The organism is Pseudomonas sp. ASL4 (assembly GCF_056680395.1).
This window is the reverse complement of record NZ_CM155280.1, coordinates 5,366,095-5,422,017: the sequence shown is the minus strand read 5'-3', so window position 1 is coordinate 5,422,017 and position 55,923 is coordinate 5,366,095. Positions and strand designations below refer to the sequence as shown.

General features: G+C 59.6%; 54 protein-coding genes (2 of these 54 cut by a window edge). 27 read left to right on the top strand and 27 right to left on the bottom strand.

Annotation, left to right across the window (positions count from 1 at the left end):
* From AC1MEW_RS24560 to AC1MEW_RS24545, 4 genes are all read right to left on the bottom strand, one after another.
* On the bottom strand, positions 1-973 hold the beginning of the coding sequence (locus tag AC1MEW_RS24560; RefSeq protein ID WP_480423868.1) for a bifunctional diguanylate cyclase/phosphodiesterase. The gene continues 1,613 nt to the left of window position 1, outside the view; 973 of the gene's 2,586 nt are visible here — the first part of the coding sequence; the start codon lies at positions 971-973; its stop codon lies off the left edge, out of view.
* A 306-nt stretch (positions 974-1,279) separates the two neighbouring features.
* A complete protein-coding gene (scpB, locus tag AC1MEW_RS24555) occupies positions 1,280-2,062 on the bottom strand; it encodes a methylmalonyl-CoA decarboxylase (protein ID WP_201257369.1) in 783 nt (260 codons plus the stop codon).
* Positions 2,059-3,285 (bottom strand): CaiB/BaiF CoA transferase family protein, encoded by a 1,227-nt coding sequence (locus tag AC1MEW_RS24550; protein ID WP_480423866.1) that lies wholly within the window; start codon positions 3,283-3,285, stop codon positions 2,059-2,061. The genes scpB and AC1MEW_RS24550 overlap by 4 nt, the downstream gene beginning before the upstream one ends.
* A gap of 28 nt (positions 3,286-3,313) precedes the next feature.
* A complete protein-coding gene (locus tag AC1MEW_RS24545; protein ID WP_201257367.1) occupies positions 3,314-4,618 on the bottom strand; it encodes an MFS transporter in 1,305 nt (434 codons plus the stop codon).
* Between the two features lie 148 nt (positions 4,619-4,766).
* Between AC1MEW_RS24545 and AC1MEW_RS24540 the strand changes: the two genes are divergently transcribed.
* The 4 genes from AC1MEW_RS24540 to AC1MEW_RS24525 all read left to right on the top strand — a co-directional run bounded on the left by AC1MEW_RS24540 (position 4,767) and on the right by AC1MEW_RS24525 (position 8,356).
* Positions 4,767-5,702, top strand: coding sequence for a LysR substrate-binding domain-containing protein (locus AC1MEW_RS24540; protein WP_480423864.1), 936 nt, complete (start codon positions 4,767-4,769; stop codon positions 5,700-5,702).
* Between the two features lie 171 nt (positions 5,703-5,873).
* A complete protein-coding gene (locus AC1MEW_RS24535; protein WP_480423862.1) occupies positions 5,874-7,094 on the top strand; it encodes a helix-turn-helix domain-containing protein in 1,221 nt (406 codons plus the stop codon).
* A gap of 34 nt (positions 7,095-7,128) precedes the next feature.
* Positions 7,129-7,758, top strand: a complete 630-nt coding sequence (locus tag AC1MEW_RS24530; RefSeq protein ID WP_480423860.1) for a Vgb family protein — start codon at positions 7,129-7,131, stop codon at positions 7,756-7,758.
* Between the two features lie 238 nt (positions 7,759-7,996).
* Entirely contained in the window at positions 7,997-8,356 is a 360-nt protein-coding gene (locus AC1MEW_RS24525; protein WP_201257364.1) for a hypothetical protein, read from the top strand.
* 154 nt (positions 8,357-8,510) lie between these two features.
* Here AC1MEW_RS24525 and AC1MEW_RS24520 read toward each other — a convergent pair whose 3' ends face one another.
* From AC1MEW_RS24520 to AC1MEW_RS24500, 5 genes are all read right to left on the bottom strand, one after another.
* The gene (locus AC1MEW_RS24520; protein WP_480423859.1) at positions 8,511-9,275 is read right to left on the bottom strand and encodes an alpha/beta hydrolase; all 765 of its coding nucleotides are present in this window, start codon (positions 9,273-9,275) and stop codon (positions 8,511-8,513) included.
* A 175-nt stretch (positions 9,276-9,450) separates the two neighbouring features.
* On the bottom strand, positions 9,451-10,914 hold the full coding sequence (locus AC1MEW_RS24515; protein ID WP_201257362.1) for a GDL motif peptide-associated radical SAM/SPASM maturase: 1,464 nt from the start codon (positions 10,912-10,914) through the stop codon (positions 9,451-9,453).
* Positions 10,915-11,055: 141 nt separating this feature from the next.
* A complete protein-coding gene (locus tag AC1MEW_RS24510) occupies positions 11,056-11,637 on the bottom strand; it encodes a DUF1842 domain-containing protein (RefSeq protein ID WP_201257361.1) in 582 nt (193 codons plus the stop codon).
* Positions 11,638-11,691: 54 nt separating this feature from the next.
* Positions 11,692-12,333, bottom strand: coding sequence for a DUF1842 domain-containing protein (locus tag AC1MEW_RS24505; protein ID WP_201257360.1), 642 nt, complete (start codon positions 12,331-12,333; stop codon positions 11,692-11,694).
* A gap of 38 nt (positions 12,334-12,371) precedes the next feature.
* The gene (locus AC1MEW_RS24500; protein ID WP_201257359.1) at positions 12,372-12,560 is read right to left on the bottom strand and encodes a DUF1843 domain-containing protein; all 189 of its coding nucleotides are present in this window, start codon (positions 12,558-12,560) and stop codon (positions 12,372-12,374) included.
* 316 nt (positions 12,561-12,876) lie between these two features.
* On the opposite strand from AC1MEW_RS24500, the gene AC1MEW_RS24495 reads away from it, so the two are divergent.
* Positions 12,877-13,110, top strand: a complete 234-nt coding sequence (locus tag AC1MEW_RS24495; RefSeq protein WP_480423857.1) for a hypothetical protein — start codon at positions 12,877-12,879, stop codon at positions 13,108-13,110.
* A 7-nt stretch (positions 13,111-13,117) separates the two neighbouring features.
* Here AC1MEW_RS24495 and yghX read toward each other — a convergent pair whose 3' ends face one another.
* Positions 13,118-14,008, bottom strand: coding sequence for a YghX family hydrolase (gene yghX / locus AC1MEW_RS24490; protein WP_201257357.1), 891 nt, complete (start codon positions 14,006-14,008; stop codon positions 13,118-13,120).
* A gap of 15 nt (positions 14,009-14,023) precedes the next feature.
* Positions 14,024-14,524 (bottom strand): transporter suffix domain-containing protein, encoded by a 501-nt coding sequence (locus AC1MEW_RS24485; protein WP_480423856.1) that lies wholly within the window; start codon positions 14,522-14,524, stop codon positions 14,024-14,026.
* Positions 14,525-14,681: 157 nt separating this feature from the next.
* Between AC1MEW_RS24485 and AC1MEW_RS24480 the strand changes: the two genes are divergently transcribed.
* The 4 genes from AC1MEW_RS24480 to AC1MEW_RS24465 all read left to right on the top strand — a co-directional run bounded on the left by AC1MEW_RS24480 (position 14,682) and on the right by AC1MEW_RS24465 (position 19,027).
* A complete protein-coding gene (locus tag AC1MEW_RS24480; RefSeq protein WP_201257355.1) occupies positions 14,682-16,220 on the top strand; it encodes an efflux transporter outer membrane subunit in 1,539 nt (512 codons plus the stop codon).
* Positions 16,213-17,352 (top strand): HlyD family secretion protein, encoded by a 1,140-nt coding sequence (locus AC1MEW_RS24475; RefSeq protein WP_201257354.1) that lies wholly within the window; start codon positions 16,213-16,215, stop codon positions 17,350-17,352. The genes AC1MEW_RS24480 and AC1MEW_RS24475 overlap by 8 nt, the downstream gene beginning before the upstream one ends.
* On the top strand, positions 17,342-18,358 hold the full coding sequence (locus AC1MEW_RS24470; protein ID WP_201257353.1) for a DUF2955 domain-containing protein: 1,017 nt from the start codon (positions 17,342-17,344) through the stop codon (positions 18,356-18,358). The genes AC1MEW_RS24475 and AC1MEW_RS24470 overlap by 11 nt, the downstream gene beginning before the upstream one ends.
* 90 nt (positions 18,359-18,448) lie before the next feature.
* Positions 18,449-19,027: a DUF4337 domain-containing protein gene (locus AC1MEW_RS24465; RefSeq protein WP_201257352.1), complete on the top strand. Its 579-nt coding sequence runs from the start codon at positions 18,449-18,451 to the stop codon at positions 19,025-19,027.
* A gap of 37 nt (positions 19,028-19,064) precedes the next feature.
* Here the strand turns inward: AC1MEW_RS24465 and AC1MEW_RS24460 are convergent, their stop codons facing one another.
* Positions 19,065-20,828: an L-lactate permease gene (locus AC1MEW_RS24460; RefSeq protein WP_201257351.1), complete on the bottom strand. Its 1,764-nt coding sequence runs from the start codon at positions 20,826-20,828 to the stop codon at positions 19,065-19,067.
* Between the two features lie 241 nt (positions 20,829-21,069).
* Between AC1MEW_RS24460 and AC1MEW_RS24455 the strand changes: the two genes are divergently transcribed.
* Positions 21,070-21,981 (top strand): cation diffusion facilitator family transporter, encoded by a 912-nt coding sequence (locus AC1MEW_RS24455; protein ID WP_201257350.1) that lies wholly within the window; start codon positions 21,070-21,072, stop codon positions 21,979-21,981.
* Here AC1MEW_RS24455 and AC1MEW_RS24450 read toward each other — a convergent pair.
* Both AC1MEW_RS24450 and AC1MEW_RS24445 read right to left on the bottom strand, forming a co-directional pair.
* On the bottom strand, positions 21,978-23,420 hold the full coding sequence (locus AC1MEW_RS24450; protein WP_201257349.1) for a heavy metal sensor histidine kinase: 1,443 nt from the start codon (positions 23,418-23,420) through the stop codon (positions 21,978-21,980). The genes AC1MEW_RS24455 and AC1MEW_RS24450 overlap by 4 nt on opposite strands.
* A complete protein-coding gene (locus AC1MEW_RS24445) occupies positions 23,417-24,091 on the bottom strand; it encodes a heavy metal response regulator transcription factor (RefSeq protein WP_201204618.1) in 675 nt (224 codons plus the stop codon). Before AC1MEW_RS24445 ends, AC1MEW_RS24450 begins: the two co-directional genes overlap by 4 nt.
* 504 nt (positions 24,092-24,595) lie before the next feature.
* Here AC1MEW_RS24445 and AC1MEW_RS24440 point away from each other — a divergent pair.
* The 5 genes from AC1MEW_RS24440 to AC1MEW_RS24420 all read left to right on the top strand — a co-directional run bounded on the left by AC1MEW_RS24440 (position 24,596) and on the right by AC1MEW_RS24420 (position 31,053).
* Positions 24,596-25,804, top strand: coding sequence for a TolC family protein (locus tag AC1MEW_RS24440; protein ID WP_480427330.1), 1,209 nt, complete (start codon positions 24,596-24,598; stop codon positions 25,802-25,804).
* Between the two features lie 49 nt (positions 25,805-25,853).
* Complete coding sequence (locus AC1MEW_RS24435) at positions 25,854-27,065, top strand: efflux RND transporter periplasmic adaptor subunit (protein ID WP_480423854.1); 1,212 nt, start codon at positions 25,854-25,856, stop codon at positions 27,063-27,065.
* 39 nt (positions 27,066-27,104) lie between these two features.
* Complete coding sequence (locus AC1MEW_RS24430) at positions 27,105-30,260, top strand: CusA/CzcA family heavy metal efflux RND transporter (RefSeq protein WP_322268153.1); 3,156 nt, start codon at positions 27,105-27,107, stop codon at positions 30,258-30,260.
* A 111-nt stretch (positions 30,261-30,371) separates the two neighbouring features.
* Entirely contained in the window at positions 30,372-30,572 is a 201-nt protein-coding gene (locus tag AC1MEW_RS24425; protein ID WP_480423852.1) for a co-regulatory protein PtrA N-terminal domain-containing protein, read from the top strand.
* 148 nt (positions 30,573-30,720) lie between these two features.
* Positions 30,721-31,053 (top strand): DUF2790 domain-containing protein, encoded by a 333-nt coding sequence (locus tag AC1MEW_RS24420; protein ID WP_322268154.1) that lies wholly within the window; start codon positions 30,721-30,723, stop codon positions 31,051-31,053.
* Positions 31,054-31,212: 159 nt separating this feature from the next.
* On the opposite strand, the gene AC1MEW_RS24415 is transcribed toward AC1MEW_RS24420, so the two are convergent.
* Together AC1MEW_RS24415 and AC1MEW_RS24410 are read right to left on the bottom strand one after the other, a co-directional pair.
* Entirely contained in the window at positions 31,213-32,538 is a 1,326-nt protein-coding gene (locus AC1MEW_RS24415) for an OprD family porin (RefSeq protein ID WP_480423850.1), read from the bottom strand.
* A 171-nt stretch (positions 32,539-32,709) separates the two neighbouring features.
* Entirely contained in the window at positions 32,710-32,970 is a 261-nt protein-coding gene (locus AC1MEW_RS24410) for a hypothetical protein (protein ID WP_201257343.1), read from the bottom strand.
* Positions 32,971-32,994: 24 nt separating this feature from the next.
* Between AC1MEW_RS24410 and AC1MEW_RS24405 the strand changes: the two genes are divergently transcribed.
* The 3 genes from AC1MEW_RS24405 to AC1MEW_RS24395 all read left to right on the top strand — a co-directional run bounded on the left by AC1MEW_RS24405 (position 32,995) and on the right by AC1MEW_RS24395 (position 35,096).
* On the top strand, positions 32,995-33,444 hold the full coding sequence (locus AC1MEW_RS24405) for a hypothetical protein (RefSeq protein WP_480423849.1): 450 nt from the start codon (positions 32,995-32,997) through the stop codon (positions 33,442-33,444).
* Positions 33,445-33,496: 52 nt separating this feature from the next.
* Positions 33,497-34,561: a hypothetical protein gene (locus AC1MEW_RS24400; protein ID WP_201257341.1), complete on the top strand. Its 1,065-nt coding sequence runs from the start codon at positions 33,497-33,499 to the stop codon at positions 34,559-34,561.
* A 181-nt stretch (positions 34,562-34,742) separates the two neighbouring features.
* On the top strand, positions 34,743-35,096 hold the full coding sequence (locus AC1MEW_RS24395) for a DUF1428 domain-containing protein (RefSeq protein ID WP_201257340.1): 354 nt from the start codon (positions 34,743-34,745) through the stop codon (positions 35,094-35,096).
* Positions 35,097-35,111: 15 nt separating this feature from the next.
* Here the strand turns inward: AC1MEW_RS24395 and AC1MEW_RS24390 are convergent, their stop codons facing one another.
* Positions 35,112-35,306, bottom strand: a complete 195-nt coding sequence (locus AC1MEW_RS24390) for a hypothetical protein (RefSeq protein ID WP_201257339.1) — start codon at positions 35,304-35,306, stop codon at positions 35,112-35,114.
* Between the two features lie 60 nt (positions 35,307-35,366).
* Here AC1MEW_RS24390 and thpR point away from each other — a divergent pair, with 60 nt between their 5' ends.
* Positions 35,367-35,903 (top strand): RNA 2',3'-cyclic phosphodiesterase, encoded by a 537-nt coding sequence (gene thpR, locus AC1MEW_RS24385; RefSeq protein ID WP_201257338.1) that lies wholly within the window; start codon positions 35,367-35,369, stop codon positions 35,901-35,903.
* A 189-nt stretch (positions 35,904-36,092) separates the two neighbouring features.
* On the opposite strand, the gene AC1MEW_RS24380 is transcribed toward thpR, so the two are convergent.
* From AC1MEW_RS24380 to AC1MEW_RS24360, 5 genes are all read right to left on the bottom strand, one after another.
* On the bottom strand, positions 36,093-37,190 hold the full coding sequence (locus AC1MEW_RS24380) for a polyamine ABC transporter substrate-binding protein (protein ID WP_201202576.1): 1,098 nt from the start codon (positions 37,188-37,190) through the stop codon (positions 36,093-36,095).
* Between the two features lie 261 nt (positions 37,191-37,451).
* Positions 37,452-38,336: an ABC transporter permease subunit gene (locus AC1MEW_RS24375; protein ID WP_201257337.1), complete on the bottom strand. Its 885-nt coding sequence runs from the start codon at positions 38,334-38,336 to the stop codon at positions 37,452-37,454.
* Positions 38,333-39,247: an ABC transporter permease subunit gene (locus AC1MEW_RS24370; RefSeq protein WP_201202578.1), complete on the bottom strand. Its 915-nt coding sequence runs from the start codon at positions 39,245-39,247 to the stop codon at positions 38,333-38,335. Before AC1MEW_RS24370 ends, AC1MEW_RS24375 begins: the two co-directional genes overlap by 4 nt.
* Positions 39,244-40,386 carry a polyamine ABC transporter ATP-binding protein gene (gene potA / locus AC1MEW_RS24365; RefSeq protein WP_201202579.1) on the bottom strand — a complete coding sequence of 381 codons (1,143 nt, stop codon included), beginning with the start codon at positions 40,384-40,386 and terminating at the stop codon, positions 39,244-39,246. Before potA ends, AC1MEW_RS24370 begins: the two co-directional genes overlap by 4 nt.
* A 374-nt stretch (positions 40,387-40,760) precedes the next feature.
* A complete protein-coding gene (locus tag AC1MEW_RS24360) occupies positions 40,761-41,522 on the bottom strand; it encodes a gamma-glutamyl-gamma-aminobutyrate hydrolase family protein (RefSeq protein WP_323570234.1) in 762 nt (253 codons plus the stop codon).
* Between the two features lie 280 nt (positions 41,523-41,802).
* Here AC1MEW_RS24360 and AC1MEW_RS24355 point away from each other — a divergent pair, with 280 nt between their 5' ends.
* From AC1MEW_RS24355 to AC1MEW_RS24330, 6 genes are all read left to right on the top strand, one after another.
* Entirely contained in the window at positions 41,803-43,179 is a 1,377-nt protein-coding gene (locus AC1MEW_RS24355; protein WP_201189043.1) for a glutamine synthetase family protein, read from the top strand.
* A gap of 314 nt (positions 43,180-43,493) precedes the next feature.
* Positions 43,494-44,984 (top strand): aldehyde dehydrogenase, encoded by a 1,491-nt coding sequence (locus AC1MEW_RS24350; RefSeq protein WP_323570590.1) that lies wholly within the window; start codon positions 43,494-43,496, stop codon positions 44,982-44,984.
* A 52-nt stretch (positions 44,985-45,036) separates the two neighbouring features.
* Positions 45,037-46,320 (top strand): NAD(P)/FAD-dependent oxidoreductase, encoded by a 1,284-nt coding sequence (locus AC1MEW_RS24345; RefSeq protein WP_480423847.1) that lies wholly within the window; start codon positions 45,037-45,039, stop codon positions 46,318-46,320.
* Between the two features lie 356 nt (positions 46,321-46,676).
* On the top strand, positions 46,677-47,225 hold the full coding sequence (locus tag AC1MEW_RS24340) for a cupin domain-containing protein (RefSeq protein WP_201189038.1): 549 nt from the start codon (positions 46,677-46,679) through the stop codon (positions 47,223-47,225).
* A 75-nt stretch (positions 47,226-47,300) separates the two neighbouring features.
* A complete protein-coding gene (locus AC1MEW_RS24335; protein WP_480423845.1) occupies positions 47,301-47,726 on the top strand; it encodes a hypothetical protein in 426 nt (141 codons plus the stop codon).
* Positions 47,727-47,968: 242 nt separating this feature from the next.
* The gene (locus tag AC1MEW_RS24330; protein ID WP_480423844.1) at positions 47,969-48,439 is read left to right on the top strand and encodes a GNAT family N-acetyltransferase; all 471 of its coding nucleotides are present in this window, start codon (positions 47,969-47,971) and stop codon (positions 48,437-48,439) included.
* A 63-nt stretch (positions 48,440-48,502) separates the two neighbouring features.
* Here AC1MEW_RS24330 and AC1MEW_RS24325 read toward each other — a convergent pair whose 3' ends face one another.
* The 4 genes from AC1MEW_RS24325 to AC1MEW_RS24310 all read right to left on the bottom strand — a co-directional run bounded on the left by AC1MEW_RS24325 (position 48,503) and on the right by AC1MEW_RS24310 (position 52,789).
* Positions 48,503-48,796 carry a fructose-bisphosphate aldolase gene (locus AC1MEW_RS24325; protein WP_201257332.1) on the bottom strand — a complete coding sequence of 98 codons (294 nt, stop codon included), beginning with the start codon at positions 48,794-48,796 and terminating at the stop codon, positions 48,503-48,505.
* Between the two features lie 614 nt (positions 48,797-49,410).
* Entirely contained in the window at positions 49,411-49,629 is a 219-nt protein-coding gene (locus tag AC1MEW_RS24320) for a PLDc N-terminal domain-containing protein (RefSeq protein ID WP_201257331.1), read from the bottom strand.
* 124 nt (positions 49,630-49,753) lie between these two features.
* On the bottom strand, positions 49,754-50,239 hold the full coding sequence (locus AC1MEW_RS24315; protein ID WP_480423842.1) for a GNAT family N-acetyltransferase: 486 nt from the start codon (positions 50,237-50,239) through the stop codon (positions 49,754-49,756).
* A gap of 66 nt (positions 50,240-50,305) precedes the next feature.
* Positions 50,306-52,789: a hypothetical protein gene (locus tag AC1MEW_RS24310; RefSeq protein ID WP_480427328.1), complete on the bottom strand. Its 2,484-nt coding sequence runs from the start codon at positions 52,787-52,789 to the stop codon at positions 50,306-50,308.
* Between the two features lie 291 nt (positions 52,790-53,080).
* Between AC1MEW_RS24310 and AC1MEW_RS24305 the strand changes: the two genes are divergently transcribed.
* Together AC1MEW_RS24305 and AC1MEW_RS24300 are read left to right on the top strand one after the other, a co-directional pair.
* The gene (locus AC1MEW_RS24305) at positions 53,081-53,410 is read left to right on the top strand and encodes a hypothetical protein (protein ID WP_201257328.1); all 330 of its coding nucleotides are present in this window, start codon (positions 53,081-53,083) and stop codon (positions 53,408-53,410) included.
* 286 nt (positions 53,411-53,696) lie between these two features.
* Positions 53,697-54,569, top strand: a complete 873-nt coding sequence (locus AC1MEW_RS24300) for a DNA/RNA non-specific endonuclease (protein WP_201257327.1) — start codon at positions 53,697-53,699, stop codon at positions 54,567-54,569.
* Between the two features lie 84 nt (positions 54,570-54,653).
* Here the strand turns inward: AC1MEW_RS24300 and AC1MEW_RS24295 are convergent, their stop codons facing one another.
* Positions 54,654-55,923 carry the 3' portion of a purine-cytosine permease family protein gene (locus AC1MEW_RS24295; protein WP_323570547.1) on the bottom strand. It continues 146 nt past the right edge of the window, so 1,270 of the gene's 1,416 nt are visible here — the last part of the coding sequence; the start codon falls outside the window, past its right edge — the gene reads right to left on this strand; it ends in the stop codon at positions 54,654-54,656.

Genomic DNA, 55,923 nt, shown 5'->3' with positions numbered 1-55,923 from the left:
GATCAATTTCCCAGATCCAGTCCGACGCCGCTTCCGCCACTGCACGAAAGCGCTCTTCGCTGGCTTCCAGCGCCTGGTTGGCGGCTTGCAACTCCTCATAACTGGTGTCGACATACCGTGAGGAGCGCAACGCATAGCGAAAGAAATAGGCGGTCAGCAACATCAGCACCGTCAATGTCCCTGCCAGCGGCGGCAGTAATGACCACAATAAATGCTGCCCGGGCTTTTCGAGTTTGGCGATCAGGCTATAACCGGTGCTATCCAGGGGGACCTGCGGCAGGTTTTTAGCGATGCTGGCATCGGCGGCGAGGCTCAACTCCTCCAAGCCATAACTGACGCCCAGGCTATGCAGTTTGGTCGCGGCCAGTTGATCGACGAACACCAGCAGCGAGGTGCTTTTGGGGTCCGCTATCGTGCGGTCGTCATTGGGTATGACCGCCGAAGCGGTCAGCAGCGCCGGCCGACCCTCGAACATCGTGTACAGGCTCATCGGTTTGGTCAGGTCGGCCTGGCCCTGAACCTGATCGATCAGCGTCGCGGCAGACGCGGTCAGGTAACTGGAAAAATCACCCTGGACCAACTGCCCCCGAATCACCGCGTACTTGGTGCGCTCCCGATCAACGACAAATACGCCTTCGTAGCCATCGTTGGTGAACAGCGTTTTCCCGATATTTTGCTGGGTATAGGCCCAATCGGTGTCCACCTGGCCATTCAAATGCTCATAGGCGGACGTCCAGTAGGCATAACTGGTGATGTAGTTTTTTGATGCGGTGACGCGGTTTTCCAGCGCGCGTTCGGTGTAGAACCGGGTATCGCTGAGGTCTTCGGCGTCGAGGCCGGCGGCGATGCTGAACAGCGTGCCGAGCGCGATACCGACCCCAGCGATAAACACAATGCCCATTGCAAACGCCAGGCGCCGTGTCACCGAGCTTTGGCGGGTATGGGCCGGGGCCGCATAGGCTGAAAGGTCCATTGACTCGTCCTTGATCCATTCTCACAGCGTCTGGGCAACCTGAACTGTTGCATTGCTCAGGCTGGCCAGCGATTCAGTCATCCGCGATCGTCGGTGATGAATCTATTGGCGAGAGTATAGGCAGCGTGGACCAGAACGCCGGACCATCCCTGGATTTGCGGTGTTTGTTCGGGCCTCTTCGCGAGCAAGCCCGCTCCCACCGGGGTTTTTTGTTGTACACAAATGAGTGTTCCAACACAGACCCCCTGTGGGAGCGGGCTTGCTCGCGGAGACGTCAGCCCAAACACCACACTTTCCAGATCCTCATCAACGACCGCTAAACACCGCCACCCTGCGCTGCGCAAACGCCGCCAACCCTTCACCAAAGTCGCTGCTCTCACAGGCCTGTCGCCGCAACTCGGCAATCTGCTCCATCGCCTGCACCGGCATCGGTTGCAAATCTTCAAGAATGCGCAGCTGTTCCTTGACCGCCGCCACCGCCAGCGGCGCTTTGGCGGCGATGCCCTGGGCCATTTCCAGGGCGGTCGCTTCCAGCTCGCTGCTGTCGACCAAGCGGTTGATCACGCCAAACCGTTCCGCGCGTTGCGCGTCGAGTTTCTGCGCGGTGAAGAACATTTCCTTGAGCACATGAATCGGCAAGTTGTTGAAGAACCGCAGCAAGCCGCTGGTGGTGTAGGGCAGGCCAATGTTCACCGGGGTCATCGCAAAACTGGCGCTGTGGTCGGCCACCACCAGGTCGCAGCTCATCGCCAGGTCCACCGCGCCGCCCCACACTGAACCGGAGATCAACGCAATGACCACGCCGGGGTAGGCGCGGATCCGGCGCAATACTTGTTCGAGGGGTTTGCCGTAGGCGATCGGGTCGCGGTCGTGTTGCAGTTCGCGAATATCGTGGCCGGCGCTCCACACCGGTTGCCCCACTTCGCTGCCAAGTATCACCACGGGCACGCGTTGAGCGGCGAGGGCGGCGAGGCTTTCGTCGAGGGCGCTCAGCAGTTGGGCGCTGAGGGCGTTGCGGTGGCTGGGATTGCTGAAGACCAGTCGGGCGATGCGCTCATCGATCTGGTGGACGGTGACGGTCGAGTTCATTGGGCGGTTCCTGTGGCGTGTGCGGATGAGTCGTCGGTGTCCTGGAACACGACGTTGGCGGCGAGCAGGGCGTTGATCGAAGCGGCATCGAACCCCGCCTCGCGCAGCACCTCTATAGTGTGTTCACCCAACAGCGGTGGTGGGCGGCTGGCGGCGCTGTCGGTAGCGCTGAACACCGGCGTCACCACTTGGCGCAGTGCGCCGAGGGTCGGATGGTTGAGGGTTTCAGTCAGTTGGCTGTGCAGCACTTGCGGATCGTCGAAAACTTCGTCGAGGGTGTTGATCGGGCCGGCGGGCAGGCCGGCCTCGATGAACAGCTCGGTCCACGCGTGTTTACTGCGGGTTTTCAGACGGCTTTCGAGGATCGCCTTCAGCTCTTCGCGACGCTCGACCCGAGCTTCATTGGTGGCGAAGCGCGGATCCTCTGGCAGAGAAGGCAAGTCCAGCAACACGCACAAGCGTCCCCACATGGCCGAGGTGATCGGCGCCAGGTTGAGCGGGCCGTCGAGGGTCTGGAACACCCCGTAAGGGGCAATCACCGAATGTGCATTGCCGGTACGGCGGGGCACATCGCCGAGGCTGAGATAACGTTGGCCATGCACGCTCAACAACCCCACCAGACTAGCGAGCAACGACGTACTGACATGCTGGCCGCGCCCGGTGGTCGAGCGTTCCAGCAGGGCGGCCATCACTGCCGTCACCAGCCACATCCCCGAGGTCAAATCACCGATGGCCGTGCCGGTGCGGGTCGGGTCGCCGTCGACGAAGCCGGTCAGGCTCATCAGCCCCGAGTAGCCTTGGGCGATCTGGTCGAAGCCTGGCCAACTGCTCATCGGTCCGTCGGCACCGAAGGCGTTGATGCTGCCGAGGATCAGTCGTGGATTGCGCGCACTCAGCACCTCAAAGCCGAGGCCCATGCTTTCCAGGGTGCCGGGTTTGAAGTTCTCGATCACCACGTCGGCGTCGTCGATCAGTCGCTGGATCGTGGCCAGTCCTTCGGGGCGGCGAAAGTCGATGCACATCCCGCGCTTGTTACGGTTGCACGAGAGGTAATAGGTGCTGACGCCCCGATCGAACGGGCCCCAGGTGCGGCTCATGTCGCCGGTCGGGCCGGGCTCGATCTTGATCACGTCGGCGCCGAGGTCGGCCAGCACCATGGTGCAGAACGGTCCTGACAGTGCCCGGCTCAAGTCAACAATCTTCACGCCTTTTAACGCTTGCATAGGGTTCTCCAGTTCACTGATCAGGGCGCTATTGCGGCAGGGTTTGATCACGGGTTTCGACGGCAAACGGCAGGATCAGAATCCCGGCCACGAACGCGGCAGCGGTCCAGGCGATGGGCGCGCCGAGCGAGCCGTGCCAGTGAATGGCCGCCGCCAGCAGGAAGTTGACCCCGGCGCCGATGAAGCGCCCGACCGAGGCGTTGAAGGCGAATGCCGTGGCGCGGATGCGGGTCGGGTATTGCTCGGGCAACCAGAGCGAGAAGATCGCGAAGTTGCCGCCAAAGAAACCGAGGAACACCAGCGACACCATGAACAGGTGCAGGCCATCGTCCATGTAAAACACCCAGCCAAATGCGACCACGATTGAAGCCGCCATGCCGGCGAAGTAGATACCCAGCGCCTTGCGCCGCCCGACACGTTCCGCCAGCCACGGCGCGATAAGACAGCCGAGGATCGTGCTCAGCGACAGGATCGCCGCGCCAATCGAGGCCAGGTGTACCGCGCCGACATGGTCGATGCCGGCGCGGGTCGCCAGGGTCACCACGGCGGTGGCTTCGTACACCGAACCGGCCCACAAACCGACAATCGCGACCCCAACCAAAGCCGAGCTGGTGAGCGTGCGGCGCCGAAACGCCGGGGCGAAGATTTCCAGCCACGAGCTATGCGCTTTAGCGCCTTTGACGTGGATGACAGGCTTGTGCGGTTCTTTGACTTTCAGCGCGGTATAGATCGCCACGAACGCGGGGAACAGGCCGCAGAGAAACATCACGCGCCAGCCATAAGTGGCGCCGACGGTGTAGTTGAGCAACGCGGCGATAAAGAAGCCCAGGTAGTAGCCGGTTTGCAGGTAACCGGCGCCCATTTTGCGGCGGTCTTCCGGCCAGCACTCGGCCACGTAGGTCCCGGCCAGTGCCCACTCGCCACCGACGCCGATTCCGGCGATCAACCGAAACGCCGCCAGTTGCCAAATGTTCTCGGAAAACGCTGCCGCGCCGGTAAACAGTGAGTACACCAGGATGCTCGCCGCCAGCATCTTCACCCGGCCAAAGCGGTCGGCCAGCGGTCCCCAGATAAACGACAGACCCCAGCCGATCAGGAACAAACCGAATAGCAGGGAGCCGTACATGGCGATGTTGGCAGGGGTGGCGGTGATGCCGGAGTTGGGCAGCAACTCGGTCATGGCCGGGATCAGCACCAGGGCGAAGATGACCGAATCCACGCCATCGAGCACCCATCCCAGGTAGACCGTCCAGAAGCCGCGAATCTGCTCGCGGGTCAGGGGCGTTTTGATCGGTTTCTCGCGTGTTGCAGATGCAGTCATTGCTCTAGACATGGCGATCTCCCAGTGGCCTTTTTCAGGCCTATGGAAGCGCTGCCCGGCGGTTGCGGCCGATAGCGCTTCGTTTGTTGTGAGACGAGTCTAGGCGCGGTATCTCATAAGCCTCAAATATGATATTCCTCTGCTCCCAACGGAAAATACGATGGCTTCGGAGATGCCCATGGACCTGCGCCAATTGCGTTATTTCATCAAGGTCATCGAGTGCGGCAACATCACCCGCGCCAGTGAAGCACTGCACATCGCCCAGCCTGCGATCAGCCAACAGATGCGCAATCTGGAGCAGGACATGGACATGCAACTGCTCGAACGCAGCGTTCACGGCGTGGTGCCGACGGCGGCGGGACGCACGTTGTATCGGCATGCCGTCGAGCTGCTGCGCCAGGCCGATGGCACCCAGGAACTGTTGCGCCAGGACGCCGAGTTCCCGCAAGGCAAGGTCTCGGTCGGCATGCCGTCGAGTACTGCGCGGATGTTGGCGATCCCGCTGGCGCGGACCATCCGCAGCCGTTATCCGGGGATCAAACTGGAACTGATCGATGCGCCGAGCGCCGAGCTTGGCGGCCTGATCACCGTCGGGCGGGTGGCGCTGGCGGTGAACGTCGATGTGGTCGAAACCCGAGGCGTGGTCTCGCAACGACTGCTCACTGAGGCGTTGTACCTGGTGGCGTGGCCGGAATTTGCTTTACCGGATGGCCCGGTGTCGATTGAGGTCCTGGCGAAGATGCCGCTGGTGCTGCCTTGTGCGCCGAACACGATTCGCAGTCGGGTCGAATCGGCTTTTCAAGAGGCCGGCCTGCAGTGTGAGGTGGAGTTTGAGGCCAACTCCACGGACCTGCTGTTCTCGGCGGTCAAGGCCCGGCTCGGCGTGACGATCCTGCCGTGGGCGGCGGCGCATGTTGAGCTGGAGCAGCACAAGCTGAAACTGGCGAGGATCGATCATCGACTGTTCACCCGGGAGCTGTCGTTGTGTTGGCATGACAGCGCGGTGCAGAGCAATGCGGTGCAGAAGGTCAAGGCGACCATTTTTGAGTTGTTCGACGGGTTTGAGCGCCAGCCGGGATGGGCGGATGGGCGGTGATGCGGCATTTTTGTGTTGTGTTTGAGGGCCGTCATCGCGCATACACCACGAATCCCGGATCAGTTGTACTCTTCAAGCCACCACCAAGCCCCACCTTCAGGATCAACCACTGTGAGATAGACTCAACACGGTGTACCGAACGGTGGGAGTAACACCTGTGGCGCAATTCAGATGGACTCGCTAATCACCGCAGCAGCCCGAGCACTCGCGGCGGGTGACCCCCTCGGTGCGCTGAACCGCATAGCCTTGCGCGACGATGCGCCGGCGCTCGCGCTGCGGGGCATTGCAATGGCGCAGCTCGGTGAGCTGGTGCGAGCCCGGGCGCTGGTGCAACGGGCGGCGCGGGCCTTCGGGCCGAAAGAGGCGTTGGCGCGAGCGAGGTGTGTGGTCGCAGAGGCTGAGATCGCACTGGCCTCTCGGGATTTGGGTTGGCCGGTAAAGGCTCTCGGCACGGCACGTTTGACGCTTGAAGCCCACGGCGATTTCGTCAACGCCGCCCATGCGCGCTATCTGGAGATTCGGCGCCTGCTGCTGATCGGGCGCCTGGATGACGCGCAGCACCTACTCACCGAACTTGACCCTGCGCCACTGCCGCCGGCCTTGCGCACTGTCCATGAACTGGTCGTGGCCGGGATCGCGATGCGGCGCCTGCAATCGAACATGGCACGCGCTGCGCTGAGCAGAGCCGAAGAGGCCGCCGGGCAAGCAGCGATTCCCGCCCTTAGCTCCGAGGTTGAACACGCTGTCCTGGCGATGAACACGCCCGTCGCACGACTGATTGCCCAGGGCCAGGAACGTCCGCTGTTGCTGGACGAAGTCGAAGCGCTGCTCGCCTCAACCTCGCTGGTGGTGGACGCCTGCCGCTACAGCGTGCGCGGCGCCGGCATGTCGGTCTCACTGGCCTCGCGCCCGGTGTTGTTCACCATCGCCCGGGCACTGGCCGAAGCCTGGCCCGCTGACGTGCCGAGAGAAACGCTGATCGCCCGAGCCTTTCGCTTGAAACTCAGCGATGAATCCCATCGCGCCCGGTTGCGCGTCGAGGTCGGTCGCCTGCGTGCGGCGCTTGAGCCGCTGGCCAGCGTGACCGCGACCCCGCGCGGGTATGCCCTGGTGTCGCGGGATGAAACCGACGTCGTGCTACTGGGGCGGCCCGTTGAAGAAAAATTCGCTGCGTTGTTTGCCTTCCTCGCTGACGGGGAATCGTGGTCGAGCTCCGCCCTGGCGCTGGCCCTTGGCACCAGTCAGCGCACGGTGCAACGGGCACTCGACACACTGGCGGCCGACGCCAAGGTGCAATCATTCGGACGCGGACGGGCGCGGCGCTGGATGACTCCGCCGGTGCCGGGTTTCGCGACGACTTTGTTACTCACGGCGCCGTGGCCCAGTGATTAGGATCACCTCACCAACCCGTGACGAGGAAACCATCATGAAACACTCAGCAGCCGAAATCCTCCGTGAATATGGCCCTTTTGCCGGTGTCGACGCTGTGCATGGCGTGAGCTGGGACGGCCAGAATGTCTGGTTCGCCAGCGGCGAAAAACTCAACGCCCTCGACCCGGCCAGCGGCCAGCCCCTGCGCTCGATCGACGTCACTGCCGATGCGGGCACCGCGTTCGACGGCGAGCACCTGTTCCAGATCGCCGCCGACCGTATCCAGAAAATCGACCCCAGGACCGGCCGCGTCCTTCACACCATCCCCGCGCCCGGCCCCAGTGATTCCGGGCTGACCTGGGCCGAAGGAACGCTGTGGGTGGGCGAGTATCGTGACCGCAAGATTCATCAGATCGATCCCGAGACCGGGGCGATTCTGCGCACCATCGAGTCCAACCGTTTTGTCACCGGCGTGACCTGGGTCGAAGGCGCGTTGTGGCATGGGACGTGGGAGGGCGATGAGAGTGAGTTGCGGCGTGTTGATCCGGCGACAGGTGAAGTGCTGGAAAGCGTAAAGATGCCCGCAGGCGTCGGCGTCTCGGGGCTTGAGTCCGATGGTGCCGATCAGTTCTTTTGTGGTGGCGGGGGTAGTGGAAAATTGCGGGCGGTTCGTCGGCCGAAATGAGGTCGAATAGATAGTTTTGCGGCGGCTAAATGGGCCTCTTCGCGAGCAAGCCCGCTCCCACAATGGACGGTTGTGAACATACTGTTTGTGAACGACAACAATCCAGTGTGGGAGCGGGCTTGCTCGCGAAGGGGCCCTAAAGACAGCAAAAAACTGTCTGACAACAAACCAGTATTCGCCACAAGCGCGCAGGATCGTATGATTGGCGCTTCCCCTCGCCACTCACAAGGATCAACCCATGGCTTTAAGCAAGCGCGATCAGGCGCACATCGAACGTCGCCTGGTCGCCACCCTGACCGAAGCCTGTGAAACGGCCAAAGCGGAAATCGTCGGCTTCTGCTGGCTGACCCACGAGGTCGATTACGCCGAGTTTCCTTCCAGTCTGCGGGTGATCTGGGTCTTCGATACCGAGGCTGAAAAGCAACAGGCATTGTCCAGCGGCCAGGGCGAACGCATGGTCGAATTGACGGCCGAGGCGTTAGCGCAAGCGGACGTACTCGTCAGCCCGGTCGCGGCTCATGTGCAATTCGATTCCGAAGAACAATGCCAGCGAGTTAACGGCGGCAATTGGGCGCAACGCCTGGCGCGCAAACGCTAGACGCGGATGGCTGTAAACGCGGTCAAGGAGCTGCCGAAGGCTGCGATCTTTTGACGTTGCCTTTTGAAAGACCCAATCAAAAGATCGCAGCCTTCGGCAGCTCCTACCGGGGGCGATTTTCAACGCGGTGAATGTGGTCGACTCACAACCGCACTCACAACCCGGCGCCGATCAATTTGAGGTACTCGGGGCTCTCGGAGATCGAGTTGTGCCCCACACCGTTGATGACCTTCAGCGTCGCCACACCCGGAGTGAACTGTCCATAGAGCAGCTCTGTGCTCACCCGCGGTATCACCTCGTCGTGTTCAGCCATGATCAACAGTGTCGGGACGCTGATGTGCGCCGCGTATTTCCTTGAATCAAACGTGTCCTTCAACAACCACTGCACCGGAAAAATCGGGAACTGGCGGGCGGCGAGTTCCAAAAGGCTGTCGTAGGGCGTGATCAGGATCAAGCGCGACGCCGGGCGTTGGCTGGCGAGGCGGATGGCAACGCCGGTGCCGAGGCTGCGACCGACCACGGCAACCTGCGGGTGTTCGGCGTAGACCCGGTCAAACAAATCAAGCGCATCGCGGGCAATCGCTTCCTCGGAAGGTGACCCCGAGCTTCCTCCGAAGCCTCGGTAGTGCAGTAGATAGATCGCCTCGTCCGGGAACGCTTGGGAAAACGGCGGCAGGTTTCGAGAGACGTCCTCGGCGTTACCACCGAAATAGATCAACGCCTTGGGGCCCACGTGTGGCCTGACGGATACCTGCAGGTCCGCGTCGCTAACCGACAGTTTGAGCAACGTATCCGGGGTCTCGATGGTGCTGGGTTGGGGGAAGTAAATCAGGGCGCGCTGAAACACGAACAGCGCGGCACAGAGCAGCAAGTACACGGCTGCAATCGATACGAGGATGTACACCAGGATTCGTGGCATGCGCCTGCTTTTTCTGGACAACATTGAGTGCTCTGGGCCTGAAGACGGCGTTAGCAGTCTAGTCCATTGATTAGCGGGCCACCCGCCGCAAAATGCTGTCCGCTACCAGGCCGAATCGCCCCGCAACGCCACATCGGCGCCATCCGTCGCAGATGAAGAAAAGACGCCAATCCATTCACATCAACGTATTTTTCGGCAACCCCAACAACCCGTTCAGCGTATTCATGATCGCCTGCTGCCGCGCCCGATCCACCTGATGCCCGGCCTCGGCGGCGGCCACATCCGCAGCGCAATGAGGGCACGTCACTTCATGCGGGTGGATGTACTGCAAACATCCCCGGCACAAGGCCAACTGCGTCGGAATGCGCCCTTCGTCCGGTGATTTCTGGCCCTGATTCGCCCAGGCCAGTTTGATCACCTGACCACTGTCGCTAACGCTGCTCACCGTTTCGCCGGTCTCGATGCGTTCAGTGATGAGATCAAAACGCCCGACCGCGAAGGATTTTTGCGCGGCGTCTTCAATCTTGACGATGCGTTCGCGCAGCCCGCGTTTTTGCAGGTCCAGCGCGCGGTAATGGCAGTACGGGTTGTTGCCGGGTTTGCCGAGCAAGGAGTGCGAAGTCCAGGTGCAGCCGCCACGGCAGACGTCGTTGTAGTAGCAGCTGCGGCAGTAGCCCCACAGGTCGTCGACCGAGCGCAAGCGACCGAAGTGCATGCCTTCGCTGTAATGCCAGATGTCGTGCAGGCTCATGTTGCGCACATTGCCGCCCGAAAAACCGACGGTGGCCAACGAAGGGCAGCCTTTTACGGTGCCATCGGCCTCAAGTGCCAGCACGGTTTGCCCGGCGGCGCAGCCGCTCCAGTGCACGCGTTCGTCGCCGAAGCCGCGCCACATGTGTTCATACGGGCCGTAGTAACCGATGTTGTTGCCGACGTTCATCAGCAAACCGCGATCGACGCCTTCGCGGTAAAGCCGTGCCAGCAACGGCATCACTTCCAGCAGTTGATAGGGTTGCAGTAACAGCTCCGGGTGATCGACGGCGTTGCCCATGGCGACGGTCAACTGGATCTGCCAATGGGTGGCGCCGAGGCCGATGATCACCTCCATCAATTCGGGCAAATCGGGCAATGTGGCGGCGCCGATCTGGGTGTTGACGCTCACTGCCAGCCCGGACTGTTTGGCGCGGCGCAGGGTATCCACGGCTTTGTCGAATGAGCCCGGCACGTTGCGCACGGCGTCATGCAGCGGTGCCAATCCATCCAGGGAAACACCGACACCATTGAGCCCGGCATCCACCGCGGCCTGCATTTTCGCCGGCGTCAGGTTGCGCCCGCCGGTTTGAATCGCGCAGTACATGCCGTGATCGTGGATGGCCTGGATCAGCCGGGTCCAGTCCTTGCGCAGATAGGCTTCGCCGCCGATCAGGGTGATCTCGCGGGTGCCGAGCGCGGCCAGAGAGTCGATGACGTCGAGGCATTCCTGGGTGTTCAGTTCATCGGGTCGCCGATGGCCTGCGCGGGAGCCGCAATGCAGGCATTTGAGGTCGCAGGCCAGGGTGATTTCCCAGACCACATGCACAGGCACGTAACGTTTGAGGTCGGTTTCACTGAGGTAGCGGGCAGGGCGATTGTCTGACATGTGAGCTCCTTGCGCACAGTTGTGGCGAGGGAGCTTGCTCCCGTTGGACTGCGCAGCAGTCCTTTTCCCAAGGGGCCGCTTCGCGGCCCAACGCGAGCAAGCTCCCTCGCCACAGGTTACTCATCGTTAGTTCAGGCAGCGCTAGCGCGCTTCCAACCGTGCGATTTCGGCGGTCAACTGCTCCAGCGCACTGCGCAAGGCGCCGCTGTGAGCCACTTGCTGTTCGCCGCGCTGCACCACCGATTTCAGTTGCGCCAGGTCACCCGTGGTTTGCGCCTGCTGCACTGCGACGGCGTAGAGCGGCTGGACGTGATGAGGCGGCTCCACCGGGCCAATCACGGGCGATGGACTGACGGCGGCGTGCTTGACTTGATGCCAGACGCCCTGCTCGTAGTAGCGATAGTCGACAAAGCCGCTGACCCAGTCCGCGCCGAGGATGCCCTTCAAATGAAAGGTCTGGGCGATCTGGCTGAGTGGGCCGCTAGGGCTGCCATCCAGGGTGAGGATGATGTGGCTCTCGGCCGTCGGAATCAGTTTGGCCTCGGAATATTCACCCCAGACCCGAGCACGGAAGTGCACTGGCGGATGGGTGGCTTGAACGAGGCTGGCAATACCGCTGACTTTCTTTTTAACCGTGTCCACCAACAGGTCCAGGGTTAAAACCGGTGCGCCGATTAGATGATTGCTGACGTTGAGGCGAGTGTGGAAAAGTCCGATTGACATGGTGCAACTCCCTTAAGTGTATTCAGGACAAACCAGGCACATTGAGTGTCCGGGTCAGCGGCGTTCGAGTCGGCTGATTTCGCCCTTGGCGGCTTCCAGTGCGCTTTGCAGTTGTGGCTGCTGATCCAGTTGTTGCTTGGCCAGGCTCGCGAGGTTTTTCATCTGGGCCAGGTCACCGCTGGCAATGGCGCTTTGAATCGGCGCTGCATACAGCGGCAGGATCGGCGAATACGAAAAATGCGGCGGCATAACCGGGCCGGGCTCCAGCGGCGGGAAGGCAGTGGAACGCACCGCTTCGGTGAGATGAGCCGGAACGTTATTCACCTCGACCCAGCGTTGACCATCAAGGTAGGAATAGTTGGCGACACCGTCCTTCCAGTCGGTGCCGACCACCAAGCGTATCTTGAAATTCACGATGGAGTTCGAGCCTGGGCCGCCGTGATTGCCCTGTGCGGTGATCAGGATTTTGCTGACACCGGGTGACATCACAGTCAGGTAGGTGTATTCGCCCCAGACATCGGAATGGATATCCAGCGGAGGGTTGGTGGCCTGAGTGATTGTCGCGGTGCCGCTGACCGTCTCTTCAGGGGTAAAGACCAGCAGATTGAATGCCAGGCTTTGTGCACCCGGTGCCGAAGTACCAATTCGATAGGCGAGTGGGAATAAACCGACAGGTTGTTGGTGAGTACCAGACATGGTTATTGCCTCCATTGCAATAAGGGGAGAAAACAGAGCTAGTGTTTTTCCTGGCGCGAAACTTCCTTGGCCAGTGTGTCGTAAGCGGTCTGTAGCTCTTTGGGTTCAGGCTTCGATGCGTCGCGTTGTTTCAATAACGCTTTCATCTGTTGCAGGTTGCCTTCCTTGATAGCGTTCTGGATGGCGACCCCGTACGGCGGGATTGGATGAGAAGATGAATGGCTCATAGCGACTCCTTCCGTGGTATTAGCAAGTACTGCCGTCATTAGCAGTTTTTGCAGTTAAGCAGGACTCTTTAAATATGCAATGTCCAATGGAGGCATAATGCCTTTTAAATTTTTAATCCGGTTTTACTCATCGCGAAGTGTTTGGTTGACGCTAGTTTGATATTGAGAATGGCGATTAAGAATGGCCGATTCAGCTTTTTTCTCATAAATAACCGACGTCCTTATCGCCATTAATAATGACTTTCCAATATAACGTTTGGCATTAAACTGCAGTGTCTTTTGATATTGGTTTCAGGCCAAAAACCGGGAGTACAAAATGACCGAGCGCCACCTGATTCACACAGAAACCCTGTCGAACGGATGCAAAATCGAGGTGAAAGCCAAGATCCTGAGGGACGGCTCGTTGGAAATGTTCATCGGTGTCTACCGGCCAGATGGCACGGTTATCGTTGAGGACAACGACCCGTCGCCGCATTTGCTGGACATGGAAGCCGCGCTGGACTGGGGAATTGATATCGCCAGAAGTGTCGGTAACGGTCAGCAAGCCTGACCGTTATTCAGGACGCCAGATATCGCCCAAACCAATCCAGCGTCCGGCTCCAGGCGAGCTTGGCAGCGGCTTCATCGTATCGAGGCGTGGAGTCGTTGTGAAAACCATGATTCACGCCTGGATAAATGTAGCCTTCATAGGTTTTGCCCGCCGCTTTCAATGCCTGCTCGAAGGCCGGCCAGCCTTCAGTGATGCGGGTATCCAGTTCGCCGTAATGCAGCATGAGCGGCGCCTGGATTCGCGGCACATCCTTGGCTTCGGGTTGTCGGCCATAGAAAGACACTGCCGCCGCCAGTTCCGGGTAGGCCACCGCCGCCGCATTGACGACGCCACCGCCATAGCAGAAACCGGTGATGCCGACTTTCCCGGTACCGGCGGCGTGATTCATCAGCCACTCGATGGCCGCGAAAAAGTCATTCATGAGTTTTTCCGGGTCGACAGTCAGTTGCAGCTCACGACCCTTGTCATCATTGCCGGGATAGCCGCCGACCGACGTCAGGCCATCGGGGGCGAGGGCGATGAAACCGGCCTTGGCCACGCGCCGGGCAACGTCTTCGATGTAAGGGTTTAGCCCACGGTTTTCATGCACGACCACCACCGCCGGCACCTTGCCGGCGGCTTTCGCCGGGCGCACCAGATAGCCGCGAACCTGGCCGTGGCCCTTGGGTGACGGGTAGGTGATGTACTCGGCGAGGATGTCCGGGTCGGTGAATTCCACTTGCTCGGCCAGGGCGTAATTAGGGCTCAGGGCGGCGAGCAGCGCGGACGCGGTCAACCCGCCGAGGGCGAACAACGCCGCGCGGTCGAGAAACTCCCGCCGGTTGATCTGGCCATGTACGTAGTAGTCGTAGAGTTCCAGCAACTCAGGTGCGAAGTCTTTCGCCGTCAGACGGTTCATTGGCTTGCTTCCTGTCTAGGCATTGCTCACTTTGGCGGTTCGAATGAACAACGCGCGCACCTTGTCCCAGAAGTTGCCGCCCAGCACGAAAAAGCTGCCGATCAGCATCAGGTCGCCCAAGACTTGAACCTGCCAGAGGTTTGGCCGCAGCCCCGGCCAAATGCTGTCGACGTAGGGTTCAAGAAAGGCCGAGATCAGCGGTACGCAGAACATGACGAGCCCGATGCAATGCCGCACCGGGCCGACTTCGAGTTCGGCGCTGGGCGCCAGTGAGGTCACGTAACCAAACACGCTGCGCTTCAATTGCTGGAAGCCGGCCTTGCCCATGACGGCAATCACCAGAATCAGCAGGACCTTATTGCTGATAAACAAGACTCCCGTCAGCGCGGCGACCTTTGAACCCGGGACACCGACCGCTGCCGCGAGCGGCACCATCAACCACGACCCCAGCATCAAACACAAAATGACGATGCCCAGTTTGAAGCGCCAGCCGGCTGAGTGAGGTTGGGTAGTCATGAGGGCCGTACCTTTTCTGGATGGACTGCAGCGGTTAGTGGCACTTGAAAAGCGTAGCAGCTGATACGCCGCTACGGACGAGTTCGCGTTTTGATTGGGGCGGCTATGCTCCAAGTCATCTATCTGGTCGGGCCCCGTCATGTATCCACGTGCAGCCATGTTGATCCGGTCAGGATCGCTCCTGTTGCTGGGCGCGCTCGGCCTCAGCGGCTGCATGCGTGTGGGGCCGGACTTTCAGTCCCCCGGCGAAGACTGGGTCAAACACTGGAGTACGCCGGCGCTGGAGCAATCCAGCGAACGGGGTACGAACCCGGATATCCGTCAGTGGTGGCAAGTCTTCAATGACCCGGTGCTCGACCAACTGATTGCTGACGCCGATGCGCACAACTCCAGTCTGAAGATTGCCGGCCTGCGGATAATGGAAGCCCGGGCGCAATTGGGCATCGCCCAGGCCGGACGTTACCCGCAACTGCAACAGGCCAGTGTCGACGGCCTCTACGTTGCACGCCGTCAGTACAGCGGCAGCAATCCGCAGAACAGCCAAATCTGGCAATTCAGTGAAGGTTTCGACGTAGCGTGGGAACTGGACTTCTGGGGCCGCTTCAGTCGGGCCATCGAGTCCTCGGATGCCAGCTACTTCGCTGCCCAGGCCAACTACGAAGACGCGCTCGTGCTGCTGCGCGCCCAAGTGGCGGACACCTACTTTTCACTGCGCACCACCGAGGCGCGATTGCGCGTCGCCCGCGACAACACCCGGCAGCAAGAGCGCAGCCTGGACATCACCCGCAAACTGTTCAACAGCGGCCAGACGGCTGAGCTCGATCTGCAGCAGGCCAAGACCCAGTACCTCGGCACCCTGGCGAGCATTCCCAATCTCGAAGATCAGCTGCATCGAACCCGCAATGCCTTGTCGGTGCTGACCGGGCAAGCGCCGGGTGAGTTGCCGCAAGTGACGGACAATGAAGGGCTGATCCCGCTGGTGGACCGCGCCGTGCTGCAGGATGTGCCGGCCAACCTGCTGCTGCGCCGGCCCGATGTGCGCGCGGCCGAGCTGAACGTTGCTGCCCAGTCGGCGCTGATCGGCGTGGCCGAAAGTGATTTTTATCCGTCGCTGAGCTTGGTTGGCAGCATCGTCTGGTCGGCCAGTTCGGTGGGCGGCACGTCCAACAACCTGGACTTTATCGGAGGCCCCAGCCTGCGCTGGAACCTGTTTGATCACGGCAAGATCAGCAACAACGTGCGGGTGCAAGACGCGCGTTTGCAGCAGTTGATCGAGTCTTACCGCGACACTGTGCGCCAGGCCGCCCGCGAGGCTGACGATGCCGCCAGCGGCCTGAGCAAATCCCTGGAGCGCGAACGCATCCTGCGCCAAGGCGAGGTGGCGGCCAAACGTTCGCTGGTGCTGGCCAGCGCCCAGTATCGCGAAGGCTTTTCAGACTTTCAGCGGGTGCTGGATGCCCAGCAGGCATTGCTCCAGCAACAGGACAACTACCTGATCAGCCGCAGCGATGCCGTGAGCAACCTGATTGCCCTGTACAAAGCGCTCGGCGGTGGCTGGTACGCCGCCCAGCCAACCATCGACAGCGCCACGCGCAAGCAAATGGAAAAACGCACGGACTGGGACGACCTGCTGGACGACCCCACCGCTGCGCAGCCCGCCTATCCACTGCCCGACAAGGTGAATAACCATGAGTGAAGCCGCACCGCCCCCTGTCGAAGCGTCGGCGCCGAAAGCCACGGCACCGGCCGCCGACCCGGCGAAAAAAGGCATCAAGTGGGTGCTGCTGTTGATCATCCTCAGCCTTGTCTGGTACTTGCTCGCCGACCGCTTCACGCCTTACACGCAGCAGGCGCGGGTCGGGGCGTTTGTCATTCCGGTGGCGGCGGAAGTGGCGGGGCGGGTGATCCGCGTCAACGTGCGCAACAACCAGGACGTCAAGGCCGGGGACATTCTCTTCGAGGTCGATCCGCAGCCGTATCAGATCGCCGTTGATCGCGCTCGCGCGGACCTCGAATCGACCCGTCGCCAGATCGGCGCCGGCACCGCTGGCATCGCCTCGGCACAAGCGTCGTTGCGATCGGCCCAGGCCAACGAGCTCAAGGCGCGACAGGATAATCAGCGGCTGGAAGGCTTGTATCGCGAAGACCGGGGCACGGTGTCTGTGCGTCTGCTGGAAGTGTCGCGGGCCAATCTCGAACAGGCCGCCAGCCAAGTAGAGGCGGCCCGTGCCGAAATTCAACGGGCGAAGGAGCAGGAGGGCGGCAACGAGGCGGAGAACGCACAACTGCGCAGCGCTGCGACGGCGTTGTCGAAAGCCGAGCTGGACTTGGCCAATACTCGCATCTACGCGCGTTCGGCGGGTTTGATCACAGACCTGCGCACCGACGCCGGACAGTTCGCCGCCGGCGGCAGCCCGGTGATGACCCTGATCGCCATCCACGATGTGTGGATCAGCGCCGACATGACCGAAAACAACCTGGGCCTGATCCAGCCCGAAACCCCGGTGGCCATTGTGCTGGATGCGCTGCCGGGCGAAGTCTTCGAGGGACGTGTGCGCAGTGTCGGTTATGGCGTCAGTGTTGGCCAACCGACAGCGCCCGGCACCTTGCCGAGTATTCAGAACAGCCGTGACTGGCTGCGCCCGGCCCAGCGCTTCCCGGTGGTGATCGAGTTCGGCGAAGACGCCTTGAACAGCCTGCGCGACAGTCGCGCCATCCGCGCTGGCGGTCAGGCTGAAGTCATGGCGTTCCCGAGCCAAGGCAACCCTTTGAACCCGCTCGGCCGGATATTTTTGAGTCTGATGAGCTGGTTGTCGTATGCCTACTGAGCGCACCGCCCGGGATCAGCGCGCTCTGCGCCTGGCCACGGGTACGGCGCTGTGCCTGGCCGCCAGTTTCGGTCTGGCATTGCCGATTCCCTTTCTCGCGCCCGTTTTGGCGCTGCTGTTCCTTGCCACCCTTAATCAGCCGCTGCCGCTCAAGGCCGGGGTGGCACTGGCGTTGGTGGCGATGCTGACCACCGGCATCGGGCTGTTGTTGATTCCGCTGCTGCGCTATTACCCGGTCAGTGGGCTGTTGCTGATTGGCCTCGGTCTATTTGTGGTTTTTCGTTTTGGCCTGCGCGGCGGCAACAACCTGATCGTGACGTTTCTGGTGATTGGCTTGACCATGATTTCGGCGGCCGGGTTCGCCAGTTTCGACCTGGCACTGATGGTCATCGGAGCGCTGGTCAAGGGTTTGCTGCTTGCCGTGATCGTCGTGACATTGAGTCATGGGCTGTTTCCCGAGCCGGCCAATACACCGCCAGCACCCGCCGCGCTGACACTGCCGGCGGAAGACGTCGACCGGGTCGCTTTGCGCGCCACGTTGATCGTGTTGCCGGCATTCCTGCTGGCGCTGATCGATCCGGCCCGCTACCTGCCGATCATCCTGAAAGCGGTCAGCCTCGGTCAGCAGAGTTCTACCACGACCGTGCGCAACGCCGGTCGCGAGTTGCTCGGCTCGACGCTGCTCGGTGGCGCATTGGCGATCCTGTTCTGGTGCGCCCTGAGCCTGTTTGTGCACCTGTGGATGTTCTTTCTGTGGATGCTGCTGTTCGGCCTGGTACTGGCGCGCAAACTCTATGCCCTGAGCCCGACCCGCTTCAGCCCGGGATTCTGGCTCAACAGCCTGATCACCCTGATTATTCTGCTGGGCCAGTCGGTGCAGGACAGCGCCGCCGGCAAGGACGTCTACACCGCGGCCGCCGTGCGCATGGGGCTGTTTATCCTGGTGACGTTGTATGCCTGCCTGATGGTTTACCTGCTGGAGCCACGCCGAGTGAACATTGCCTGAACGTAAGCTGAACGGTAATCCAATGACAAGCACTTCGCAGGAGGGCGCGCCTTACACTTCGACACCTGTCCAACCCCCGAAGTCAAAGCCATGTCTGAAGCGTTCGAAGTCCCAAGCCCACACGAAGAACATGTCGAACACGTCACCCACCACGCCCATGGCAAGGGTGATAATTTCGCCAGCAAGATCGCTGTCATGACGGCCATCATGGCGACCGTGGGCGCGTTGCTCAGCTATCAGGCGGGCTCCACGGAAAGCGAAGCGGCGATGGACAAGAACAACGCCGCCATCGAGAAAACCGAAGCGTCCAACCAGTGGAATTACTACCAGGCCAAGTCCAGCCGACAGAACCTGTCCGAACTGGCGACCCACATCCCCGGCCTCGATGCCGCGCACTACGTCGCCGAAGCGGAACGCTACAAGAAAGAAAAAGAAGTGGTGCGCAAGAAAGCCGAAGCGCTGGAGGAGGAGGTTCGCGTGTGGGATGCGAAGTCCGAGGAGGCGTTGCACCAGCATCACCGCTGGGCCCAGGCGATGACCGCGATTCAGATCGCCATTTCCCTGGCCGCGATCACCTTGCTGACCCGCAAGGAGTGGCTGAAAAAACTCGCCTACACCGCAGGCGGCGCCAGTGTCGTGTTGGGCACACTGGCCTGGCTGCATATATAAACCACGCCCCGAGGGCACGGCCTGGCGCCGTGCCTATTCAATGCCCGCCCACCACCATATGAGTGAACGGCGCCACATACGCCTGCAACGTCACCAACCCGCCGACCAGAATCGCCAGCACGATCGAGTGGAAAAACACGTAGCGCAGAATCTCCCCTTCATGGCCGTACCAGCGTGTTGCGGTAGAGGCGACCACGATTGACTGCGCATCGACCATTTTGCCCATGACCCCGCCGGAGCTATTAGCGGCGGCCATCAGGATCGGGCTGATCCCCAGTTGTTCGGAAGTCACCCGTTGCAAGCCGCCGAACAGCACGTTGGAAGCCGTGTCCGAGCCGGTCAGCGCCACGCCGAGCCAGCCGAGCAGGGTGCCGAACATCGGGTAGAAAATCCCGGTGGCGGCGAACGCCAGGCCCATGGTTGCGTCGAGTCCCGAGTAGCGCGTGAGGTAACCCAAGGCGAGCATCGCCGCGATGGTAATCAGCGAAAAGCGCACCACCCACAGCGTTCGCAGGTACTGGCGCGCCAGTTGCGGGATCGAATAGCCCATCAGCAACCCGCCGATAATCGCCGACAACAAGATCCCGCTGCCGGTGGCGGTGAACCAGGTGAACTTGTAGATCGCTTCTTCGGTTTTCGGTTGTGGCACTACCGGCGGCACCTTCTGGACTTGCTGGTGCAGGGTGGTGAAAGTCAGGGCTGGCGAGAAGATCGGGTTCGCCTCGATCAGCGGTTTGCCCTGCGGGTCGAGCATCGCTGAGTGGGTTTGTGGGTCGGTGACGGCGCGGGTATCGAAGAGGTTTTTAAAGCCCTGCGTGCCCCAGGCGAACACGAAAACCGTCAGAATGATCCACGGCATCCAGGCGCGCATGACCGCCGGTTTGGCGTCGCTGGCGAAGGTTGCGCTGGCCACGGGTTTCTCATCGTCAGCCGCATCGATTTTCGAGTTATCGATACGCCCCGACAGGGCTGCCGAGGTGTAAACGGTGGCGGGTTTCCAGACCTTGAGGAACAAGGTCAGGCAGGCCATGGAAATCAACGCGGCAATCACGTCCACCAGCATCGGTCCGTGGTAGTTCGACACGATGAATTGCGGCACGGCGAAACTGACCCCAGCCACCAGAATCGGCGGCCAGATTTCCAGCATCTTGCGCCAGCCGGCGAAGGCCCAGATCAACCAGAACGGCACCAGCACCGAGAAGAACGGCAACTGGCGGCCGACCATCATCGACAGCTCCATTTCATCCAGCCCGGTGACCTTGGCCAGGGTGATGATTGGCGTGCCGAGGGCGCCGAACGCCACGGGTGCGGTGTTGGCGATCAACGCCAGACCCGACGCGGCCAATGGCGAGAAGCCCAACCCGATCAGAATCGCCCCGGTCACCGCTACCGGTGTGCCGAACCCGGCCGCGCCTTCAAAGAACGCGCCAAAGCAGAAGGCAATCAGCAGCAGTTGCAGGCGTCGGTCATCGGTGATGCGCGCCAGGGAATCCTGCAGCACTTTGAACGAGCCGTTCTCGGTGGTCAGCCGGTGCAGGAAGATGATGTTCAGCACGATCCAGCCAATCGGCAGCAAGCCGTTGGCCGCGCCAAACAGCGCCGCCGAGCCCGCCATGTTCGCCGGCATGCCGAAAGCGAAAATCGCGATCAACAAAGCCGAACCCAAGGCCAGCAATGCGGCCATGTGTGCCTTGATATGGAAAAAAGCCAGGGACGCCAGCATCACCACCACCGGCGTGGCCGCCATGGCCGTCGATAACACCGGATTGCCGAACGGGTCGTAGATTTGCTGCCAGACCATGTTCCACCTCTGCTTATTATTGTTGGAGGCGCAAATCCGTTGCGGGGTAGGTTGTCTGGAGTATAGGTGGCAATTCGCCGCTGTCCTTGCCGGGCTTGGCTTGAGGTTTATGGTGGTCTGTTGGGCCACTTCGCGGGCTTGCTCGCGAAAGCGGTCTTCAAGTCACCACAGTTTCCCGCTTGACCCTGAACCCGCTACAGGGTGTCCACTCTCCCCAAACAGAAAACCCATGGAGCGACCGATGAGCGCAGGACACAGTCACGGACAAGCACGGGCCGGGCACGAGAAAAAGCTGTGGTTCGCCTTGGCGTTGACCACCAGTTTCATGGTCGTAGAAGTCATCGGTGCTTACGTCACCGGCAGTCTGGCGTTACTGTCCGATGCGGCGCACATGCTGACCGACGCCACCGCGTTGGCGATCTCGCTGGTCGCCATCCAGATTGCCAAACGCGCGGCGGACAAGAAACGCACCTTCGGTTATGCCCGGTTCGAAATCCTCGCCGCCGCGTTCAACGCCATTCTGCTGTTTCTGGTTGCTATCTACATTCTGTACGAGGCCTATCAGCGCTTCCGGACCCCGACAGAAATCCAGTCCACCGGCATGTTGATCGTCGCCGTGATCGGGTTGTTGGTGAACCTGATCTCGATGCGCCTGTTGATGTCCGCCAGTGACGAAAGCCTCAACGTCAAAGGCGCGTACCTGGAAGTCTGGAGCGATATGCTCGGCTCCATCGGTGTCATCGGCGCGGCACTGATCATTCGCTACACCGGCTGGTCCTGGGTCGATTCGTTCGTCGCTGCCGCTATCGGTTTATGGGTGCTGCCCAGAACCTGGGTATTGCTCAAGGAAAGCACCAATATCCTGCTGCAAGGGGTTCCCGAAGGCATCGATATTAATGAAGTAGAGGCGCGTATCCGGGCGGTTGACGGCGTCGAGGACCTTCATGATCTGCACATTTGGGCGGTGACCAGTGGCAAGAACGTCCTGAGTGCGCACTTGGTGGTCCAGGGTTCTTCCGAGGCTGGGCAAGCCGTATTGGCTGAAGTGACACGCCTGATGAGCGAGGCCTTTCACATCAGCCACACGACCCTGCAACTGGAGCACTCGCAGTTCCATGCCGGGCTCGAAAAAGACCTCGGCATGGAGCACTAGCCGGCGGTGGATTCCTGCCGTTTGGATGGCCAAGGGGTTTGCCCGTCGAGGTTGGGAAACACCAGCCTGAACACCGTGACGCTGCCCGGCAGGCTTTGCACCTCGGCGCTGCCCTGATGCAGGCTCATGATCGAACGCACAATCGCCAGACCAAGCCCGGTCCCGCCTTCAGCGCGGGACCGGCTGGTGTCGACCCGATAGAAGCGGTCGAACAAATGCGTCAGATGCTGCGGTTCAATCCCGGCGCCAGGGTTGCCCACCAACAGTGAAACCTCGCCGGCATGGTTTTCGATGATCACCGAAATGGCCTGGCCGGGCGGGCAATGGCGTATGGCGTTGGACATCAGGTTGGAAATCGCCCGCTGGATCATCAACCGGTCGCCAAGGGTCGAGCCGCTGCCGGTAACGCTCAGGCTGATCCGTTTCTCTTCCGCCGACAGTGAAAACAGATCGACGACTTTCAACGCTTCATCCTCCAGCGCAATGGTCTCGAACGGGACCAGCGCGGCGGGGTGACTGACCTGCGCCAGAAACAGCATGTCCGAGACAATCCGCGTCACGCGGCCCAACTCTTCGGTGCAGGACTCCAGCACCGCTTTGTACTCCTCGGCCGGTCGCTCCCGGGACAGGGTCACCTGAGCCTTGCCCATCAGGTTGGTGATCGGCGAACGCAGTTCGTGGGCCAGGTCATCGGAGAACTGCGACAACTGCTGAACATCGCCGTCGAGGCGGTGCAGCATGAAGTTGATGCCGTGGGCCAGCTCACTGAGTTCCTGGGGCATCTTGACCACCGACAGTCGATGGCTGAGGTCCTGCGCCGAGATCATCGCCGCGACCTTACGAAACTCACGCAACGGCGCAAGGCCACGCTGGACCACGGCCCAGGCGCTGATGCCGATGAGGATCAGCAGCAACGGCAAGGCAATGATCGTCGAGCGCAGGTACGCACTGAGCAGCGTGTCGTCGTTGGCGCAATCAATCGACAGCAACACGGCGACGCTCGTGCCGTTGGGGAGTCGAATGAGCCTGGACGCGGTCAGGAAGTGCCGACCTTCAGCATCAGTACTTCGGGAATACGAAACCTGGTCGATGGCCGATGCCGCGGCCTTCAACTCGACCCTTGGGTCGGTTAACCCCGTGCCGAATTTCAATAGCGGCGAGCGCAGATTCTTCAGGTCATAGAGGGTCAGGTTCAGGTTGTCATGGCCCATCACCTGATCAAGCAACGCGTGGGGTTCGGCGTTGATGTCGCTGGGTTTTTCATAGCTCGAAAGGCTGTGCTCGATCTGCTGCATTTTGCTGTCGAGGCTGCTTTTGGAGAGTGTGTCCAGCTCATGGGACAGTGCGATAAACGCGAGCACCGCTAGCAACACCACCAGCAACGCCCCCAGAATACTCACGGTCAAACCCAGTCGCATCGACAGGCTCGCCGGCTTCATTCCCGGGCCTCCAGCACATAGCCAACGCCGCGCAGGGTATGGATCAACTTGTTGTCGAACGGGTCATCGATCTTCGCTCGCAGGCGCCGGATCGACACCTCGACCACGTTGGTGTCGCAGTCGAAATTCATGTCCCAGACCAGCGAAATAATCTGTGTACGAGAGAGCACCTCGCCTGACTGGCGCATCAGCAGGTGCAGCAACGCGAACTCCTTGGTCGTCAGGTCGATGCGCTGCTCGCCACGAAAGGCCCGGTGGCGGCCCTGATCGAGTTCGAGGTCGGCAACTTTGAGCACTGGCGGCACGGGAATGTGCTCGCTGCGACGCATCAAGGTTCGGACTCGGGCCAGCAGTTCGGGAAACTCGAACGGCTTGACCAGATAGTCATCGGCGCCCAGATCGAGGCCTCGAATTTTATCCGCCAGACGCCCGCGTGCGGTCAGCATCATCACCCGGGTGTTGCTGCTTTGGCGCAGTTGCTCAAGCACACTCCAGCCATCAAGTTGCGGAAGATTGGCATCAAGTATTACCAGGTCGTAGGCCTGTTGGCGGGCCAGATGAAGTCCATCTGCACCATTCGCGGCCCGGTCAACTACATAGCCACTTTCCGTCAGGCCCTGATGCAAGTACTCGGCAGTTTTAAGCTCGTCCTCAACTACAAGGATTCGCATGATAGTTCACCTTTTTAAATAACAAAAAATAGTGGGATTACTCAGAAAAGTTAGTTGTTGTTTTAAGGTTCTCTGACCGAATGTAAAGTGCGTTTGAAACGCTTCAATGATCGCCACCGTAAAGCCTGAAGCTGCTACAGGGTCAAGCCAAAGCCTTGTTCTTGAGCGGTTAATTCAAGGTTTGCGACAACATGTCGCATGAGTCTGGACGGCTTACATGGTTGTGAGACTTCGGCAAGTGCTGTGCGGCGGATAATTGGCCAGCATTTGTTTCTTCATATTGCTTGTGGGGTTATTAGGTTTTTACCCCTCCATATTAGTGCAAGAAGTACCGCCAGAACGTTGGATAACGTATTTGTAATTTTGCAGTCACCTTGTTGATAGCTGTGCAACTCTACATTGATGCCATTGAATTATTAGTGCTTTAAAGGAAGTCTGGAATTGCGCTGGCATCGAACGTTAATAGTTTCCCTGAACATAAGCAGAATTCTCGGTTTAAGTTGCCTGCTCTCATGGGCCGGTTCCAGCGTTGCGGCAACTTCGGCCTCATCAGCGCTGACCATGGACCAAGCCCTGCAAACGGCGTTTGCCAACAACCCTGACCTGGCAGCGGCCCAGTGGGAAATCGGTATCGCCCAGGGCGATCGGCAGCAAGCGGGATTGATCCCCAACCCCGAAGTGTCCTGGGAGGCGGAAGACACCCGCCGCAATTCGCGAACCACGACGGTGATGCTCAATCAACCTATCGAACTCGGTGGCAAGCGCGGGGCCCGGATCGACGTCGCCAGTCGCGCCCAGGATGCGGCGGGCATCGAGTTGGAGCGCAAGCGCAACGTGTTACGGGCCGACGTCATTCAGGCGTTCTACGGAGCCTCGACAGCGCAGCAACGGTTGTTGCTGTCACGCCAGTCGCTGGAACTTGCGGAACGCGGTGTGCGGGTGGCGCAAGGGCGGATCAACAGCGGCAAGTCATCGCCGGTTGAAGGGACGCGCGCCGAGGTGCAGCTCTCGGAGGTCCGCCTGGAACTCAGAAGGGCCGAGCGCGACGAGGCCAGTGCCTGGCAGCAACTGGCGCAGGTCATGGGGGCGCCGCTGCCGACCTTCGTCAGCGTGAGCGATTCTGACCGCTTGATGCCCGCCGTGCCGCCCGCTTCGCGGCTGCTGGCACGCATCGAAGACACCGCAGAGCTGCGACTGGCCAAGCTGCAGATCGATCAGCGCGAAGCGTCCCTGGGCCTGGAAAAAGCCCAGCGGATTCCAGACCTCACGGTGAGTGTCGGCAGCCAATACAGCGAGCTGGAGCGCGAGCGGGTCAACGTCGTCGGGCTGTCGATGCCGATCCCGCTGTTCAACCGCAATCAGGGCAACATCCTCGCCGCCGCACGCCGCGCCGATCAGGCCCGCGACCTGCGCAACGCCAGTGAGCTGCGCTTGCGCACGGAAATCCAGACCACCCTGGATCAATGGCTGACCGCCAACACGGAAATCCAGTCGTTCGACCAATCGATCCTGCCGGCGGCGCAAAGCGCCGTCGACACCGCGACCCGTGGTTTTGAGATGGGCAAGTTCAACTTCCTCGACGTGCTCGATGCCCAGCGCACCTTGATCAGCGCCCGCGCCCAATACATCCAGGCGATTGCCGAGGCCACTGACGCCTGGGTGCGCATCGAGCGGATTTTCGGCGATGTCGAGACGCTCGCGCGCAGCCGTTGATTTCATTTTTTATCGCTGCCCGGTCAACGGCGCGGCGCAGGGAGTCTCCATGGAAAAAAAACACCTATTTGTCACCGCACTGACCCTCGCGGTGGGCATTGGCATTGGCTCATCCTGGATGGGCGGCGCAGCGTCACCGACGGCCGCCGTCCAGGCGCAGGACGAACAGGGCCACGACGATCACGCCGGCGAAGATGAAACGAAAGCCTCCCACGCCGAAGGCGAAACCGAAGAAGGTCACCTGACGCTGAGTGCCGAGCAGATCACCTCGGCCGGTATCCAGTTGGCCGAAGCCGAGGCCCGGGACATCAGTCTCTCGTTGCCGTTTCCCGGCGAAATCCGTTTCGACGAAGACCGCACCGCCCACGTGGTGCCGCGTGCGCCGGGTGTGGTCGAGTCGGTGCACGTCAACCTCGGTCAGTCGGTGAAGAAAGGCCAGTTGCTGGCGGTCATCGCCAGCCAGCAGATCTCCGATCAACGCAGCGAACAAGCCGCCGCACAACGGCGTCTGGAGTTGGCGCGCACCACCTACGCCCGTGAACGGCAGCTATGGCAGGACAAAATCTCTGCCGAGCAGGATTTCCTCCAGGCTCGTCAGGCCCTGCAAGAAGCCGAAATCGCCCTCGGCAATGCCCGCCAGAAAATCAGCGTGCTCAGTGGCAGTTCGGTGGCCAGCGGCGGTAATCGCTATGAGCTGCGGGCGCCGTTCGACGGTGTGGTGGTGGAAAAACACTTGGGCTTGGGGGAGGTCGTCAGCGAAACCACCAATGCTTTCACGCTCTCGGATTTGTCGCGGGTGTGGGTGACCTTCGGTGTCTCGCCGAAGGACTTGAACAAGGTGCTGGTGGGCAAATCGGTGACGGTCAGCGCCCCGGAGCTGAACGCCGAAGTCAGCGGAACCGTGGCCTACGTCGGCAGCTTGCTGGGCGAGCAGACCCGCACTGCCACGGTCCGCGTCACCTTGGCCAACCCGCAAGGCGCCTGGCGTCCGGGGCTGTTCGTGACCGCTCGGGTGGACACCGAAACCCGCCAGACGAAGGTCGCCGTGCCGGAAGCCGCGCTGCAAACGGTGGAGGACAAACCCACCGTGTTCGTTCGAACCGATGACGGCTTCAAGGCGCAGCCGGTGGTGATTGGCAGCCGCGCCGCCGGCCTGGTCGAGATCACCGAAGGCCTGGCGCCTGGCGTGCAAGTCGCGACCGCCGGCAGCTTCATTCTCAAATCGGAACTGGGTAAGGCCTCGGCCGAGCACGCTCACTAAAGACGCCCACCGATCCGCCATTGCCACGAGAAGGTCCTCATGTTTGAACGCCTGATTCAATTCTCCATCGAGCAGCGCATCATCGTGTTGCTCGCGGTGCTGCTCATGGCCGGCCTCGGCATCGCCAGCTATCAAAAGCTGCCGATCGACGCGGTGCCCGACATCACCAACGTGCAGGTGCAAATCAATACCGGCGCGGCGGGTTTCTCGCCACTGGAAACCGAGCAGCGCATCACCTTTCCCATCGAAACCGCCATGGCCGGTTTGCCGGCGCTGGAGCAGACCCGTTCGCTGTCGCGTTCGGGGTTGTCGCAAGTCACGGTGATCTTCAAGGAAGGCACCGACCTGTTCTTCGCCCGGCAATTGGTCAATGAGCGATTGCAGGTCGCCAAGGAACAATTGCCCGACGGAGTGGAGGCGGTGATGGGGCCGATTTCGACCGGGTTGGGGGAGATTTTTCTGTGGACAGTCGAGGCCGAGGAGGGCGCGCTCAAAGAGGACGGCAGCCCGTATACGCCGACCGATTTGCGGGTGATCCAGGACTGGATCATTAAGCCGCAACTGCGCAACGTGCCGGGCGTGGCGGAAATCAACACCATTGGCGGCTTTGCCAAGGAGTACCAGATTGCGCCCGATCCAAAACGCCTGGCGGCCTACAAGTTGACCCTGACCGACCTGGTGACGGCGCTGGAGCGCAACAACGCCAACGTCGGCGCCGGTTACATCGAGCGCAGCGGCGAGCAGCTGTTGATTCGCGCCCCAGGCCAAGTGGCGACCACCGAGGACATCGCCAACATCGTCATGGCCAATGTCGACGGCACGCCGATCCGGATCAAGAACGTCGCGACCGTGGACATCGGCCGCGAATTGCGCACCGGGGCCGCGACCGAAAACGGCCGTGAAGTGGTGCTCGGCACGGTGTTCATGTTGATCGGCGAGAACAGCCGCACGGTGTCCCAGGCTGTTGCCGCCAAGCTTGAACAAATCAACCGCTCGCTGCCCAAAGGCGTGGTCGCGATCACCGTCTACGACCGCACGCATCTGGTGGACAAGGCAATTGCCACGGTCAAGAAGAACCTGGTGGAAGGGGCGATCCTGGTGATCGCGATTCTGTTCCTGTTCCTGGGCAACATTCGTGCGGCGCTGATCACGGCGATGGTGATTCCGCTGGCCATGCTCTTCACCTTCACCGGCATGTTCACCAACAAAGTCAGCGCCAACCTGATGAGCCTCGGCGCGCTGGACTTCGGCATCATCGTCGACGGCGCGGTGGTGATTGTCGAAAACGCCATCCGGCGGCTGGCCCATGCGCAGCAGCATCACGGGCGCATCCTGACGCGCTCCGAACGCTTTCATGAAGTGTTCGCGGCGGCCAAGGAAGCGCGCCGGCCACTGATTTTCGGCCAGTTGATCATCATGGTCGTGTACCTGCCGATTTTTGCCCTGACCGGCGTCGAAGGGAAAATGTTCCACCCGATGGCGTTTACGGTGGTGATCGCCTTGCTCGGGGCGATGTTGTTGTCGGTGACTTTTGTTCCGGCGGCGATTGCGCTGTTCGTGACTGGCAAGGTCAAGGAAGAAGAGAACGTCATCATGCGTGGCGCCCGTCGGGTCTACGCCCCGGCGTTGGAGTGGGTTATGGGCCATCGCTCGATCGCATTCGGCGCGGCATTGGCCGTGATCGCGATATCGGGAGTGGTGGCCAGTCGAATGGGCAGCGAGTTTGTACCGAGTCTCAGCGAAGGCGATTTTGCCCTGCAAGCCTTGCGCGTGCCGGGCACCAGCCTGACGCAATCGGTAGAAATGCAGCAGCGCCTGGAAAAACTGGTACTGGAAAAAGTGCCCGAAGTGCAGCGCATGTTCGCGCGCACCGGGACCGCGGAAATTGCTTCCGACCCGATGCCACCGAATATCTCCGACAGCTACGTGATGCTCAAACCCAAGGACCAATGGCCTGATCCGAACAAGTCCCGAGAGGCGCTGATTGCCGATATCCAGAACGCCACGGCGCTGATGCCGGGCAGTAACTACGAGTTGTCCCAGCCGATTCAGTTGCGTTTCAACGAACTGATTTCCGGCGTGCGCAGTGACGTGGCGGTCAAGGTGTTCGGCGATGACATGGCGGTGCTCAACAGCACGGCGGCGAAAATTGCGGCGTCGATGCAGAAGGTCAGCGGCGCTTCCGAGGTCAAGGTTGAACAGACCACCGGGCTGCCGGTGCTGACCATCAACATCGACCGCGACAAAGCCGCGCGTTATGGCCTGAACGTTGGTGACGTGCAAGACACCATCGCGGTGGCGGTCGGTGGGCGCCAGGCGGGGACTCTGTATGAAGGTGATCGTCGATTCGACATGGTGGTGCGCCTGTCCGACGCCATGCGCAAGGACGTCGAAGGCCTGTCGACGCTATTGATTCCGGTGCCGGCGCTGCTCAATGGCAGTGCCGCTCAGATTGGCTTCATCGCGCTGTCGGAAGTGGCCAGCCTTGATCTGGTGCTCGGGCCGAATCAGGTCAGCCGCGAAAACGGCAAGCGTCTGGTGATCGTCAGTGCCAACGTGCGCGGGCGCGATATTGGTTCGTTTGTGCAGGAAGCCAGCCGCGTGATTGAACAGCAGGTGCAGATCCCGGCCGGTTACTGGACCAGTTGGGGCGGGCAGTTCGAGCAACTGCAATCGGCGGCCAAACGCTTGCAGATCGTAGTTCCGGTCGCTCTGCTGCTGGTGTTTGCCTTGTTGTTCATGATGTTCAACAACCTCAAGGATGGGCTGTTGGTGTTCACCGGGATCCCTTTCGCACTGACCGGTGGGGTCATGGCGTTGTGGCTGCGGGACATTCCATTGTCGATCTCGGCGGGGGTCGGTTTTATTGCCTTGTCCGGGGTCGCGGTGCTCAACGGTCTGGTGATGATCGCGTTCATCCGCAATCTTCGGGAAGAAGGGCGCTCGCTAAGCAGCGCGATCAATGAAGGTGCGCTGACGCGGTTGCGTCCGGTGTTGATGACGGCGCTGGTGGCCTCGCTCGGCTTTATTCCGATGGCGTTGGCCACCGGCACCGGGGCGGAGGTGCAACGGCCGCTGGCGACCGTGGTAATCGGCGGGATCCTGTCCTCGACGGCACTGACGTTGCTGATCTTGCCGGCGCTTTATCAGTGGGCACACCGTCGGGAGGAGGATGAAGTTAAATCGATGGCCTAGTTGGTTGTTATTTAAAGTAACAAACATAACGAATATGTAATGTTGGCGCCACCGTCGTGACAGGTTCCAATTGATACCCTGACAGCGTCAATTATTAATGAGGTGTCACAAATGAAACTTGCTCAAGTCTGTGCGTTTTTAGGTGCTTTGATTCTTTCTTCCGTTGCAATGGCTGAAGGCGGTGGCGACAGGACGTTTGACCGGATGATGACGTCTAATGACCAGGCAGTGCAGGCGTTTGCGGCCAAAGAACCGAAGGGTGATCCGGTGGTGTTGAATGCTGCCAAGGATGATAAAACCAAACAAATGTAATCGTGCTGCACATGAACAAGCCCGTCATCGAACTTCGATGGCGGGCTTTTTTTATGGGCGGTTTATATCGTTTTTGTAATGTGGGTGCAACGTCTTCGATAGCGGCAAGTTGATACTATTTTGGTTTTTCCTATATGAGGTATTGGGCATGAAGTTCATGAGTGTGATGAGTTGTGTTGCTGTATTGGCGATGTCTTCAAGTGTATGGGCAGAAGGGGGCGGTGACAGGGCCTTCGACAGGATGATGAGCGCCAACATGCAAGCCATGGAGCAGTATGCGGTGAGCCAGGGCAAGTCAGCGCCAGTCGTCAAAGAGTATGAATACGGGATGAAGATGGACGTGGTTAACGTCGTGAGCGTCGTGCGACCTGAAAAGCGTTGCGCTGTGGTGCCGGCGGCCATGACCTATGAAGACTCCCAAGGGCAGCTCAATACGGTCAAGTACACGGTGGCGGGGGAGTGTCGCCAGCAGCGCAGCTAGTGCATTAAACACACTTCCCACAGGTTTTGTATGTGCCTCGCGATTTCTACATCGCAGGCATAAAAAAGGCGTCCCAAAGGACGCCAAAAAATTCACCTCTTCCAAAGGAGCAAGGAGCTTCTAAAGGTGAATGTGCAGATTTAACTGAGCAGCAGGGTCTTACAGAATCGCCAGCGGGTATTCGACAATCACGCGCACTTCATCCAGGTCCGACTCGAACGCCGTTGCCCGGGTATTGGCTTGGCGCAGACGCAAGGACATGTCTTTCAACGTGCCGGTTTGCACCACGTATTTCACCTCGATATCGCGCTCCCAGCGTTTCTGGTCGGTTAGCGGGTTACCCTCGGCATCGCGGCGCATGTACACGGCGTTCGCGTTGGAATAGTCGGCGCCGGAGCCACGGCCGTAACGGGTCATGAATGACAGGCCAGGCACGCCATACGGGCTCATGTCGAGGTCGTAGCGGACCATCCAGGAACGTTCTTTGGGCGAGTTGAAGTCGCTGTACTGGATCGAGTTGTCGAGAAAGATCGAGTCCGACTGGCGCAGATAATCGAAGTCGTCGTTGCCGTTATTTCGTTGGTGGGACAGTGCCAGCGAGTGGGCGCCGTACTTCACGCCGATCCGGCCGCTCCAGATGTTGTTGTCGAACTTGCCGAGCAACTGCTTGCCCTCGTCGATGGCTTTGTAATAGTTCAAGCCACCAAATACCGAGAGTTCATCCGACAACGAGTGATTCAACGCGGTGCCTGCGTAGTATTGATTCCAAGCGTCTTTGAGGCGGCTGGAATAAAGACTGAAGCTGACATCTTTGTTCAGTGCGTAGTCACCGCCGAAGTAGCCAACCCATGGTGAGTTGACCGGGCCGGCGTAGAACGTCGCGAAGTTCTCGCGCATGTTGCTGGAGACCGGTTGGCTCATGGCGTGAAGTCGACCGCCCTGAAGTGTCAGGCCTTCAAGGCTAGTATTGGTCGCGGTAACGCCCCGGAAACTTTCCGGCAGAAGCCTGGAATCACCAGCCGCCACCACTGGGGTGGAAGGGAACACATCACCGACTTTCAGCACGGTATCAAAGGCCCGAACTTTGGCTGCACCACCGACCTTGGTGTATTCATCTCGCGCCTCGCCGTCGCTGTTGACGGGCAATACGTCGAACGAACTACGGCCGCCGTTGCGACCATCACCGGTATCAAGCTTCAGCCCGATCATTGCAAATGCATCAACGCCGACACCGACAGTGCCTTGGGTAAAACCGGATTCGAACTTGCTGATAATCGCGTGGGCCCAGGCCTCGGAATAGCCATTGCCCGTGGGACTCGACTGACCATTGCGGTGATCACGATTGAAGTAGTAGTTACGGTTGAGCACGGTCAGGCTGCTGTCTTCAACAAATCCCCCGGCCTTTTCCTCAGCCGCTACCAGGGACGGCCCGGAACTGACAACCATCGCTAAAGCGGCCATCGAATACTTTGTAGGGTTAACCATCAATCACTCCTTGGGTTCGGCAGAACTGGAACGTTCTTCGGCTTGGTTTTATTTTTCTACGGCAAGGGATTTACCCTTGCGTAAGAGCGCCGAGTGACATCGTTGCAATCTGCAGATAACGGGGAGGTGATGGGGGAATTACAATTCTGTCAGCAGGGGAATACTCCCCTGCTAGAAGGTGAACTGGCGTGATGAACGCTGGGCCATTTCGGTGTCGAGCAAATGCTCGACCAGTACATCATTCAAAAACCGGAACTGATCGTTAAGCCCGACCACTTCGTTACTGAAATGGTTGGCCGCTGCCGGCATCAGCAACGCTTCGAACTGTTTGTCGAACACCAACGCAACTTCTTTGCGCGAGACGGCCTGTTGCGAATAGTAGTTGCTGCCGAACACCGGGAAACTCACGGCCAGGGTGACGATGTGGATCATGATGGGTGCTCCTCGGATGGGTCGATGTCCAGAAAGAAACGGGAAAACAAAGTCAGCGTGACGGCAGTCAAGGCCAGGCAGGTCAGCAGATGGATCAACATGGTTCGCCCCTCTGATGCAGGGTTTGCGTTGGGTATGGGGCTGATCCTGCGCCGGACGGTTTTTTTGCGGAAGGCTTTCATTACGATGGTGCATATCGACAGGAATGATGGTGAAGCTTTTTTCATCGTTTTTGCGGGCCGCATCGCGAGCAGGGATTGCATCGGACCCGTAGGCGCGAGGCTTGCCCGCGAAGGCGATGTGACTGACGCCGGGATCTCTAGTGGATTTGCAGGCCTCTTCGCGGGCAGCCTCGCTCCTACAGGGGAGTGCATTTCAGATGTGGGAGCGGGCTTGCTCGCGAAGGCGGTTTCAAGGGCGCCACCATTCTCCAGACGAACGGCCAAAACCCGCGGCCTATACTCAACTCAATAGCTTTATGAGCACCGGGCATTTCGTTCGGGGGCGACTGTAGGACATCGCGATCTTGAACCTGCGTTCGCTGATCGTTGCCGTGATGCTGGTGTTGGCGGGGTGCGCCACGTCTGCGCGTGCCCCAGTGCCGGAACCAGCGGTATTCGTCTCACCCAGCACCTGGCAGCAGGTGGACCGGGAGATTGTCAGCGCCTCGCAACAGGCCACCGAACAGGCCCGACAGTTCGCGCGTGGCTCAATGGAGCACTGGCGCACCCGGGTTTACGAACAGACCGAGGAGAAGTTCATCCCGTGGTTCAGCAGTTACTGGACCCAGGAATGGCTGTCGATGAAAGTCAGTGTGTACACCTTGAGTGCAGGCGGCGAGCAGGATGCCTCGACCAAGCGCTTGGCTGCCTATTTGCTGGAGCAGTATCAGAAGCGGGTGCTGGCGCCGGTGGCGGTGGAAATTGATCCCGACGCTATCCTCGCCCAAGCCACAGTGTTTTATGTGCAGACCCTTAGCCAGCAAATGCAAGTCATCGCCCAGCGCCATGGCATACCCATCGCGCAGCTCAACGGCCGGATTCAGAAAGTCCCCGCCATCGCCCTCGGACCGCCTCCGGCCCGGGATGCCTCGCTGTATCAAGTCGTCAGTACCGAGCCGCTGAACGCGTTGCCGGCTTACGCGGCGTTGATCGACACGATCCACAAGGCCGGCGGTGACAAAAGTATCGCCTCGCCAGATGCCGGCATGGCGCCGGTAGCCAAGCGCGTCAGCCAACGAATGGAGGCCGAGATGGCCCCTCGTGGCGCGGCCAGTGCGGTGGCTGCAGCCGCCGGCAAACTGGCCGGGGGCTTGATCACCGTGGGGGTGGCGGGGATCCGGGCGATCATTCAGGCCAGCGACCGGCCGGACAGCGAGGCGCTGATCCGCAGCAGCCTGGGCAACACGTTCGACAAGGCCTGGACGAAACTGCTGCAGAACCCGACCAGCGGCGTCATGGCCGGGACGCTGTACATGGCCAAGCAGGTTGAGGGCAGCCTGGGGAGCAGCGTTGAACCGTCGGTCGGCTCGGGGGAGGGCACTGTCGATTTGAGCCCGAGCGGATCGACTACTCAACAGATCGACCCCTGACCAATGCCACCAAGTCGCCAAGAATGCACACCGTCCCTGTGGCGAGGGAGCTTGCTCCCGCTGGACTGCGCAGCAGTCCCATTCTTTGGGGCCGCTTCGCTGCCCAGCGGGAGCAAGCTCCCTCGCCACAGGTGCAGTGTCACAACCGGTATTGGCCTTTAACCCATGCAGGAGAATGACCATGTCTTACATCGATGGCCTAATCGCCGCAGTCCCCACCGCCAATCGCGAAAAATTCAAGAAGCACGCCGAGATCGCCGCCGGGATCTTCAAGGAGGCCGGTGCCTTGAGCATCACTGAATGCTGGGGCGATGACGTGCCGGACGGCAAAGTGACGTCGTTTCCGATGGCAGTGAAACTCAAGGAAGACGAAACCGTGATTTTTTCCTGGATCGTCTGGCCCGACAAGGCCACCCGCGATGCCGGGATGCAGAAAGTCATGGTCGATCCGCGCATGCAGCAGGACGTCAATCCGATGCCGTTCGATGGTCAGCGCATGGTCTTTGGCGGTTTCAAAGTCCTCGTCCAAGCCTGACAAACGACCACAGGGTCACTCCGAGGATGGGGTGATCCTGCAACTCTTGCGGTTGCGGATTTCACTGTCCGTCGGCCGCTCCTTGATGAACTCGAAACGCGGCTCACCTTCGCTATAGTGAACCAGCCAGCCCCATTCCAGCTCGGACTCAGCCTGGCCGGGTCTCGGTGGCATCGCCCACCATGGCTCTTTGCTGATGATTACTCGCATGGCGCCCTCCCGTTAATTCGGTTGGTTCAACTATAACGTGCATGTCAGGAGGTGCCAGGCGTGAGCGATGAATCCCTTGAACCGGTCAAACGGCTGTTTTTTGCCTTGAACTGTGCGGCGCCGCAGCGGCGGGCGATTGCCCAGTGGCGCAGCGCGCTGCAACTGCGCAGTGGACGCCCGGTGCCGGCGGAAAACTTTCACCTGACGCTGATGTTTTTGGGGGCGGTGGGCGTGGCGCAGATTTCGGATATCTGCACCGCGGCAGCGAATGTTCGGGTGCCGGGCGTGCCGTTGCGGGTGGTGCTTGATCGCCTGGATGTCTGGCGCAAGCACGGCGTCATGGTGCTCGCGTCGGAGCAGGCGTCGCCGGAGTTGTTGCGGCTGGTTTACGCACTGGAGCAGGCGATGTTGCCGTTTGGATTTGAGGATTCGCCGAAGGAATTTCGACCCCACCTGACGTTGATGCGTGACTACCGATTGCCGGTGCCTGAGTCGACTGAGCCTCCCGAGTTTGTCCTGCGGGCCGAGCACTTCACGCTGTTCGAATCCCATAAGGGTCGCTATCGAGCGCTGGTCGAGTGGCCGCTCGCGCCCTGAATCGGCAGCACAAAAAAAAGCGCCCGAGGGCGCCTGAAATTCACCTTGACCGAGGAAGCCAGGTGAGGCCGTTCGAAGGAAAAGCAGCGGTGGTAAGGCGCTGCGTGAACGGAAGAGGGAAAAGCGGATATCTGTGTTGAATGTGATGGCCTCATCGCGAGCAAGCTTTGCTCCTACAGGGAGTGCGGGTTATTTACCGAGTTTCACCCGCGTCCAGCCCCGGGTCATGACCCGCTGAATGCCGATTGGCATGTCCGGGATGGCATACAACGTCGCCATCACTTCTTGCGGCGGGTACGAGCCTGGGTCGTCACGAATCGCTTCATCCACCAACGGCGTCGCCGCCGCGTTGGCGTTGCTGTAGCCGATGTTGTTGGTGATCTCGGCGATGATGTCCGGGCGCATCAGGAAGTTCATGAACAGGTAAGCGTTCTCGACGTTCGCCGCGTCCCGTGGGATGGCGACCATGTCGTAGAAGCTGCCAGCGCCTTCTTTCGGGATGCTGTAGTCGATCTTCACCATGTCGCCGGCCTCTTTGGCGCGAGCCTTGGCCTGCAGCACGTCACCGGAATAACCGACCGCCACGCAAATGTTGCCGTTGGCCAGGTCAGAGATGTACTTCGAAGAATGGAAGTACGCCACCGACGGTCGAATCTTCATGAACAGCGCTTCAGCTTCAGCAATCTGGCCCTTGTCCTGTGAATTCACCGGGTAGCCCAGATAGTGCAGGGCGGCCGGGAGCATTTCGGTTGGCGAATCCAGGAAACTGATGCCGCAGGCTTTTAGCTTGGCGGCGTTTTCCGGTTTGAACAGCAGGTCCCAGGAGTTGGTCGGCGCGTTGGCCCCGAGTACTTCCTTGACCTTGGCCGGGTTGAAACCGATGCCGATCGAGCCCCACATGTACGGGAAGGCGTGACCGTTATCCGGGTCGCTGGCCGATGCGTTTTTCAGCAGCACCGGGTTGAGGTTTTTCCAGTTCGGCAGCTTCGATTTGTCCAGCGTCTGGTAGACGCCAGCCTTGATCTGCTTGGCCAGGAAACTGTTGGACGGCACCACGATGTCGTAGCCGGATTTACCGGCCAGCAAGCGGGCCTCAAGGGTTTCATTGCTGTCGAATACATCGTAGGTCACGCGGATGCCGGTCTCGTCTTCGAACTTCTTGACGGTGTCCGGGGCGATGTAATCCGACCAGTTGTAAACACGCAGAACCTTGTCGTCGGCCTGGGCAACCGTAGCCATGGCGCCCAGTAAGGACAGTGTCAGCAGAGTCCTGCCAAACATTTTCATCGGTACAACTCCATTCTTTTTATTCAAAAACGCAAAGCAAAAGTGCGGTGAACACAAGACCTGTGGTTAGGGGCTTGTTGTGGTGAGGGGGCTTGCCCCCGTTGGGTCGCGAAGCGGCCCCAAAACCTGCTGCGCAGGTATATCAAGCACACCGCGTTCACCGACTTTACGACTGCTTCGCAGCCGAACGGGGGCAAGCCCCCTCACCACAACAAGCCCCTCACCACAGGTTTTGTGGTCACTTAAGTAAAAGCAAAGACACTAGGCCGCCACTTCAACTCGTTGGTTTTTCGGTTGTGACCAGGATTCGCTGGCCGTCTGGTCCATCGCTTCCTGGATCGCACGTTTGCGGGTGGCTTCGGCGCGGCGGCTGAAGTACCAGACCATAAACGTGACAATCGACACCGCCAGCAAAATCAGACTGGCCACAGCGTTGATCTCCGGTTTCACACCCAGACGCACCGCCGAGAACACTTCCATCGGCAGAGTCGTCGAACCAGGGCCGGACACGAAGCTCGCCAACACCAGGTCATCCAGCGACAGGGCAAACGACATCATGCCGCCGGCCGCCAACGATGGCGCGATCATCGGAATGGTGATCAGGAAGAACACCTTCAACGGCCGCGCACCGAGGTCCATGGCGGCTTCTTCGATGGACAGGTCCAGCTCACGCAAACGCGCCGAAACCACCACCGCCACATACGCCGCACAGAACGTCGTGTGAGCAATCCAGATCGTTACCAGGCCACGCTCTTTCGGCCAGCCGAGTAATTGAGCCATCGCCACAAACAGCAGCAACAGCGACAGACCGGTGATTACCTCCGGCATCACCAATGGCGCCGTCACCAGGCCACCGAACAGCGTGCGGCCCTTGAATCGAGTCACGCGAGTCAGCACAAACGCGGCCAATGTCCCCAACGCCACCGCGGCAATCGCGGTGTAGCAGGCGATTTCCAGCGAGCGCATTACCGAGCCCATCAGTTGGGTGTTGTCGAGCAAGCCGACGTACCACTTCACCGACCAGCCGCCCCACACTGTCACCAGTTTCGAGGCGTTGAACGAGTAGATCACCAGAATCAGCATCGGCAGGTAGATAAACGACAAGCCGAAAATCAGCATGAACTTTGAAAATCCGAAGCGTTTCATCCCCGTGCCTCCATCTCTTTGGCCTGGCTGCGGTTAAACAGCAGAATCGGCACAATCAGGATCAACAGCATCACCACCGCCAGGGCAGACGCCACCGGCCAGTCGCGGTTGTTGAAGAACTCTTGCCACAGCACGCGACCGATCATCAGGGTCTCCGGGCCGCCCAGCAGTTCCGGAATCACGAACTCACCGACCACTGGAATGAACACCAGCATGCAGCCGGCGATAATCCCGTTCTTGGCCAGCGGCACGGTGATTTTCCAGAAGTTGTTGAAGTTGCTCGAACCGAGGTCCGACGCGGCTTCCAACAGGCTTTGATCGTGCTTCACCAGGTTGGCGTACAGCGGCAAGACCATGAACGGCAGGTAGGCGTAAACCACCCCGATGTACACGGCGGTGTTGGTGTTGAGGATCTCGATGGGTGACGAAATCAACCCGGTCCACATCAGGAATGCGTTGAGCAAACCGTTGTTGCTGAGGATGCCCATCCACGCATAAACGCGGATCAGGATCGCGGTCCAGGTCGGCATCATGATCAGCAACATCAGGACGTTTTGCGCTTCCTTGCTCGCCTTGGTAATCGCGTAGGCCATCGGGAAACCGATCACCAGGCACATCACCGTACTGAAAAACGCGACCTTCAACGAACCGAGGTACGCCGAGATGTACAACTCATCCTGAGTCAGCAGCGCGTAGTTGCCGAGGTTCAGCAGCACTTGCAGCTTCTGGTCGACGAAATTGTAGATCTCGGTGTACGGCGGAATCGCCAGCGCCGCTTCCGAGAAGCTGATCTTCATGACCAGGAAGAACGGCAGCATGAAAAACAGGAACAGCCAGATGAACGGAATGCCGATCACCATTTTGCGCCCGCTGGGGACCAATCTCAGGAACTGCTGATTGAAGGTTTTCATGAACGCAGTACCACGCCGCTGTCGTCTTCCCACCACACGTAAACCTGGTCGTCCCAGGTCGGACGTGCGCCCCGGCGTTCGGCGTTGGCCATGAACGACTGGACGATCTTGCCGCCAGGTAATTCGACGTAGAACACCGAGTGGCCGCCGAGGTAGGCGATGTCATGCACTTTGCCCTTGGACCAGTTGTAGCGCTGCTCGGGCTTGAGGGTGCTGACCAGCATTTTTTCCGGGCGGATGGCGTAGGTGACTGACTTGTCCTGCACCGAAGTGCTGACGCCGTGACCGACGTAAATCTTCTGTTCCAGGTCCGGGCTGTGGATGATCGCGTGACCTTCGAGGTCTTCCACAACGGTGCCGTCGAAGGCGTTCACGTTGCCGATGAATTCGCAGACCATGCGGCTGACCGGCGCTTCATAAATGTCGACCGGGCTGCCGATCTGGGCGATCCAGCCCAGGTGCATGATCGCGATGCGTTCAGCCATGGTCATGGCTTCTTCCTGGTCGTGGGTCACCATCACGCAGGTCACGCCGACCCGTTCGATGATTTGCACCAGTTCCAGTTGCATCTGCGAACGCAGTTTTTTATCCAGCGCGCCCATTGGTTCGTCGAGCAACAGCAGCTTCGGACGTTTGGCCAGGGAGCGGGCGAGGGCGACGCGCTGACGCTGACCGCCGGACAACTGATGGGGTTTGCGTTTGGCGTATTGGGTCATGTGCACCAGACGCAGCATCTCTTCAACGCGGGCGTCGATTTCGCTGGCGGACAAACGATCCTGCTTCAGGCCAAAGGCGATGTTCTGCGCCACGGTCATGTGCGGGAACAGCGCGTAGGACTGGAACATCATGTTGATCGGCCGCTCGTAGGGCGGCATGTCGGTGATGTCCACGCCGTCGAGCATGATCCGCCCTTCGGTCGGGCGCTCGAAACCGGCGAGCATGCGCAGCAGGGTCGATTTACCAGAGCCGGAACCACCGAGCAGGGCGAAGATTTCGCCCTGATAAATTTCCAGGGACACATCGTCCACGGCGGTGGTTTCGTCGAACTTCTTGGTCACGCGATCGATTTTCACCAAGACCTTTTTCGGTGCCTGGTGACCTTCAAGAGCCTTCCTGTAAGTGCTGGAGGCATTTGCCATGTGAAACTCCCAACAGGTTTCAGTCGTCGGGCCAACGCGGCCTGACTTAATAGTTGATTGCAAGCCTGAGCTGTACGACGCCAGTCAATTCAACGGTGAGCCCCTGTGGGAGCGGGCTTGCTCGCGAAAGCGGTGTATCAGGCAGCATCAATGTCGACTGACACTCCCTCTTCGCGAGCAAGCCCGCTCCCACCCTGGATTTGCGTTTGGCTCACTGGCATCACCCATACCGCTCGGGCTTATTCGGCGCCGCCGTCCTGGCTGCCTGGTAGTACTTGTTGTTATCGCGGTGTGTTGTTGTCGTGAGGGACGGGCGCACAAACGCGCGCCCGCCTGGCCCACGGGGGCAGTAAATGGATCAAATGTGTTTTACGTCAGCGCGAGTTGCGCAGCGCCGCGCGTTTGCGGCACGCGTCACCAAACGCCTGGAAAATACTCAAGTAAGGAGGGTTGCTCAGCACCTGCCATTCCGGGTGCCATTGCACGCCGACCGCGAAGGTCGGGCTGTGATCCACCGAAATCGCCTCGATCAAACCGTCCGGCGCAATCGCTTCGGCGCGCAGGCCGGGAGCGAGTCGGTCGATGCCCTGGCTGTGAATCGAGTTCACCTGGAACACCGTCGGCAGACCCATGGCTTCGAATACGCCGCCCGGTTGCACAGTCACCGCATGAGCCGGCGCGTACTGCACCGCCAACTCCGGACTGTCCGCCTCGCGATGATCGAGCATGCCGGGCAATTCGTGGACCTTCTGATGCAGGCTGCCGCCGAACGCCACGTTCATCTCCTGGAAGCCGCGGCAGATGCCCAGCACCGGCACGCCGGCGGCAATCGCTGCACGCAATAAAGGAAGAGTCGTGGCATCCCGCGCCGGATCGTGATCCGTGCCGGGTGCGCTGGCGGGGCCTTGATAGTGGAAAGGTTCCACATTCGAGGGTGAGCCGGTCAGCAACAGACCGTCGAGCTGCGCGAGCAGGTCCTCGATTTCGGTCAGTTCGCCCAAGGAAGGAATGACGACGGGCAGCCCCAGAGCCGCGACGCTGACAGCACGTAAGTACTTGTCGCCGCTGACGTGGTAGGGGTGCAGGCCAATCTGTTTGACGCACGCTGTAACGCCGATCAATGGCTTGAATGCCATTTTTATCACCTCGAAGTTTCACACTTGAACGAGCTTTTCCGGAGCTTAGCCTTGTTGATTTTAATTAACAACTCTCATGTAAAAAATTCTAAACGCCGGTCGTCCGATCCTCAGGATTTACACGGTGCGCAGGACTTCCCTGGCACTCGCGTGCCCATAAAAGGCCCGAAAATAAAGGTTGAAAGGCCAAGTGTTCGCTATTGACTTCACTTTGTCTTTCGGATTGACTGGGCTCGTGAACATGAAGTGAACATAATAATTAACAGCTAATAGGTGCATCATGTCGGTCCCTCTGCGTGCCGTTCAACTCAACGAAGCAAACGCATTCCTTAAGAAATATCCTGAGGTTTTGTACGTCGACCTTCTGATTGCGGATATGAACGGTGTGGTGCGCGGCAAGCGCATCGAACGCACCAGTCTTCATAAGGTTTACGAAAAAGGCATTAACCTCCCGGCGTCGCTGTTTGCTCTGGACATCAATGGTTCTACGGTGGAAAGCACCGGCCTGGGTCTGGACATCGGCGACTCAGACCGAATCTGCTTCCCCATCCCAAACACCCTCAGCATCGAGCCATGGCAGAAGCGCCCAACCGCGCAACTGTTAATGACCATGCACGAACTCGAAGGCCAGCCGTTCTTCGCGGACCCTCGCGAAGTACTGCGTCAGGTCGTGAGCAAGTTCGATGACATGGGCCTGACGATTTGCGCAGCCTTTGAACTCGAGTTCTACCTGATCGACCAGGACAACGTGAACGGTCGTCCGCAATCGCCACGCTCGCCAGTCTCCGGCAAGCGTCCGATGTCGACTCAGGTGTACCTGATCGACGACCTCGACGAATACGTCGATTGCCTGCAAGACATCCTCGAAGGCGCGAAAGAGCAGGGCATTCCTGCTGACGCCATCGTCAAGGAAAGCGCCCCGGCGCAGTTCGAAGTGAACCTGCATCACGTCTCTGATCCGATCAAGGCCTGCGACTACGCGGTGTTGCTCAAGCGTCTGGTGAAGAACATCGCCTACGACCACGAGATGGACACCACCTTCATGGCCAAGCCGTATCCGGGCCAGGCGGGCAATGGTCTGCACGTGCACATTTCGATTCTCGACAAAGAAGGCAACAACATCTTTGCCAGCGAGGATCCCGAGCAGAACGCCGCACTGCGTCACGCGATCGGCGGTGTGCTCGAGACCCTACCGGCGCAGATGGCGTTCCTGTGCCCGAACGTCAACTCGTACCGCCGCTTCGGCGCGCAGTTCTATGTACCGAACTCGCCAAGCTGGGGCATCGACAACCGTACCGTTGCGGTACGTGTGCCGACCGGTTCCGCGGACTCGGTGCGCATCGAGCACCGTGTTGCCGGCGCCGATGCCAACCCGTACCTGTTGATGGCCTCGGTCCTGGCCGGTATTCACCACGGCCTGACCAACAAAATCGAGCCCGGCCCACCGGTCGAAGGCAACAGCTACGAGCAGAACGAGCAGAGCCTGCCGAACAACCTGCGCGATGCATTGCGCGAGCTGGACGACAGCGAAGTCATGGCCAAATACATCGACCCGCTGTACATCGACGTGTTCGTGGCGTGCAAGGAAAGCGAGCTGGCCGAGTTCGAGAACTCCATCTCCGACCTTGAGTACAACTGGTATTTGCACACCGTCTGATGGCTATTGAATAACCCTGTAGGAGCTGCCGAAGGCTGCGATCTTTTGACTTTGCTTTTTAAAGTCAAGATCAAAAGATCGCGGCCTTCGGCAGCTCCTACAGGGGATTTGTGTCGTTCACAAACCGTGCGGACAACACCGATCAAATGTGGGAGCGGGCTTGCTCGCGAAGACGGCGGCATAGTCAACATGGATGTCGCCTGACACACCGCTTTCGCGAGCAAGCCCGCTCCCACAGGGATCGCTGTTTTCTGATCCTAAATGGGTTGGCTTTAGTCCGACGACTACTTATTCCCCTGCGTCGAGTCACAACAATGACAAACACTCGCAGCGACTGGGAGCAACGCTTTCAGTCCTTAACAATAGAAGGCCGCGCCTTCATCGACGGTCAGTACCGCGCAGCACTGAGCGGTGACACCTTCGAATGCATCAGCCCGGTCGACGGCCGCTTTCTGGCGAACGTTGCCAGCACCGATGAAGCCGACGCCAACGCAGCCGTAGTGGTTGCACGGCAGACCTTCGAGTCCGGCATCTGGGCGCGTTTGGCGCCAGCAGAGCGCAAGCGCATCCTGATCCGTTTCGCCGACCTGATTCTGGCGAACCAGGAAGAGTTGGCCCTGCTCGAAACCCTCGACATGGGCAAGCCGATCAGCGACTCCATGAGCATAGACATTCCAGCGACCGCCAACGCGATCCGCTGGAGCGCCGAAGCCATCGACAAGATCTACGACGAAGTCGCGGCCACGCCGCACGACCAACTCGGCCTGATCACTCGCGAACCAACAGGCGTTGTCGCGGCCATCGTGCCGTGGAACTTCCCGTTGATCATGGCCAGTTGGAAGTTTGCCCCGGCCCTGGCGGCGGGTAACTCGTTCATCCTCAAGCCTTCGGAAAAATCGCCACTGACCGCGATTCGTATCGCGCAATTGGCGCTGGATGCGGGCATCCCGAAAGGCGTGTTCAACGTCTTGCCGGGCTACGGTCACACCGTCGGCAAGGCGCTGGCGTTGCACATGGACGTCGACGTGCTGGCCTTCACCGGCTCGACCGCGATTGCCAAGCAACTGCTGATTTACGCCGGGCAGAGCAACATGAAACGCGTTTGGCTCGAAGCTGGGGGGAAGAGTCCAAACGTGGTGTTTGCCGACGCGCCGGATTTGCGCGCGGCAGCACAAGCAGCCGCCGGGGCGATAGCCTTCAACCAGGGCGAAGTCTGCACCGCCGGTTCTCGTTTGCTGGTGGAGCGCTCGATTCGCGAGCAGTTCATTCCGCTGCTGGTGGAAGCACTGCAAGCCTGGAAACCGGGGCACGCCCTCGATCCGGAAACCACCGTCGGCGCAGTCGTTGATCAGCGCCAACTGGACAACGTGTTGCGCTACATCCAGATCGGCAAAGACCAGGGCGCGCAACTGATCGCGGGCGGCAGCCGTACCCTCGAAGCCACCGGTGGCCTGTACGTGGAACCGGCAATTTTCGACGGCGTGACCAACGCCATGACCATCGCCCGGGAAGAGATTTTCGGCCCGGTGCTGTCGCTGATCACCTTCGACACCGAGGAAGAAGCGCTGGCGATTGCCAACGACAGCATCTTCGGTCTGGCCGCCGGTGTCTGGACCAGCAACTTGAGCAAGGCTCACACCTTCGCTCGCGGCTTGCGTGCCGGCAGCGTCTGGGTCAACCAGTACGACGGCGGCGACATGACTGCGCCGTTCGGCGGGTTCAAGCAGTCGGGTAACGGTCGGGACAAATCGCTGCATGCGTTCGACAAATACACCGAACTCAAAGCGACCTGGATCAAGCTCTAATACTTCTACAGCGGCGGTCGCTGGCACGTGCCAGCGGCCATCGGAGAAACCTATGAAACAAACGCATGTAAACAGTTACTACGCCGCCACCCGTAACTTCACCGGCGACTTTCCGGTGCTTGAAGAACTGGTGGAGTGCGACGTCTGCATCATCGGCGCCGGCTACACCGGTTTGTCCTCGGCACTGTTCCTGGCCGAAGCCGGCTACAGCGTCACCGTGCTCGAAGCCGCCAAAGTCGGTTTCGGCGCCAGCGGTCGCAACGGCGGCCAACTGGTCAACTCCTACAGCCGCGACGTCGACGTGATCGAAGAACGCTACGGCGACAAGACTGCCGAAGTACTCGGCAGCATGATCTTCGAAGGCGCCGATATCATCCGTCAACGCATTCAGCACTACGACATCCAGTGCGACTACAAGCCCGGCGGCATCTTCGCTGCGCTGAACAAAAAGCAACTCAAAGGCCTGGCCGAGCAGAAAAGCAGCTGGGAGCGCTACGGCAACAAGAACCTGAAAATGCTCGACGCGGCGGACATCCAGCGTGAAGTTGGTTGCGACAACTACGTCGGCGGCCTGCTCGACATGCAGGGCGGCCACATCCACCCGCTGAACCTGGCGCTCGGCGAAGCCTCAGCGATCATTGGCCTGGGCGGCAAGATCTACGAACAGTCGGCGGCGGTGGAAATCACCTACGGCGAACCGATCACCGTGCGCACCGCCAAAGGCGTGGTCCGCGCCAAGTACCTGCTGATCGCCGGCAACGCCTATTTGCCGCAAGACCTCGACAACCGCGTGACCCGCAAAAGCATGCCGTGCGGCTCGCAAATCGTCGTCACCGAACCGTTGTCCGAGAAGGTTGCGCGCAGCCTGATCAAAAACAACTACTGCGTCGAAGACTGCAACTACCTGCTCGACTACTACCGCCTCACCGCCGACAACCGCTTGCTGTATGGCGGCGGCGTGGTCTACGGCGCCCGCGAACCGGACGACATCGAGCAACTGATCAAGCCGAAAATCCTCAAGACCTTCCCGCAACTCAAGGACGTGAAGATCGACTACCGCTGGACCGGCAACTTCCTGCTGACCATGTCGCGTATGCCGCAATTCGGCCGCATCGAGAAAAACGCCTACTACATGCAAGGCTACAGCGGCCACGGCGTCACCTGCTCGCACCTGGCCGGCAAACTAATCTCGGAAATGATCCGCGGCGACGCCGAACGCTTCGACGCCTTCGCCTCGCTGCCTCACATGCCGATGCTCGGCGGCCGCACCTTCCAGGCCCCGCTCACCGCCATGGGCGCCGCGTACTACGCACTGCGCGATCGCTTCGGCATCTAAGCCTGCCGCAATCCCACAGGGGATCCAAGCCAAGCACAAAATCTGTGCCCAGCCGAGATCAAAACTGTGGGAGCGGGCTTGCTCGCGAAGAGGCCGTATCAGCCACCTTCAATACCCCCTGAAACACCGCAATCCCAAGCAAACCAACCCCAAAACTCACGCACCAAAACCGATCAACATCAGGCCCACCAGCCTTTTTCACCCACCACCCATCGAACCTGCTGAGCAACACGAACAAACGTGATTTAATACCCGCCTTTCACTTTTCCGGGACAGGGAAGCGGTGTTCCTCGCGGCCAAAAGTCGCCCGCCATCCACCCCCATAACCCCTTAAGTACTTCACACATAAGGCTGTCATGGACACGGGCTCACGACTCAAATTAGTACGCGAAAGCTACAAAATGTCCCAGCGCGAGCTGGCCCGGCGTAGCGGCGTCACCAATGCCACCATCTCCCTGATCGAACAGAATCGCGTCAGTCCCTCCGTCAGTTCCCTCAAAAAACTGCTTGAAGGCATTCCCATGTCTTTGGCGGACTTCTTCACCTTCGACCAACCACCGCGTGAGCATCAATACGTGTTTCGGGCTAACGAACAGCCGGACCTCGGGCGTCACGGGCTGCGGTTGCTGCTGATTGGCGCTTCGGTGCCGAGCCGGCAGATGCGCTTGTTGCGCGAGCAGTACGCGCCAGGGGCTAGTTCTGGTGAAGAGCCAATTGTTCACTCGGAAGGGGAAGAGTGCGGGCTCGTGACTCGGGGCACGGTGGAGTTGACGGTTGATGGGCAGATTAGTGTGCTGAATGCCGGGGATGGGTATTACTTCCCGACGACGCTGCCGCATCGGTTTCGGAATATTGGGGCGGATGAGGCGGAGATTATTAGTGCGAACACTCCAGCGAACTTCTGATCAATAAGCTGTACGCTCGATTACCTTGGATACATCAGCGCCGGGCTGTTTTTTAGCAAAACATGGAAGTGTGTGATGAGACTAGTTCTTGCAATGTTGTTGATGTTCAGTGGCTACTCTTTTGCTGGCTGCGGCAATATCCAGGATCATGATCAGCGCGCATATTGCAGTGCCAAAAACAGCGGCACCAGTTGCGGCAATATTCAGGATCACGATTTGCGAGCCGCCTGCGACGCGGAGATGAGCGGTGGTTCTTGCGGCAACATTCAGGACCATGATCAGCGTGCGTACTGTAGCGCGAAGGCGAGCGGCACCAGTTGCGGAAATATCCAAGATCATGATTTGCGTGCTGCCTGCAATGCGGAGATGGGGGGTACTTCATGCGGTAACATTGGCGATAGCGATCAGCGAGCCCTTTGCAATGCCAAGGCGAGCGGCGGTAGTTGCGGGAATATCAGCAATCATGATTTGCGCAGCCAGTGTGAATCCATGAAACGCTGAAAAAGGATGGGAAAAGGGGACGCGTATTTATTGGCTTCCCAAAATTGACAACCCGGATCATCCCAAACACTATCGACCCATGACCTACACACGCCACATGAACATGATGTGCTCCTCCATGACCGCTTCCAGCGGGCCATGAGGTCATACGTTCATAGGATTTGACGTAGATACCCAAAGCCCCGCCAGAAATGGACGGGGCTTTTTAGTTCTCGGTCCACGGATGGCTAAAGGAGAATGAAATGCTCGAGATCAGACGCGCTACGCCAAGCGATGCCCAAATGGCGTTCGACATACGCTTGCAAGCGATACGGCACCAATGCATTGGTGCTTATACCGAGCAGCAGATGCTCGCCTGGACAGCAGGAGCCGCAAAGGACGGGTACGACAGCCTTATGGAGAAACACTTTTATCTGGGCTGGATTCAGGGTGAGCCGGTGGCGACAGGGATGCTTGATCTGGAGAGCAGCGAAATCGGCGCGATCTTTGTGCTGCCGGGTTTTATGGGGCAGGGTATTGGGTTGAAAATCCTGAATCACTTGGAAGGTTTGGCGCGGGATTTGGGGCTGGAGGAAGTCAATCTGGATTCCACATTGAACGCGGCCGACTTTTACCGTCGGTGCGGTTTTGTGGGTGATGTGCCTGCTATTTACCATTCACCTTCGGGGCTTCAGTTGGCTTGTGTGCCTATGGTGAAAGGGCTTTTGTTTTAATTGGAGTAAACAACCGGTCATAAAAACCCGCAGTAATGCGGGTTTTTTACGGCTTTAATTTGGTCACTGACTCTTGGGCGTATCAAACCCACGCTGCTCAATCACCCGAAACACATCGCGCACATCCTGGACCATGATCCGGGCGATGTTGGTGACGGTGTTGATGTCATTTTCGGCGTAGTCCGGCAGGCTGGTGCAGGCCATGAGGTTCAGGTATTTGAGGACGGCGTTGAGGCGTTCGCTGACGCAGTTGTGGAGTTCGCGGATTGGGGCTTCGGTGTCGATGAGGAGGACGGGGTAGTCGGTGGCGAATTGGGACATGGGGGTGAAGCGGCGAGGCGGATTGTTCGTTGTCATGAGATTCGATTCTTTATGAAGGGAATGAACTGCCGCCTTTTTGCTGCGAAACAAAATGGGTGGCAACTGTGCGCGGGTTCGCAGACCAAGTAAGAATCAAACCCGGCAGACCCGAAGGTCTCCCACGCACAGCCGCCATAAAGTGAGGCTCAGGCTTAGCACGCCTGAGTGTCTTATGACGGTGCAGGATTGATTCTATTCGGAAGGGCTGCGAAACCCTATCGCCAATTACTATCGGCGACGGGTCGAATATAGGTGTCCACTTTGGCCCCCGCAACCGCAGGGTAGGACGCCTTTTCGGCCATTATGGCGAAGGGGATTTACCGCGTTCGGTGGCGAAGCCCTTGTAAACCGGGCGTTCGGAAATGTCCTAGGAAATCGGGGGCAGGGGATTGGGGTTGCTTCGCTGCCCAGCGAGGGCAAGCTCCTTCATCACAGCGGGGGGTTTCCTACGCGTTTTTCGGACGTGAAGATCAAAAGATCGCAGCCTTCGGCAGTTCCTACGCCGATTGTGGGATGGCAGGTCGCTTGGCGAGTCAGGTAGAAATAAAAAAGCCCCGAATCACCGGGGCTTTGTTCTTTTGAATTTTCGCAGTGCTCAGATCGGTATCGGGTTATTGCCTGGCCTGCGGTGAATGCGGGTCGTGCGCAACGTGCTTCGGTCCGGCGAAGGCCCACAGGATGAGCCCAATCAACGGCACGAACACGATCACCACGATCCATACGCCTTTGTTGTCCACTTTCCCCGTGCTTTTGACCACTCTGTTGATCGCCCACAATTCAACCAGCAAAAGAATTGCGGCGAGTACGATCCAGATCGTTTCGATTTGCATTAGCCACCTCCTGATAGTCATTCAGTTAGGCGGCCGGTCGCGGGCAGGGTTCATTTTATTGCGGTGCAAAGCTCCACCAACGCCTCGCGCTTTGGCGCGTACAGCAAACAGACTCGTTTGTTTCTCAGCTCGGTACAGGCCAGAGCATTGTCTGAACCCTGATGTGCGGGTGACTGGCTAACGGTTCCCATTCATCGATGAAGTTGAAACCCTGCCTTAGATAGAAGTTCGAAGCTCTTGCGTTGTCCGGAGCGACGTCCAGAAAAACGTGTTCGTGGCTTTTTTCAATCGCGCGAGATTTAACTGCCTCAACCAGCTGAGTGGCCACGCCAGAGCCCCGCTCAGCAGGTTCAACCCACATTCCAATCAAGTTATAGCGATTCGATTGACTGACCGCGGCACCGATCATGCCGATTGGTTTGTCTTCCTTGAGGGCCAACCAGAACTGCGTTCCGGTGACTGAAGAGGCGCGCTCTTTCCATTGCTCGTCAGTGTAATTAGCGGCGGTTTGATAACTCACACCGAACGCCGTCGGCGCGTCCAGCAGTGCCGCGAGGCGGACGTGCTTCAACAGCATCCAGTCTTTTTCTTCCGTGAATCGAATGTCCATGACCTTCCTGAATGGGAGTGGGTAAAAAGGGGACAGATCTATTTTTTTGTAAATTTTAAAGCGTGACTAGCACCAATCACTCAGCGCCGATGTATCCAACGCCTGCCACGCTTGGGCATTACCCATTTGATCTTTCGTCAGCCAAAGGCCAGCGCTCGGGCACAGGTCTTCGGCGGGGATTGCCAGCAGGTCGCTCAGCGTTATCACCGTGACCGAGCCGCGATCTCTGTCATCCTCGGCTTCCCAGTCGCGCTCAAACAAACGCACCTTCAAAACCTCGGCTTTAAAACCTTCAAATTGCGGTCGATTGCGCAGCCACTGGGGTGAATGCCTCAAGGTTCGCGCCTGGACATCCAACAGCAAGATCTGCCATGCCATCCGACCTCCATGATCATCGTCGACGTCGGTATGAAGTCGAGTCAGCGCGAGATAACGGGCATCCTCGGACCAGATCATCGAAGGCGCGAGATCGCTGATGGCGCAACCAGACGCCGTCAGCAGATGCCCGCCGAGGCGTGGGCTCTGGACGCGCAGCCAGCTGTCGGCGTATTCGGTTTCACAGCCGAACAGCCACGCGGCATCTTTATCCTTCGGGGCTGGCTGGATGAAGTTACCATCGGCTATCGCCGATTGCGGCTGCTTAACCAGGCGCCAGTCGGGGAGGGCGGTCAGACCGTGATGGCTGACAATCAGCTCACACCACTCATAGTAAAGTCGCGAGTCCTGTCGGTACTGGCAAAACTCAGCGGCATCGTCCGCCTCGGGTGGCGCCTGATCAAAGCGCTGCAACGGAGTGCTTTGCCGATCCTGATTCAGGCGACCGCGAATCACCGCCACGCTCAGTTTCAGTCCACGAAAATCCAACAATCGTGCAGCCAATAGAGGTGGGCTGTTCATCAATTGCCGTTCCTGTGCGTCCGCCACCACCACATGACCTGCGGTGGCGGGCGGCAGGGCGAACGGTATCAACGCAATGTAACGCCCGGTGTTTGACACGCGATGATCGAGCAGCCAAACCCCTGGCAACGCCCAGTCGCCAATCCGGCAGCTATAACCGCCGAGCCCGAGGCTGTTGTCTTGCTGCCAAGTAAATTGAGCCCGGGTTTTACCGCTCAAGGGTGCCGACTCGACCATCGTCGCGCCGCGCTGCCCATCACCCGTCAGTGGCACAGCCAATTGCACGCGAGTCAGTTGCCGCTCCGCGACCTGAATTCGACCATTCGAGTCGTGGCCAACCTGAGCATCACAGTCGCTGTGGACGCTGTGCAAGCCGTAACCATAGCGACCGCGATCCGGCTGCGGGTAGTCGAAGTAGGACGCTAGCCGCAGGTGGTGGTCATCCAGCGCCAGGGGTTCGCTCCAACCCATGGAAGGTTCGCTGTCGGCGGGTGTCCACGGGCAGGGCAGTGTTTGCCAACCTCGGTCTGCGTGCCAGAGCCAGTAGTCGAGGGCTTGCGGTGGCTCATCATCCATCCGTGCACGGCAAGCGAAAGAGCGGCTATCGGGATTCCAGATGATGGCGGTATCGGCCGTGATCAACAATGAAGTGGGCTCACCGTTCAGGCTCACACGGTATTCCGGATTCCTCAGCGGGTCGCAAGGTTGTGGCAGTTCGCGCAGGCTGGCCGGCAGCGCCAGAGTCCCGCCCAGGCGTTGCTTGCCATCGGGGGAGGTGTTCAGGAGCGTTTCGCGTGCAAGGTTTTTCTGCCAGTTACCCGGCTCAAGCCAAAGGTCAGCAACGGCTACCAGGCTGATTTTTTCTGCCGTCGTCAGCAGTTGCTCCAGGCTGATCTCCCGTGAACCGTTGTCGACCAAAGGGCTGTAACGCCCACTCAAGGTGTCGTCGTTAAAGGCATCCAGTTCCCAAAATTCATCACACGAACACTGGTAGAGCTGACGCAGTTGACGATCCAGAATCACCAATCCCCATGCCTGGCGCGAGGGTAACGGTGCGGCGAAATAACGTCCGTCATTCGAGAAGCGAGCCGACGACCCAAGGCTCTGGAGCAGCACCCCATCGGGGAACAGGTAATCGCACAGGACCGGCCCGCCCATGGCGATTTCACTGTAGTTGAACACGCGGATGGGCTCCCCCTCGGGTGTCTGTCGGGGCTCATCCCCACCCCAGGCACTGGCGCCGCCGGAAGACTGACCACCTGATTTTTTCGCCGACGACTTGGCCTGCGTCTTATCGACAAGGCCAAAACGTCGTTCCAGATGACTGACGCACGCCAGCCCGGAAAACATCACAGCCGCTGCCCCGGCGATGTCCCAGTATTGCGGCAACGCCCGGCCCAGATTAAAACCCAGACCTATTGCGGCAGAGGTCATGAGCCTGGCAAACCCTCGACCGGTTCTCAGCCAACCTGCCCGTGCCGCCAGCCACATTAAGGCAGCACAAACCAGCACCACACCGAGCGCCCAGAGCAACGGTATGACCGTTACGAGGAATATCGGGATCAACAGCACGGCGATTTGCCAAAGCAGATCGAGCAGTAATCGAGGCAGGTTTTTTTCGTCAGCGCGTTGATCGGAAGAGTGGGGCACCAGGACCTCGACAATAGATGGGCAGTTTCAAAAATGGGCTGAATGGTTTATCGACCTACCAATGGGTAATGCTTGATGCGACAGGCATAGTCATTGCCACCGCCTTTACAGATGCCATAAAGGTTTAATGGGACTGATTATTGGGGGCGTCTGAAACGTTGTTCCGCGTCAGGTGATTTTGGCAGCAACTCTGCAACAAATGGTTTTATTTTGTGCCCTGACGATCTTGCGGTCGGTCTCAACCTGATTCGGCAAGGTCTGCCGACTGTCATTGCCCAACGATTGGATTTACGGATGAAACCAACGCTACGCCTCCCGTTCTACACACAGAAAATCATCGCCATCACCACCTTGTTTCTGTTTCTCACTGGCTGCGTCGGCGTGATGGTCTCGGTGCCGGAAGAGCGCACAAGCTACACATCCCCCGACTTGACCACGCGGGCGTGGTGTGGGGTCACGCTTTGGGCGGTGATCGTGCCGATTCCCTTGCAATTGCCGGTGTGCACGCTTCACCAAGGGCAGTATTTGACGTCGCCTTTTTATGCCTGCGGCCCGCTAATGTTCCTGGGCGGTCTTTCTCCGATTTACGAAGGGTATGGGCTGTGTGGAATGTTTCCCAAGTAGTCGTGACCAGCCGAAGCCACTTCATCATGTAAGGTCCGTGCGGGCAGGAACCTCCCTCGACGAGTCTTGGCGATCAGAATGCAAACGCCACCCAGCACTAAAGTGACTTGTCATGGTCAATAAATCCCGCACGACCATCAGCGGTCGTGCGACTCGCATCGGTATTTAGATCAAGGACAGTAAAAGCATGCTCGCCGCCATGTAATCAGAAACCACCGCCACTTGGTTCCGTGAATCGGGACTCGCCGTACGTATTCCCCTCTATCCAATTCGAAGAATTTAAAGCATGCACCTACGCAAAATTGCAGTTGGGCTGTCGGCCCTTGTTTTGCTCTCGTCCGGGGCGCAAGCCCGCGGTCTGCTGGATCTCCTCAAACCGCCCACCGAGCATCAGGAACACGCGTCCCACTCGGGCTCGATCAGCCAGAACGCGGCCCTGGACCTCTATTCAAGCAAACAGCAACAGGCATCGTTTGACGGTTGCGCCGATCTGTTCCCGGCAGCGAAGCCGATCAATCTGGGCACTGTGCCGGCAACCATGAAACCCCTGGCGTTGTGTTCCGACAACTTCGCGGTGCTGTACTCGCAAACCAGCAAGACGCCGATAGTCGTGGTCGAACGCCTTAATTCGGCTCAGTTGCAGGACGCCAAAGGGGAGGAGCGCACCAACCAGTTCTACCCGGACCCACGCATCCCCAAGGGTGCTCGGGCCGAGTTGAGCGATTACCGCAGCCAGCACCCGGCCGTGGACCGTGGCCACCAATCCCCGGCCGCCGACGCACCGAGCCCCAATGCCATGGCGCAGTCCTTTGCGCTGTCGAACATGGTGCCGCAAGACCCTACCAACAACCGGAAGATCTGGAGCAAGGTCGAGGCTGACGTCAGGAAGTTTGCCAAGCGCGCCGATGGCAATGTGTTTGTCTTTACCGGCCCGCTCTTTGATGAAGGCCACGCCACCATCGGCGACAACAAGGTCTGGGTGCCGACTCGCCTGTTCAAGCTGGTTTACGATGTATCCTCCAAGCGCGCCTGGGCCTACGTACTACCCAACGCTGAGACCCGTATCGAGAAGCCGATGGACTACGATACTTTCGTGAAAAGTACCGGGCTCAAGTTGTTGGGCAATCTACCGGTTACCGGTTCCGTAGGGCGCACTTGATGGCTTGACGAACTACCTGAAAAGAACAGAAAAAACCCGCAACCGAGTGCGGGTTTTTTTTGCTTGAACGGTGCGCGTTATCCCTTACACACCCATCGCCAGTTTCCCACCCGACAACCGACGCTTATACGCGCTGTCCCGACTCGCCAGCCACCAGTACAACGGCGTCGTAATCAGCAACCCGACCACCCAGGACAAATCCGCGCCATCGATGTGCGCCGAGATCGGCCCGACGTACAGCGGCGTGTTCATGAACGGAATTTGCACCACGATCCCGATCGCATAGGCCAGCAGCGCCTGCGGGTTGTAGCGGCCATAAATCCCGCCATCGACGTGGAAGATCGAATCGATGTCGTACTGACCTTTATGAATCGCATAGAAGTCGATCAGGTTGATCGCGGTCCATGGCACCAGCACCACGAGTAGCACCAGCACCATGTCGACGAAGTGGCCGATGAAGTTGGCGGAGGCGCCGACGGCGGCGAAGCAGCAAGCGCCCAGGACGATGATCGAGATCACGGCGCGGCTTTTTGCCGTAGGGATCCAGCGGTAGGCGAAGGTCTGCACCAGGGTGATCAGTGACAGCACGGCACCGTAGAGGTTGAGGGCGTTGTGGCTGATGACGCTGAGCAGGAACAGCAACAGCATCAACGGGCCGATGGAGCCGGTGGCGAGTTTGACCGCGTCCATGGTGTCCATGCCGACGGGCGTGGCGAGGACCGCGACGGCGCCGAAGATGAACGACAGGCTGGAGCCGAGCACGGTGCCCAGATACGTGGTCCAGAAGGTCGAGGCCACGGGCACATTGGCCGGCAGGTAGCGCGAGTAGTCGGAGACGTACGGTGCGAAGGCGATCTGCCAAAGTGCGGCCAGGGACACGGTGGCCAGCCAGCCTGAGATGTTGAAGCTGCCGCGGGTGAGGAAGTCGGCAGTCTGCACGTGGGTGAAGATGTAGCCGAAGCCGAGCACGATGCCGGCGCCGAGCACCCAGGTGCCGATGCGGTTGAGCACGTGGATGAAGCGGTAGCCGATGATGCCGATGATGCCCGAGCCGAGGGCGCCGATGACGATACCCACCGGCACCGGCACGCTGTCGACCACGCCGTGCAGGGACTTGCCGGCGAGGACGATGTTGGAGGCGAAGAAGCCGATGTACATGATGCCGGCGATCAGCACCACCAGCAGTGCGCCGAGGGAGCCGAACTGGGCGCGGCTCTGGATCATCTGCGGAATGCCCATTTGCGGGCCTTGCGCCGAGTGCAGCGCCATCAGCACGCCGCCGACCAGATGCCCGACCAGAATGGCGACGATGCCCCACACCAGGTTCAGGTGAAACAGTTGCACGCCGAGGGCG

Excerpts from the sequence above, each read along its gene's own strand:
- AC1MEW_RS24345 (WP_480423847.1), top strand. The coding sequence starts at position 45,037 with ATGAAACAAACGCATGTAAACAGTTACTACGCCGCCACCCGTAACTTC.
- AC1MEW_RS24390 (WP_201257339.1), bottom strand. The coding sequence starts at position 35,306 with ATGCGAGTAATCATCAGCAAAGAGCCATGGTGGGCGATGCCACCGAGA.
- AC1MEW_RS24340 (WP_201189038.1), top strand. The coding sequence starts at position 46,677 with ATGGACACGGGCTCACGACTCAAATTAGTACGCGAAAGCTACAAAATG.
- AC1MEW_RS24450 (WP_201257349.1), bottom strand. The coding sequence starts at position 23,420 with ATGAAGCCGGCGAGCCTGTCGATGCGACTGGGTTTGACCGTGAGTATT.
- AC1MEW_RS24445 (WP_201204618.1), bottom strand. The coding sequence starts at position 24,091 with ATGCGAATCCTTGTAGTTGAGGACGAGCTTAAAACTGCCGAGTACTTG.
- AC1MEW_RS24545 (WP_201257367.1), bottom strand. The coding sequence starts at position 4,618 with ATGTCTAGAGCAATGACTGCATCTGCAACACGCGAGAAACCGATCAAA.
- AC1MEW_RS24395 (WP_201257340.1), top strand. The coding sequence starts at position 34,743 with ATGTCTTACATCGATGGCCTAATCGCCGCAGTCCCCACCGCCAATCGC.
- AC1MEW_RS24355 (WP_201189043.1), top strand. The coding sequence starts at position 41,803 with ATGTCGGTCCCTCTGCGTGCCGTTCAACTCAACGAAGCAAACGCATTC.
- AC1MEW_RS24520 (WP_480423859.1), bottom strand. The coding sequence starts at position 9,275 with ATGCCACGAATCCTGGTGTACATCCTCGTATCGATTGCAGCCGTGTAC.
- AC1MEW_RS24525 (WP_201257364.1), top strand. The coding sequence starts at position 7,997 with ATGGCTTTAAGCAAGCGCGATCAGGCGCACATCGAACGTCGCCTGGTC.
- yghX (WP_201257357.1), bottom strand. The coding sequence starts at position 14,008 with ATGAACCGTCTGACGGCGAAAGACTTCGCACCTGAGTTGCTGGAACTC.
- AC1MEW_RS24415 (WP_480423850.1), bottom strand. The coding sequence starts at position 32,538 with ATGGTTAACCCTACAAAGTATTCGATGGCCGCTTTAGCGATGGTTGTC.
- AC1MEW_RS24550 (WP_480423866.1), bottom strand. The coding sequence starts at position 3,285 with ATGCAAGCGTTAAAAGGCGTGAAGATTGTTGACTTGAGCCGGGCACTG.
- AC1MEW_RS24465 (WP_201257352.1), top strand. The coding sequence starts at position 18,449 with ATGTCTGAAGCGTTCGAAGTCCCAAGCCCACACGAAGAACATGTCGAA.
- AC1MEW_RS24350 (WP_323570590.1), top strand. The coding sequence starts at position 43,494 with ATGACAAACACTCGCAGCGACTGGGAGCAACGCTTTCAGTCCTTAACA.
- AC1MEW_RS24420 (WP_322268154.1), top strand. The coding sequence starts at position 30,721 with ATGAAGTTCATGAGTGTGATGAGTTGTGTTGCTGTATTGGCGATGTCT.
- AC1MEW_RS24335 (WP_480423845.1), top strand. The coding sequence starts at position 47,301 with ATGAGACTAGTTCTTGCAATGTTGTTGATGTTCAGTGGCTACTCTTTT.
- AC1MEW_RS24360 (WP_323570234.1), bottom strand. The coding sequence starts at position 41,522 with ATGGCATTCAAGCCATTGATCGGCGTTACAGCGTGCGTCAAACAGATT.
- AC1MEW_RS24405 (WP_480423849.1), top strand. The coding sequence starts at position 32,995 with ATGTCCAGAAAGAAACGGGAAAACAAAGTCAGCGTGACGGCAGTCAAG.
- AC1MEW_RS24320 (WP_201257331.1), bottom strand. The coding sequence starts at position 49,629 with ATGCAAATCGAAACGATCTGGATCGTACTCGCCGCAATTCTTTTGCTG.
- AC1MEW_RS24315 (WP_480423842.1), bottom strand. The coding sequence starts at position 50,239 with ATGGACATTCGATTCACGGAAGAAAAAGACTGGATGCTGTTGAAGCAC.
- AC1MEW_RS24505 (WP_201257360.1), bottom strand. The coding sequence starts at position 12,333 with ATGTCTGGTACTCACCAACAACCTGTCGGTTTATTCCCACTCGCCTAT.
- AC1MEW_RS24325 (WP_201257332.1), bottom strand. The coding sequence starts at position 48,796 with ATGACAACGAACAATCCGCCTCGCCGCTTCACCCCCATGTCCCAATTC.
- AC1MEW_RS24300 (WP_201257327.1), top strand. The coding sequence starts at position 53,697 with ATGCACCTACGCAAAATTGCAGTTGGGCTGTCGGCCCTTGTTTTGCTC.
- AC1MEW_RS24475 (WP_201257354.1), top strand. The coding sequence starts at position 16,213 with ATGAGTGAAGCCGCACCGCCCCCTGTCGAAGCGTCGGCGCCGAAAGCC.
- AC1MEW_RS24515 (WP_201257362.1), bottom strand. The coding sequence starts at position 10,914 with ATGTCAGACAATCGCCCTGCCCGCTACCTCAGTGAAACCGACCTCAAA.
- AC1MEW_RS24430 (WP_322268153.1), top strand. The coding sequence starts at position 27,105 with ATGTTTGAACGCCTGATTCAATTCTCCATCGAGCAGCGCATCATCGTG.
- AC1MEW_RS24485 (WP_480423856.1), bottom strand. The coding sequence starts at position 14,524 with ATGACTACCCAACCTCACTCAGCCGGCTGGCGCTTCAAACTGGGCATC.
- AC1MEW_RS24510 (WP_201257361.1), bottom strand. The coding sequence starts at position 11,637 with ATGTCAATCGGACTTTTCCACACTCGCCTCAACGTCAGCAATCATCTA.
- AC1MEW_RS24330 (WP_480423844.1), top strand. The coding sequence starts at position 47,969 with ATGCTCGAGATCAGACGCGCTACGCCAAGCGATGCCCAAATGGCGTTC.
- potA (WP_201202579.1), bottom strand. The coding sequence starts at position 40,386 with ATGGCAAATGCCTCCAGCACTTACAGGAAGGCTCTTGAAGGTCACCAG.
- AC1MEW_RS24455 (WP_201257350.1), top strand. The coding sequence starts at position 21,070 with ATGAGCGCAGGACACAGTCACGGACAAGCACGGGCCGGGCACGAGAAA.
- AC1MEW_RS24380 (WP_201202576.1), bottom strand. The coding sequence starts at position 37,190 with ATGAAAATGTTTGGCAGGACTCTGCTGACACTGTCCTTACTGGGCGCC.
- AC1MEW_RS24500 (WP_201257359.1), bottom strand. The coding sequence starts at position 12,560 with ATGAGCCATTCATCTTCTCATCCAATCCCGCCGTACGGGGTCGCCATC.
- AC1MEW_RS24305 (WP_201257328.1), top strand. The coding sequence starts at position 53,081 with ATGAAACCAACGCTACGCCTCCCGTTCTACACACAGAAAATCATCGCC.
- AC1MEW_RS24530 (WP_480423860.1), top strand. The coding sequence starts at position 7,129 with ATGAAACACTCAGCAGCCGAAATCCTCCGTGAATATGGCCCTTTTGCC.
- AC1MEW_RS24495 (WP_480423857.1), top strand. The coding sequence starts at position 12,877 with ATGACCGAGCGCCACCTGATTCACACAGAAACCCTGTCGAACGGATGC.
- AC1MEW_RS24470 (WP_201257353.1), top strand. The coding sequence starts at position 17,342 with ATGCCTACTGAGCGCACCGCCCGGGATCAGCGCGCTCTGCGCCTGGCC.
- AC1MEW_RS24480 (WP_201257355.1), top strand. The coding sequence starts at position 14,682 with ATGTTGATCCGGTCAGGATCGCTCCTGTTGCTGGGCGCGCTCGGCCTC.
- AC1MEW_RS24540 (WP_480423864.1), top strand. The coding sequence starts at position 4,767 with ATGGCTTCGGAGATGCCCATGGACCTGCGCCAATTGCGTTATTTCATC.
- AC1MEW_RS24375 (WP_201257337.1), bottom strand. The coding sequence starts at position 38,336 with ATGAAACGCTTCGGATTTTCAAAGTTCATGCTGATTTTCGGCTTGTCG.
- AC1MEW_RS24535 (WP_480423862.1), top strand. The coding sequence starts at position 5,874 with ATGGACTCGCTAATCACCGCAGCAGCCCGAGCACTCGCGGCGGGTGAC.
- AC1MEW_RS24370 (WP_201202578.1), bottom strand. The coding sequence starts at position 39,247 with ATGAAAACCTTCAATCAGCAGTTCCTGAGATTGGTCCCCAGCGGGCGC.
- scpB (WP_201257369.1), bottom strand. The coding sequence starts at position 2,062 with ATGAACTCGACCGTCACCGTCCACCAGATCGATGAGCGCATCGCCCGA.
- AC1MEW_RS24460 (WP_201257351.1), bottom strand. The coding sequence starts at position 20,828 with ATGGTCTGGCAGCAAATCTACGACCCGTTCGGCAATCCGGTGTTATCG.
- AC1MEW_RS24410 (WP_201257343.1), bottom strand. The coding sequence starts at position 32,970 with ATGATCCACATCGTCACCCTGGCCGTGAGTTTCCCGGTGTTCGGCAGC.
- AC1MEW_RS24435 (WP_480423854.1), top strand. The coding sequence starts at position 25,854 with ATGGAAAAAAAACACCTATTTGTCACCGCACTGACCCTCGCGGTGGGC.
- AC1MEW_RS24425 (WP_480423852.1), top strand. The coding sequence starts at position 30,372 with ATGAAACTTGCTCAAGTCTGTGCGTTTTTAGGTGCTTTGATTCTTTCT.